The sequence below is a fragment of the Streptomyces sp. NPDC058295 genome, from assembly GCF_042880655.1.
Classification (GTDB): domain Bacteria; phylum Actinomycetota; class Actinomycetes; order Streptomycetales; family Streptomycetaceae; genus Streptomyces; species Streptomyces coriariae.
On record NZ_JBHVYO010000001.1, the window covers coordinates 426,464 to 483,973 of the forward strand.

The following is a 57,510-nucleotide window of genomic DNA, read 5'->3' on the forward strand; positions in this document are numbered from 1 at the left end:
GGATTGACCTCGTACAGCTGGGCGTTGGGGCCGGGGCGCCCTTCGGTGGTGCCGGTCGCGAGCACCAGTCCCGCCGCCTCCAGCCGGGCCAGCAGCTGTGAGGCGGTGGGCTTCGACAGGCCGGTGAGCTTGCCGATGCGGGTGCGGGACAGGGGGCCGTGCGCCAGCAGGAGGTCGAGGGCGGCGCGGTCGTTCATGGCGCGCAGGACGCGCGGGGTGCCCGGCGTACCGGCGATTCCTGCCATGGGGTCGACACCTGCCTTTCTGAACGGCCCAGCTTCTCAAGTACGCCGGACGCAAGTCCACATCCGGTCACTGTTAGGAAAGTTTCCTATCGGCTGGCAGGAACGTAGACCCGTCACGAAGGGGACGTCAAGGAGTGAAAGGGGAAACGCCCCCGAGGCAACAGAGTCGTTACTTCGGGGGCGGATAGGTCGGGAGGGCCCGGGCGGTGGGGGCAGTCGTGGGGTGGGGGAGTCGTGAAATGCCGGAAGGCCGTACCCGGGGCCTTCCGGGTACGGCCTTCCCGCGTGCGGGCTACTTCCCCGGCGTGGCCGGGGCCGCCGACCGGGGCTGGGTGATCGGGGCCGCCGCCGCCACCTGCGGCGAGTCCGCGTTGGAGAACACCGACGGGGCCGCGACCGCGGCCGTCGGGTCGGCCGGGTCCTCCGTGACGGGGGCGGTCGCGCCGCCCACGATGCGGATGTCGGCCGCGTCGAAGGCACGCTTGACGCGCCAGCGCAGCTCCCGCTCGACGGCCAGGGCCTTGCCGGGCATCGTCTTCGCGGAGACGCGGACGACCATCGAGTCGAGCAGGACGCTGTCCAGGCCGAGCACCTCGATCGGGCTCCACAGGAGCTCGTTCCAGGGCTCTTCCTTGCTCATCTTCTCGGCGACCTCGTCCAGCGTGGCCTTGACCAGGTCGAGGTCCTCGGACGCCTTGACGGTCACGTCGACGCCGGCCGTCGCCCAGCCCTGCGACAGGTTGCCGATCCGCTTGACCTCGCCGTTGCGGACGTACCAGATCTCACCGTTGGCACCGCGCAGCTTCGTCACGCGCAGCCCCACCTCGATGACCTCACCGGTGGCCACGCCCGCGTCGATCTGGTCCCCGACGCCGTACTGGTCCTCGAGGATCATGAACACACCGGAGAGGAAGTCCGTGACCAGGTTGCGCGCGCCGAAACCGATCGCCACGCCCGCCACACCGGCGGAGGCCAGCAGCGGGGCCAGATTGATCTCGAAGGTGCCCAGCACCATCAGGGCGGCCGTGCCGAGGATCACGAAACTCGCCACCGAACGCAGCACCGAGCCGATCGCCTGCGAGCGCTGACGCCGCCGCTCGTTGTTGACCAGCAGCCCGCCCAGCGCCGTGCCGTCGACCGAGGAGACGGTGCGGTTCATCCGGTCGATCAGCTTGGTGACCGACCGCTGCACCACCACTCTCAGCACCACCGCGATCACCAGGATCAGCAGGACGCGCAGACCGATCGCCAGCCAGGTCGACCAGTTCTGCTCGACCCAGCTGGCCGCGTTCGTCGCGCTCTCCTGGGCGTCCTGGAGGGACGGGACGGTCACCGCGGTCGGCGACTCCGAGGGAGTCGGCGACGGTGACGCGTCGGCGGCCAGTAGGACGGCGGGCAAGGACACGGCAGGTACCTCCAGGTGCTGCTCTGCCCCATTCGGTGCGGCGGTCAAGGACGACACGCGCTGCGAGGTCACGGAAAGGTCACCGGACGGGCAGAACCACCACACTAACGGGGCATTGTGTGTGGTCCGGCCTGTTCCGTGAAGGAGAGACGGCCCTCACCTGGGCTTGAACAGGCCATGATCCTGGGGAGACGACAGGGTGTGGTCGAAAACACTCCCAGCCCGTTACCGGGACATGGTGGCGCGTCCACCAGCCAAGAGGGGACACTGACCACAGTTCGTCCCGGCGCGAGCCACGCGCCGCCGACGCCCAAGGAGGCATCCGTGCCGCATGTCCTGGTCCTCAACGCGTCGTACGAGCCGCTCGGCGTCGTACCGCTCCGCCGCGCGCTCGTCCTCGTCCTGGAGAACAAGGCGATCTCCCTCGAGGAATCCGGCGCCTTCCTGCACAGCGCGACCGTCACAGTCCCCGCACCCAGCGTGGTCCGGCTCAAGCGATTCGTCCGGGTTCCCTATCGGGGGCCCGTTCCTCTGACCCGTCGGGCGCTCTTCGCCCGGGACGGGGGCCGGTGCATGTACTGCGGTGGCGTCGCAACCAGCGTCGACCACGTCGTCCCGCGCAGTCGCGGAGGCAAACACGTGTGGGACAACGTCGTGGCGTCCTGCCGTCGCTGCAACCACACCAAGGCCGATCGGCACCTCGTCGAGATCGGCTGGCGGCTGCGCCACAAACCCGCTCCCCCGTCCGGACTCGCCTGGCGCATCATCGGCACCGGGCATAGGGACCCGCGCTGGCTGCCGTACTTGCAGCCGTACGGCGCGGACGACGCTCTGGCCCGGATCGACGGCATCTCCGCCTGACGACCCGGGCTTCGTATTGCGTCGCCCGCTTCTTCGCACCGCGTCACCAGGGCCACCGAGCCGAGCGTGACCGGCTCCGGGGGTTCCCTGTGCCCCCGGAGCCGCATGGTCGTCGCGCATGGCGCAGCTCCGGTCTGAACGGGCTGGTCCGGATGCGCAGGTCCGGACGGTGCTGGTCCGGACGGTGCTGGTTCGGAGGGCGCCGGTCTGAGCGGTACCCATGTGGTGGACGCCGGTCTGGTGGGCGAGGCTCGGACGGCGGCAGGATGGAGCGGTGCCCACCGAGTCGGACAAGATCGAGCTGAGCGAACACGAACTGCGGGAGATCGCGGGCTATGCGGCCCGCTGCGCCCGCAGAACGCTGCCGATATTCGAGCAGAGCCTCCCCACGGACCCGCGCCCTCGCGACGCCGTCGAAGCCGCGGAGGCCTTCGCCGGGGGCGGCCGGCGCACGGGAGCCCTGCGGCAGAGCGCGTGGGCGGCGTACCGGGCGGCACAGGAAGCCGCCTCACCCGCAGCTCCCGCCTCACCCGCCTCGGCGGACGCGGCACGAGCGGCGAGCCATGCGGCCGCCGCCGCGTACCTGCATCCCCTGGCGAACGCCCATCAGGTGAAGCACGTCCTCGGTGCGGCGGCCCACGCGGCGCGAGCGGAGGAACTGGCGGCGGAGGAGCTGGCGGCGGGGGAGAGTCGGCCTGTCGCCGTGGGGATCCCCGGCGCGGGGAGAGACCCCGCTGCCGGTGTGGGGACCCTGGAATGGGCGTGCCGGCATGCGCCGCCGGCGGTCGCCGCGGTGCTCGGCCGGCTGCCGGCCGCACCTCCCGGAGGCGGACGCGTGGGAGAGCTCATGCGCGATCTCGACGCCGCGCTGCGCGCTTGAGGGCGGGCCGAGGGCGGGCCGAGGGCGGTCCGAGAGTGACCTGACGACGGCCGGAGGGCGGTCGGAAGGCGGTCGGAGGGGGACTCAGGGCGGCTGGAAGGCGACTTAGATGCTGTCGGAGGCGGACTCGGGGCTGTCGGAGGTCACCCGAGGGCCGTGGAGGCGACCCGGGGGCCGTCGGAGGGCGGCCGGAGGACGATCCTGGGGCGGACGAGGTCTCAGGGCGGCCGGAGGGCGATCCGCAGGGCGGCCTGGGGCGGCCTGGGGGTGCTCGGAGGCGGGCTGCGGGCGGTTTGAGGGCCGCGGGCCGTTCGTCGGGCTGGAGGTGCGAGGTCGGCTCTCGCGGGGCGGGCTTGTCGTCGTGCGCAGCCGGGCGCAGTCGTGCGTCGTCGTTTCGGCGCGCCGGTCCGCCGTGTCGGCGCGGGCCGCGGGAGGGGGCGGCGGCGTGTAATGACGTGAGGACGTCTGTCCCCGCGTCCGCTGGGTAGGGCTGGGGTATCCGATGCCGTACTGATGAGGAGGCCACCGTGATCGCACCGGCCCGCTCCAAACGCCTGGCGGAGCACTCCGCCGCCACTCCCGTCGAGCTCGACGACCCCTGCTTCTCCGGCTTCAGCGCCGAGGGCACCTGGGCCGAACCCCCGCTGACCAGCGAACCTCCGTTGCCCGACGCCGAGCCCCTGACCAGCGAGCCGCCGCTCGCCGTCGCGGACTCCGACTCCACGAGGCCCTAGATGACCGCGCCCCCCGGAGAGGAGCTCGCCCGGCTCGCCGCGCTGCACGGCGTCGCCACCTCCTACCAGCCCTCCCCGGACCGCACCGTCGCGGCCTCGGCCGGTGCCGTCACCCGCGCCCTGGCCGCCCTCGGCGTCGACGCGGGCACCCCGAAGGCCGTACGTGCCGCGCTCGCCGCCCGGGAACGGGAGCTGCGCGAGCGGCTGCTGCCACCGACGGTGGTGTGCTGGAGCGGCAGCCCCTGCGAAGCGCTCGCCGCCCTCCCCGAGGGCACCGCCCTGCGGGTGGAGACCGAGCAGGGCGAGAGCCGCGACTCCGTCGGGCAACTCCCGCTCGGGGTGCATCGGCTGACGGCCACCGCACCCGACGGACGGACCGGCCGCGCACATCTCGTCGTCGCCCCGCCCCGGCTGCCCACGCCCACGGGACGCTCGTACGGACTCCTCGTCCAGCTGTACTCCCTCCTCTCCCGGCGCTCCTGGGGCATGGGCGACCTCGGTGACCTGGGCGAGCTGACCTCCTGGGCGGGGCGGGCACTCGGCGCCGGGTTCGTGCAGGTCAACCCCTTGCACGCGGCCGTGCCCGGCACCCCGACCGACCCCTCCCCGTACCGGCCCTCCTCGCGCCGCTTTCCGGACCCGGTGCATCTGCGGGTCGAGGACATCCCCGAGTTCGCGTACCTCCGGGACGACGAGGACCCGCGGACCGCGCTGCTCGACCGCGCCGGACGACTGCGCGAAGCCGTCCTGGAAAAGGGCGAGTTGATCGACCGGGACGCCGTGTGGGAGCTGAAGCGGGAGGCGCTGGAGCTGGTCGCCCGGGTACCGCTCGGGCCCGGCCGGCGCGCCGCCTACTGCGACTTCCTCGCCGAGCAGGGCCAGGCCCTGGAGGACCACGCCACCTGGTGCGCGCTCGCCGAGGTGCACGGGTCGCAGTGGCGGCGGTGGCCGGCCGGACTCCGGGACCCGCGCTCCGCCGAGACCACCCGCGCCCGCGGTGAGTTGATGGACCGCGTCGACTTCCACTCCCGCCTCGCCTGGCTCACCGACGCCCAGCTCACCGCCGCCCAGCGCGCCGCCCGCGAGGCGGGCATGCCGGTCGGGATCGTGCACGACCTGGCGGTCGGCGTGCACCCCGAGGGCGCCGACGCGTGGGCGCAGCAGGAGTACTTCGCCGCCGGCATGTCGGTGGGCGCGCCACCGGACGCCTTCAACGCGCGCGGCCAGGACTGGGGCCTGCCGCCCTGGCGCCCGGACCGGCTGGCCGCCTCCGGCTACGCCCCCTACCGGCGGCTCCTCAAGGCCCTCTTCCGGTACGCCGGTGCCCTGCGCATCGACCACGTCATGGGCCTGTTCCGTCTCTGGTGGGTCCCGCAGGGCGAGCCGCCGACCGAGGGCGCCTACGTCCGCTACGACGCCGAGGCCATGCTCGCCGTCCTGGTCCTGGAAGCCTCCCTGGCCGGTTCGGTGGTGATCGGCGAGGATCTCGGCACCGTCGAGCCGGGCGTGCGCGAGACGCTGCGTGAACGGGGAGTGCTGGGCACCTCCGTACTGTGGTTCGAACGGGACTGGGACGGCGACGGGCGTCCCCTGTCGCCCGACCGCTGGCGCGACGACTGTCTTGCCACCGCCACCACGCACGACCTGCCGCCCACCGCCGCCCGGCTCACCGGCGAGCACGTCGAACTCCGGCACTCACTCGGTCTGTTGACCCGGCCCGTGGAGGAGGAACGCGCCGAGGCGGCCAACGACACGGCGGAGTGGCTGGGCCTGCTCACCCGCCTCGGGCTGCTGGCCGGCACCGGCGGCGGCAGCGACCGCTCCTCCGAGGAGGCCGAGGTCCAGGCCGTACATCGCTTCCTGGTGCGCACCCCCGCCCGCATGATCGGCGTCTGGCTCCCGGACGGCGTCGGCGACCGCCGCCCGCAGAACCTCCCCGGCACGTGGGACCAGTATCCGAACTGGCGGCTGCCGATCGCGGACGCGACGGGCCGCCCGGTGACCCTGGAGGAGTTGGCGGCCTCACCGAGGCTGCGGACGCTGATCGAGGTACTGAGGAAAGAGCACGACTCGGCTGCAAGCAGCCCCTCCGCCCAACCCTCCGCGGAGGCCTGAGCGGGAGCGGAGCCTGAGCGGGTGTGATCGGGGGACCTTGAGCGGGAGCCCGAGCGTAGTGTGCGCGGACGTTTCGGGCGGAGTGTGCGCTGGAGCCCGAGCGGAGTGTGCGCGGGAGTTCGAGGATGAGGCGGGCGGGGCCTTCCGGAGCCGCGACGGAGCCGCAACGAGGGTGCGACGGGAGTGCGACGGGGGTGCGGCGGCGGCAGTCCCGCTGGCGGCCGTACGAGCGGCCCGCGCCTCATACGGCACCCCGGGCGCGCGCTCCCCGACACCATTCGCTAACTTGGGCACCGTGGACAAGAAGAACGCCCTGCGCGCCGGCGCCCTGGCTGCCGGTACGACGCTGATGATGCTGCTCATGTCGTCCCCCGCGCTCGCGCTGACCCGCGACGACGGTGACGACCCCGGCCCGGGTCTGAGCGTCGGCGAGACGCTGGGCCTCTATGTGGTGGCCCCCCTCGCGCTGTTCGCGCTGATCGCCGGCCTGGTGTGGGTCCTGGACAAGTCGAAGGACAGGGGCGACACCACCAGCTCCAACATCACCGTCAAGGGCCAGGCGAAGGCCAAGGCCTAGCTCCGGCCCCCTGACTCCCGGCCCGGATGCGGGCCCGAGGGCGTCGACTCCCTCCGTGTACGCGCATGCCGTACGCGGAGGAAGCCGACGCCCTCGACGCGTTTGCGGCCCCCCGGCCCGGAACCTCAGCCCGGCCGGACCCAGGCCCGCCCGGGACCTGGGCGTGGCTGGCGCCCACGGTGCAGCGGTATCTGACGGCAACTGACCGGCTCCCCGTCGGCTCCGTGGTCTGCTCCCGGGCCGGCTCTCGTTCGACTCGCTGGCCGGCTCCCCTCACGGTTCTCCGGTCGGCTCGTCGAGTGCCCGGTCGCAGTGCCCGGCTCAGCTGCTCGACGTCTCGGTCGTCAACAGCAACTCCCTTAGCAGGTCCGCCAGTTGACCGGCCCGATCGGTGTCCAGTGCGGCGGTCAGGGCGTCGGTCTGGGTGGCGAGACCCGCGCCGACCGCCCGGTCGACCAGATCGAGCCCCTTCTCGGTCAGCGTGACCTGGAGGCCCCGGCGGTCGTGCGGGTCCGGGGAGCGGCGCAGCAGTGCGGCCCGTTCCAGTTTGTCGAGGCGGCCGGTCATGCCGCCGGTGGTGAGCATGAGCGTCGCCGACAGCTGGCGGGGCGAGAGGGTGTAGGGCTCGCCGGAGCGGCGGAGGGTGGCGAGTACGTCGAACTCGCCCCGTCCGATGCCGAGACCCGCGTACGCCTTCTCCATCCGGTCGCCGATCGCGCGGGCGAGCCGGGAGATCCGGCCGAAGACCTCCATGGCGCCGGTGTCGAGGTCGGGCCGGACCGTCGCCCACTGCTCGATGATCGCGTCGACGGGATCCTTGCGCGGGGGCTGCGGGCTGCTCATGGGACGAGTATCCCCCTGATTCCGGTCACCCACGAGAAAGTGGCGCGACGCTAAGCCGCTCTACGCTAAGTCGATGTCCGCTAAGCCACTTGACGCTAAGTCGCTTAGCGCTAAGCTAATTCCATGAAGAGGTCCTCGACCGTCCTGCTCACCGCTCTCGCCCCGGTCTCCTGGGGCACCACCTACGCCGTCACCACCGAGCTGCTCCCCGCCGACCGCCCGCTGTTCACCGGCCTGATGCGGGCCCTGCCCGCCGGGCTGCTGCTGCTCGCCCTCGGCCGGGTCCTGCCGCGCGGTGTCTGGTGGGGGAAGGCCGCGATACTCGGCGCGTTGAACATCGGCGCCTTCTTCCCGCTGCTCTTCCTCTCCGCCTACCGGCTGCCCGGCGGCATGGCGGCGGTCGTCGGCTCGGTCGGACCGCTGTTCGTCGTCGGTCTCTCGGCGCTGCTGCTGGGGCAGCGGCCGACCGCCCGTACCGTGCTGGCCGGGGTCGTGGCCGCGTTCGGTGTCAGCCTGGTGGTGCTGAAGGCGGCCGGGGCGCTGGACCCGCTCGGCGTGCTCGCGGCGCTCGCCTCCACCGCCTCGATGTCGGCCGGCACGGTCCTCACCAAGCGGTGGGGCCGCCCGGACGGCGTCGGCCCGCTCGCCCTCGCCGGCTGGCAGCTCACCGCGGGCGGCCTGCTGATCGCCCCGCTCGCCTTCCTCGTCGAGGGGGCCCCGCCCGCCCTGGACGGCCGCGCGGTCGGCGGCTACCTCTACCTGGCGCTGGCGAACACGGCCGTCTCGTACTGGCTCTGGTTCCGTGGCATCGGCCGGCTCACCGCCACCCAGGTCACCTTCCTGGGCCCGCTCTCCCCGCTGACCGCGGCCGTCGTCGGCTGGGCCGCCCTCGGCCAGGCACTGACGCCGCTCCAGCTGACGGGCATGGCGCTGGCGTTCGGCGCGACCGTGGCGGGCCAGCTGAGGACCGGCGGCGGGACGGCCGTACGCACGTTCGGTCCCGCCGGCGGGGGGAAGGCCCGCGCGGACCGGGACCGGGACCGGCCGGACGTGACAGGTCCGGCGCTCCGGCGGTGAGCGAGACGCGGCCCGGGCAGGACGGAGGGCGCCCGATGAGACATCGGACGCCCTCTGCCGCGTAGGACCGCCAGGACGTGTTACTGCGCGTCGGCCGCCTGGGCCTTCAGCGCGCGCTCCACGCCCGCGCGGGCCTCGGAGACGAGGCGGCGCAGGGCCGCGTTCGGCTCGGCCGAGGCCAGCCAGTCGTCCGTCTTGGCCAGGGTCTCCCGGGAGACCTGGACCGTCGGGTAGAGGCCGACCGCGATCTGCTGGGCGATCTCGTGCGAACGGGAGTCCCAGATGCCCTTGACGACCTCGAAGTACCGGTCGGTGTACGGCGCGAGCAGCTCACGCTGGTCGGTCTGGACGAAGCCGCCGATGACCGCCTCCTGCACGGCGTTCGGCAGCTCGTCGGAGTCCACGACGGAGGCCCACGCCTCCGCCTTGGCCTCCGGGGTCGGCCGGGCGGCCCGCGCGGTCGCCGCGTGCCGCTCGCCGGCGGCCGTCTTGTCCCGCTCGTACTCGGCGGCGATGTCCGCCTCGTCGAAGGTCCCCACGGCCACCAGCCGCTGCACGAACGCCCAGCGCAGCTCGGTGTCGACGGCCAGGCCCTCGATGGTCTGGCCGCCGTCGAGCAGCGACTCCAGGAGGTCGATCTGCTCCGGCGTACGGGCCGTGGCCGCGAACGCGCGCGCCCACGCCAGCTGGTGGTCGCTGCCCGCCGCGGAGGACCGCAGATGCGCCAGCGTGGCGTCCGTCCAGCGGGTCAGCAGGGCCTCGCGGGTGGCCGGCGCGGCGTACAGGTCGATGGCGAGCTTGACCTGGCGGTGCAGCGACTGGACCACCCCGATGTCGGACTCCTTGCCGATGCCGGACAGCACCAGGGACAGGTAGTCGCGGGTGGGCAGCTCGCCGTCCCGGGTCATGTCCCAGGCGGACGCCCAGCACAGGGCGCGCGGCAGGGACGACTCGAAGTCGCCGAGGTGCTCGGTGACGAAGGCGAGCGACTGCTCGTCGAGGCGGACCTTGGCGTACGACAGGTCGTCGTCGTTGAGCAGGACGACGTCCGGACGGCGCTTGCCGACCAGCTGCGGTACGGCCGTCAGCTCGCCGTCGATGTCCAGCTCGACGCGCTCGTCGCGCACCAGCTTGCCGCTGTCGTCGTCGAGTTCGTACAGGCCGACGGCGATGCGGTGCGGGCGCAGGGTCGGCTCGCCCTTGGCGCCGGCCGGGAGCGCCGGGGCCTCCTGGCGGATCGCGAAGGACGTGATGACACCCTCGGCGTCCGTCTCGATCTCGGGACGGAGGATGTTGATGCCGGCGGTCTGCAGCCACTTCTGCGACCAGGTGCCGAGATCACGGCCGGAGGTCTCCTCCAGCGCGCCGAGCAGGTCGGACAGCCGCGTGTTGCCGTACGCGTGCCGCTTGAAGTAGGCCTGTACGCCCGCGAAGAACTCATCCATGCCGACGTACGCCACGAGCTGCTTCAGGACGGACGCGCCCTTGGCGTAGGTGATGCCGTCGAAGTTGACGAGGACGTCGTCCAGGTCGCGGATCTCGGCCATGATCGGGTGGGTGGACGGCAGCTGGTCCTGCCGGTACGCCCAGGTCTTCATGGAGTTGGCGAACGTGGTCCACGAGTGCGGCCAGCGCGACTGCGGGTAGTACGCCTGGCAGGCGATGGAGGTGTACGTGGCGAACGACTCGTTCAGCCACAGGTCGTTCCACCACTCCATGGTGACCAGGTCGCCGAACCACATGTGGGCCAGCTCGTGCAGAATCGTCTCCGCGCGCAGCTCGTACGCCGCGTCGGTCACCTTCGACCGGAACACGTACTGGTCCCGGATGGTGACCGCGCCCGCGTTCTCCATCGCGCCCGCGTTGAACTCCGGCACGAACAGCTGGTCGTACTTCTTGAACGGGTACGCGTAGTCGAACTTCTCCTGGAACCACTCGAAGCCCTGCCGCGTGACCTCGAAGATCGCGTCCGAGTCGAGGTGCTCGGCGAGGGAGGGCCGGCAGTAGATGCCGAGGGGCACCGACTGGCCGTCCTTCTCGTACACGCTGTGGACGCTGTGGTACGGCCCCACGATGAGCGCGGTGATGTAGCTGGAGATCCGCGGGGTCGGCTCGAAGGCCCAGACGTCGTCCTTGGGCTCGGGCGTCGGGGAGTTGGAGATGACGGTCCAGCCGGTCGGCGCCTTCACGGTGAACCGGAAGGTGGCCTTGAGGTCCGGCTGCTCGAAGGAGGCGAAGACACGGCGGGCGTCCGGCACCTCGAACTGCGTGTACAGATAGGCCTGTTCGTCGACCGGGTCGACGAACCGGTGCAGACCCTCACCGGTGTTGGTGTACGCGCAGTCCGCGGCCACCCGCAGGACGTTACGGCCCTGCAGCAGGCCCGGCAGCGCGATCCTCGAGTCCTTGAAGAGCCCCGCCGCGTCGAGGGTGTCCCCGTTCAGCGTGACCTCGTGGACGGTGGGCGCCACCAGGTCGATGAAGGACTCCGCGCCCCCCTCCGCGACGTCGAAGCGCACCGTCGTGACGGACCGGTAGGTCCCTCCCTCCTGCGCACCGGAGAGGTCCAGATCGATCTCGTACGAGTCAACGGTGAGCAGCTTCGCCCGCTGCTGCGCCTCTTCGCGAGTCAGGTTTGTGCCAGGCACGCGGTCATCTCCTCGGATATGTGTCGGTTGCGTCATCCTTCCACGGGACGGCTGCCTGGGGCGACGACCTTATGGGCGGTCGGCCGGCCCGTCCGTCCGTCCGCCGAGGCGAGGGTCCGGCCGACGGACGTTGTCGGGACCGGGGCCGCTCCCGAACGTGACGTCCGGAAGCCGCCGGTCTCCTCGGCCGCCCGGCGCCAGGGTGAAGCCATGACCTTCACAGTGAACGACGTGGCCTGCGCGCCACGGGCCATCGCGGCCGGTGTGCTCGACGAGCTCCGGGTCGTCGACGACGCCGGACGGCGGACGGAGTCCTTCGCCGACGAGGAGGGCGGCGCCCCGCTGCGGTGCTGCCTGCGGCGCAGTGCCGTGGGGGAGCGGATCGCGCTCGTCTCGTACGCGCCGCTGCGTCGCTGGGCGGCCGGGGCGGGCGTCGACCCCGGGGCCTATGACGAGCAGGGGCCCGTGTTCGTCCACGCCGACGGCTGCGCGGGGTTCGCCGGGGACGACGGGTACCCCTTCGCCGGGGCGCACCGCACCGTGCGGCGGTACTCCGCCGAGGGCAGCATCCTGGGCGGCGCGCTCGTCGGCGTCGGCGGGCTCGACGAGGCGTTCCGGAACGCGTTCGACGACCCGGACGTGGCGTTCGTGCACGTCCGGGCCGTCGAGTACGGCTGCTTCCTCTACGAGGTCAGGCGGACCTGAGCTCGGCCGCCACCAGCTCCGCGATCTGTACGGCGTTCAGCGCCGCGCCCTTGCGGAGGTTGTCGTTGGAGATGAACAGGGCAAGACCGTGCTCCACGGTCTCGTCCTGCCGGATGCGGCCCACGAACGACGGGTCCTTGCCGGCCGCCTGGAGCGGGGTCGGGATGTCGCTGAGGGCCACGCCCGGGGCGCCGCCCAGCAGCTCCGTCGCGCGCTCGGCGCTGATCGGACGCGCGAAACGGGCGTTGACCTGGAGGGAGTGGCCGGAGAAGACCGGGACACGCACACAGGTGCCGGAGACCTTCAGCCCGGGGATCTCCAGGATCTTGCGGGACTCGTTGCGGAGCTTCTGCTCCTCGTCGGTCTCGTTCAGACCGTCCTCGACGACCGAGCCCGCGAGCGGGATCACGTTGAAGGCGATGGGGCGCTGGTAGACCTGCGGCTCCGGGAAGTCGACCGACTCGCCGTCGTGGGTCAGCCGGTCCGCGTCGGGCACGACCTTCTGCGCCTGCCCGTGCAGCTCCGCCACGCCCGCGAGGCCCGAGCCGGACACCGCCTGGTACGTCGCGACGACCAGCGCCTCCAGACCGGCCTCCGCGTGCAGCGGCTTCAGGACCGGCATCGCGGCCATCGTCGTGCAGTTCGGGTTGGCGATGATGCCCTTGGGGCGGTCCACGATCGCGTGCGGGTTCACCTCGGAGACGACCAGGGGCACCTCGGGGTCCTTGCGCCACGCCGACGAGTTGTCGATCACGACCGGGCCCTGGGCGGCGACCTTCTCGGCCAGCGCCCGCGAGGTCGCGCCACCGGCGGAGAACAGGACGATGTCGAGGCCCGCGTAGTCGGCTGTGGCCGCGTCCTCCACCGTCACGCCGTCCAGGACCGTCCCCGCCGAACGGGCCGACGCGAACAGACGCAGCTCCGTGACGGGGAAGTCACGCTCCTTGAGGATCCTGCGCATGACCGTGCCGACCTGACCGGTGGCTCCGACGATTCCGACCCTCACGGCGACTCCTTGCTCTGTTCACGGCTCTTTACGGACTTTTCCATCATGCGGCCGACCCCGGCCCACCTGTCCAATTCTTTGCCCACCATGCCCGAGGACTGGGACACCCGCCGGTGTGACGTATGCCTCCCGAGGATTCCTCACGGTGGCGCCGAACGTTTTCGCGCGCCACGGCGTCGTAGAGGAAACGCGGTAGAGAGGGGTGGCTGTGCTGCGCGGAAAGGCCCGGCGCGCCCAGGGGGACGGGGCCGGACAGGGCGACGACCCGCTGGACGCGGCGCAGGAACGCCGGGTGCGGGCGGTGCTCGCGCTGGGCGGGGTGCCGCAGGCGGACCTGCCGGACGGGGTACAGCAGGTCCGCCTGCGGCTCCTGGAGCGCGCGGCGAAGGGGTACGAGACGCCGCGCGACGTTTCCGCGTGGGCGGCCGTCGTCGCCTCCAACCTCGCCATGGACTGGCACCGCGCCAAGCGCCGCCAGGAGCGGCTGGGGGAGCGGCTGGCCTCGCTGCGCCAGCACGAGCTCCCGTCCGGCGAGGACACCAGCGTGCTCTCCCTCGCCGTCGCGCAGGGGCTGGACGACCTGCCCGACGCCCAGCGTCAGGTCGTCGTCCTGCGTTTCTACGCCGACCTGCCGGTGCGCTCGATCGCCGTGGAACTGGGCGTCCCGGAGGGCACGGTCAAGAGCCGCCTGCACACGGCGGTCCGGGCCCTGCGCGCCCGCCTGCACGAGGACGAGGTGGTGTGACGTGACCGCCCTACCCGGACAACCCGGACAACCCGGAAACGGATGCGAACCGCACGACGAGAACCATGACGAAAGCCGCGACGAAAGCCGCGACGAGAGCCGTGACGAGAGCCGCGATCAGTTCGAGGGCCGGGACGGGCGGGAGGGCGACGACGGTATGGACGCGTTGATGGCCGCCGTCCTCGACGTACCCCTCTCCGGCCTCTCCGAGGAGGCCCGCGCCGACTCCGCCTACCTGGCCGCCCACCGCTCGGCGACCGCCGACGTGGCGCTCCTGCGCGAGCAGCTCGGCATCCTCGCGGACGTCCTGACGGAGCCGGTGCGCGAGCCGGCGCGGGTTTTGGCGCCCGCCCCGGTACGGCGGCTTGGCCCACCGCGCCGGGTCCGTCCCCTCGCCCTGCGGCTCGCCGGTGTGGCCGCCGCCGGTGCGCTGGTGCTCGGGGGCGGGTGGGTGGTCGTCCAGGTCGGCCAGGGGGTGGCCGACAGCGGGGCGAGCAAGAGCGCCGACAGTGCGGCCGGGTCCGACGAGAAGGCCGAGGCGTCGGCGGGCGACGCCGGGAGCCTCCTCGGCGACCCCGGCTATCTGGCCTGCGCCCGGTTCGTCGTCGAGGGGGACGTGACGGCCGTCGGCCGGGTGGCGGGCACCGGCCGGGAGCGGGTCACGCTGCACGTCACCCACGCCTACCGGCCGGCCGGGAGCGGGCCCGAGGTCGACTTCGTGATGGCGGCGGACATGGACCCGCTGCTGCGCGAGGGCGACCATGTCCTGGTCGCCCTGTCGAAGGGGTCGACCACCCCCGACGTCTGGGCGGTCGGCGAGCCCGACATCGTCCCCGAGCGAGAGGCGCTCGCCCGGGCCCTGCCCGAGGCGGAGGGCGTCACCTGCGAATAGGCGGGACGCGCCGGGACACGGCGAAGGGCGGGCGCCCGAGTGGACGCCCGCCCCTGTTCGACCGCTGTCGGTCGACCGGTACCGCTATCGGTTACGGAGTGACCTTCTCGATGGCCACGTTGCCGATGCCCGCGACGGTGCCCCGCGCGTTCACCAGCTGGACCTGGCCGAAGAAGGCCCGGCCCTCGGGCGCGGCGGCCGCGGCGGTGACGGTCGCGGAGACCGACGCCGAGGCACCCGTGCCGAGCTTCACCGGCGTCGACTCGTCGACGTCGACGGTGCCGAGCGAGGACGAGAAGAACACGTCCAGGTAGTCGTACGCCGTCGTGCCGGCCGGGACCGAGTAGCCCGCGACCTCGATGGTGTACGTGCCGGCGGCGGGCGACGGGATGGAGACCGCCTCCTCCGAGTCACCGTCGGCCTGCTGGGCGACCTGGTTGCCGGCCGCGTCGAAGACCGTCAGGTCCAGGTCGGCGGAGGCGTCGGAGACGTTGCCGATGGAGACGTCCAGCGACTTGGCGCCGGCCGGGACCTCGACCGTGGTGGTCTCGGTCGCGCCGTTCGCGATGGTCGGGCGCGCCGCCTTGGACGAGCCGAGCGGGCCGCCGGCCAGCTTGCCGTCGATGGCGGCGAAGTTGTTCTTGACCTTCCAGGAGACGGGGGCCGGGGTGCCTACCTTCGCCTCGGGCACGGTCACGGTCGCCGGGTCGAAGGCCGCGCCGTAGACGGTGGCGTCCAGCTTGTACGGGTTGTCGAGCAGCGGCGAGGTGCGGCGCGACTCGACCTCGATCTCCCAGACGCCCGGCTGCGGGTCGGCGTAGGAGCGGGCGTCGGGCTTGCAGCCGTTGCCGTCGAGGTAGCTGTTGTAGCAGTAGATCGTGGAGCTGTCCTCGACCGCGACACCGTAGGGGTGGATCGAGATGAACCGGGTCTGGCTCTTGTCCTTGAGTCCGCCGATCGCGACCTCGAACGCCTTGGCGCCCTCGGGCACGGTCAGGAAGTAGGACTGCGAGCTGTTGCGCTGCACGGAGTTCGACGCGTGGAACGTGTAGTTCACCGGCGTCGAGACGACGACCGTGTTGAGGATCTGCTTGTCGAGGCCCTCGGTCTTCGGGTCGTCGACCTCGAGGATCGCGCTGGCGATGCCCGCGGCCTTCGGCTGCGCCTGGATCTTGACGGTGACCGGCTTGTTCAGCGACAGCTTCACCTCGTCCGAGCCGAGGATCCTGAAGGTGCCGGCCGCGTTGTTCTCGAGGTGCAGCTCGTGGCGGATCGCCTTGTCGGCGCCGGACGTACGGGTGATGGTGACGTCGTACGTCTTCTTCTGACCGGCCTTCAGGCCGCCCTCGCGGTCGTAGATGCCGGTACCGAAGCCCGGCGTCTTCAGCGCGAAGTCGAGCGCGGTGTCGACCGGCGCCTTGACCGTGTAGTCGTGGGCGGTGGCGCCCTTCCTGATGGACTTCCAGGCGTCCACGATGTTGATGGCGCCCGCGCCCTCCTCGTACGCCTGGAGACCCTTGATGTGGTCGGCGGTCGAGGTCAGTGCCGTGCGCAGGATCGCCGGGGTGAGCGCGACCTTGGCCTGCTTGGCGGCCGAGATGAGCAGCGCCGAGGCGCCCGCGGCCTGCGGGGAGGCCATCGAGGTGCCCTGCAGCATGGAGTAGCCGGCCGGCAGCGGGTAGCCCGACTCGGCGACCGGGGCGCCCGGCAGCCAGGTCTGGGTGGTGTTGATCGCGGCGCCCGGGGCGACGAGCGTCGGCGTGAAGCCGCCGTCCTCACGCGGGCCGCGCGAGGAGAAGGGCAGCAGCGCGTACTTCTTCGTCACCTGCGAGCCGTAGTTGGCGGCCCAGGTCTCCTTGGAGATGGCCGCGCCGACCGAGATCACCTTGTCGGCCAGACCGGGGTCGCCGATGGTGTTCGCGCCGGGGCCCTCGTTGCCCGCGGAGATCACGAGCTGGACGCCGTAGGTGTCGATGAGGCGCGTGTAGAGCTCGGCGCGCGCGTTGTTGCCGTCGTTCAGGCCCGGCAGACCGCCGATCGACATGTTGACGATGTCGACACCGCGGTTGGCGACCAGGTCGATCATGCCCTCGGTGAGGGCGACGTTGGTGCAGCCCGGGCCGAAGACGCAGGCGCGGGAGGAGACGATCTTCGCGCCGGGCGCGGCGCCGTTCATCTTGCCGCCGAACAGTCCGTTCGCGGCGGTGATGCCGGCGACGTGCGTGCCGTGCTCGCTGGCGATGAGACCGATGTTGGCGAAGTCGGCCTTCTTGCCGACCCAGTCGCCGCCGTACGGGTCCATCGGCACGTCCTTGCGGATCTGCACGACGAACGGCTGCCGCTCGGCGACGTCGGTCGCCGGCTTGTCGGTGCCGAAGTACCCGATCTGGTAGCCGTCCTTGTACGGCTTCATCGCGGTGTCGTCGGTGAAGTCGCCGTTGTTGTTCACATCGACGGTGACCGTGCCGGCGGCCGCGTCGTACAGGACGCCCCACACGTCGGTGGTGTCGCCGTCGCGGTTGACGTCGCCCTTGGCGTCACCGCCCGCGGTGGCGGCCTCCCGGAAGAGGTTGACCTGGTAGGAGCCGGCCTTCGCCGTCCAGGTCCGGCCGCCGAAGGTGAAGCTGGGCCCGGACACGGAGGTCGTCATCGCACGCCAGGAGGCGTCGCTGTCGAGGATCGGGTCGGTCGCCGTCACCCAGTCGACGATCTTGCGCTCGCCGGTGGTGGTCTTCTGGAGCGCGGGGTGCGCCAGGTCCACACCGGAGTCGAGGATGCCGATGGTGACGCCGCGGCCGTCCGCCTTCGGGTTCTTCTTCACGAAGTCGACGGCGCCCGTCTCGAAGGACGGGTTGTACGGGTTCTCGGCGGGGGTCTGCTTGTTCGGCGCGGCGTAGGTCTTCGCCTTCGCGGCCGAGCCGGCGCCCTTCGCGGTGTCCGCGCTCGGCGTCGGGTCGTCGAGGGCGATGTCCTGCCGCAGGTCGATGGCGTGCACCGAGGACAGCTTGACCGCGGCGGCGATCGCCGAGTCGGCCTTGCCCGTCGGGACGGTGGCGCGGACGTAGCCGACCTTGTCGTAGGACTGGCCCACGGAGCCGCCCTTGACCGCGTCCAGCTCCTCGGCGACCTGCTCGGTCTGGCCGGGGGCGGTCGCGACCATCAGCGTGACGTTCTTGTCGCCGGCGGCCTTGGCCTCGGCGAGGAGGTCGGCGTCGTCGGAGCCGAGCTTGTCGTGGGCGGACTTCGCGCCCGGGTCGGCCGCGACCTGGCCGGAGTCGGCCGAGAAGGCCATGGGTATCGGACCGGCCGCGGACAGCGCGGCCACCAGGCCCGCGGCCACGGCTATCCGGGCCACGCGTCTTGCGCCCGATATCGGTTCACGCTGGGGGGTGAGGGTCATCGGCATCCCTTGTAGGTGAAGGAACGAGCACCACGTGACCAGGCCGTTCCTTCCTGATCACGGTCGTCCGGAATGCGGTCCCGGATGACCGCAAAGCTTTACCTAAGGGACAGCTGTTTGGGGAGAGTTGACCGAATCGATATGGATGTATGGGGAAAACCCTCTACGAGCCCCCTGTGTGAGGGCTGTCCGCCGGTTGTGCGGGTTTCGGCCGGGCGGGCCGGGTGTGGGGAGGGTCGGCCGGGTCAGGCGTCCTTGGCGCGGGCGTAGTGCCGGGAGGCCTTCGCGCGGTTGCCGCAGGCCGCCATGGAGCACCAGCGGCGGGTGCCGTTGCGTGAGGTGTCGAAGAAGTGCAGCACGCAGGCCTCGTGCGCACAGCGGCGGATCCGGTCGGGGGCGGTGGAGAGCAACTCCAGGTAGTTCCGGGCGGCCAGCCAGCCGGGCCCCCAGGTGTCGTCCCTGAACTCGGCCCGCTCACCGGGTCCTTCGGCGGTGAGGGTGGGCCGGATCCGCCCGTTTCCGAGCACGGTGTCGACGCCGGCGGTGTCCGCCGGGCCGTCCACCGCGGCCTCGATCGCGTCCCGCGCCCGGAGGGTGTGCCGCAGGGTCGCCGCGTCGGCCGCGAACCGCCCGTCCAGCCCGTTCGCCGCGAGCCACACGGCGAGCCCTTCCGGGTCCCGCAGCAGATCCTGTACGGCGCCCTCCCGCACCCACCGCGTGTTGAGCAGGTCGAGCGCGAGGGGCTCGCCGGTGAGGGGGCGGGGGTCGGGGGCGGGGGAGGTGGCGGACATGGGGACTCCTTCCGTGCTAACCGCTCAAGAGTATGTGACCGGTTGACATGATGGAGTCTAACCTTTAACTTGAGTATGAGGGGTTATTGCTTCCGGACGGTTCGCGCACTCCTCGCGGACTGTCCGAGAGGTCCGTCGGGACCGAGGAGGTCGAGCGACTCATGGGCGTCTACCACTCCGGCTCGCGTGCGGTTCAGGACCGCGTCGGGGTCCGTGACCTCGCCGATCATCTGGGCCGGGCGATCGGCGAGGGCATCAGGCCGGTCGTCGCCGCCTTCCTGGAGCTCCAGCCGCTGCTGGTGCTGGGCGCCGCCGACCCGGTCGACGGCCGGGTCTGGGCGTCGGCGGTCACGGGCGCCCCCGGCTTCGTCCGGGCCACCGGACCCCGCCGGCTCTCGGTCGCCACCGGCGTCTCCCGGGCGTCGAGCGGTGCGGGCGGACCCTCGCCGGCCGACCCCCTCGCGACGGCACTGGCCACCCCCGGGACCCCGGTGGGCACGATCGTCCTCGATCCGCGCACCCGTCGCCGGATACGGCTGAACGGCCGGCTGCTGCCCACCCCGCGCGGCTTCGCCGTCGAGACCGACCGGGTGTTCGCCAACTGCCCCAAATACATCCAGCGCAGGGAGACCTACGAGACGGTCGACCGCACGCCCGGCGGCCCGCTCCGCGGCGCCGAACTCACCGGAGAGCAGCGGGACTTCCTCGCCGCCGCCGACACCTTCTTCCTCGCCACCCTCCACCCCGACGGCACCGCCGCCGAACTCAGCCACCGCGGCGGCAACCCCGGCTTCGTGCACGTCACCTCGCCGCGCACGCTCACCTGGCGCGACCACCCCGGCAACTCCATGTTCCTCACCCTGGGCAACCTCGCCACGGACCCCCGCGCCGGCCTGCTGTTCCTCGACTGGACGACGGGCCGCACCCTCCAGCTCACGGGCGAGGCCCGCACCCGGTTCGCCGCCGACGGCGAGCGCACGGTCCTCTTCACCGTCACGGCGGCGGTCGACACCCCCGCCGCGCTCCCGCTGCGCTGGTCCGCGCCGGAATACTCCCCTGCGAACCCGGACCCGACCGGCTAACGTCCCCCCATGCGCAAGAAGTTGAGGGTGGCCGCCTATGCCGTCTGCGTCCGTGACGGACAGCTCCTGCTCGCCCGCTCGCCGGCCGCCGACGGCACCCCCGAGTGGGTACTGCCCGGCGGCGGCATGGAGCACGGCGAAGACCCCCTCGACACCGTCGTGCGCGAACTGGACGAGGAGACCGGCTACCGCGTCGAGGTGACCGGCCTGCTCGGCATCGACTCCTCCCGCCGCACCTTCCGCCGTGGGGGACTGCGCGGCTCCGTGGACCACCACGGCGTGCGGGTCGTCTACGAGGGCCGGGTCGTCGGAGGCGAACTGCGCAACGAGGTGAACGGCTCCACCGACCTGGCCGCCTGGCACGACCTGGACGCGGTCCCCGCCCTCACCCGGGTCGGGCTGGTCGACATCGCGCTGAAGCTGTGGCACGAACGGCCGGTGGACGGACGCGTGTTCGCGCCCCCGCCGGCCGGCCCCGGAGCGTGAGCGGAACCCCCGTGCGCGATACCGGTACCCGATACCCGGGCGCGATACCCCGTGAGATGAACGCGGAGTGACCGGCTCCGGGCGACGGGCGGAGCAGCCGAGGTCCGCACCGGTCCGATCGGGGCCCCCGAGATCCACGTAGGCGATCGGCGTTGGCCGTTGCGAAGGCGTTCACGCGCAGGCCACTCCCGGTGTCGAGCATCCGAGGGAGCGGGACGTTCGCTGCCGCGACCGCCCGCGCCCATCGTCGACGCGTTCGTACTCGGGGAGATCGCGCCATGCCGCGCACACGCTCTGTCACGTCCTCCGTGCTGGGGGTCGACCGTCGTACCGTCCTCGCCGCCACCGCGGCCGTCTCCGTCTCCGCGGGCGCCGGCTACGCCCTGCGTCCCACCGACAGCGAGGCGGCCCCCGCGGGGCCACCGGCCGCCGCACCGGCGCCGGCCGCCCCGGCCAGGGAGGCCGCGCAGGCCCCCGCCGTGCCCGCCACGCCCTCCGCCCCCTACACGCAGGGCACCAGCCTCGCCTCCGTCGCCGCCCCGCGAGCCGGCTCCGGGTACCGGCGCCTCGGCAGCGCCGCGGGCTGGAAGCGCGTCGTCCGCGGCGACCTGGCCGCGCCCGTCACGGGCCGGGCGGGCCGCCGGACGACCCTGGCCGCCTTCGTCCAGCTCACCGACCTGCACCTGATCGACAGCCAGCACCCGATGCGCCTGGAGTACCTGCGGGCCGCGAACGAGATCGCCTGGCGTCCGCAGGAGGCGCTCACCGTGCAGGGCGCGATCGCGCTGGTGGAGCGGGTCAACGCCCTCAGGACCGCTCCCGTCACCGGCGCCCCGCTGGACTTCGTCATCACCACCGGCGACAACACCGACAACAACGCCCACACCGAACTGGAGTGGTACCTGAAGGTGATGAGCGGCGGCCGCATCAGCCCCAACTCCGGCGACCCGCGCCACTACGAGGGCGTCCAGAACAGCGGTGTGCCCCTGTACTGGCAGCCCGGCTCCACCGCCCGTGACGCCTACAAGCAGCGTGGCTTCCCGCAACTGGACGGCTTCCTCGCGGCCGCGATCCGCGAGGTGCGCAGCCCCGGCCTGAACCTGCCCTGGTACTCCACCGTCGGCAACCACGACGCGATGCCGCTGGGCTGCTACGCGCACGGCGACCCCTACCTCGCCGAGTACGCGGTGGGCGGCCGCAAGTTGATGGAGCTGAGCAGCGCAGACGCCGCGAAACTCCAGCAGAGCATCAGCGGGGACAAGGACCCCAGGGGCGAGGTCATCCGCGACCTGCTGAAGTCGCACTCCCGCAAGGCGCGCTCGGTCACCCCGGACGAACGACGGGCCCCCTACACCCCCGCCGACCACCTCAGGGCCCATCTGGACCCGGCCCACAAGGGCGTGGGCGGACCGGTCGGCCACGGCTACACGGCCGCGAACCTGGACGCGGGCACGCAGTACTACACCTTCCCGATCGCGGACGGCGTGATCGGCGTCAGCCTCGACACCACCGACCCAGGCGGTCACTTCGAGGGCTCCATCGGCACGGCACAGCTGAACTGGCTGGACGCGACCCTGCGGGCCCACCGGGAGGCGTACGCCGTCGTCTTCAGCCACCACACCGGCAAGACCATGGCCAACACCCGCCCCGACCCGGCCCGCCCGGCCGAGCGCCGCCACGACGGGGCCGAGCTGACCGCGCTGCTCGGCCGCCACCCCCAACGTCCTGGCCTGGATCAACGGCCACATCCACCGCAACGACATCACCCCGCACAGGGGTTCCGGCGAGGGATCCGCCGAGGGCGGCACCTTCTGGGAGATCTCCACGGCCTCCCATGTGGAGTTCCCGCAGCTCGCCCGGGTGGTCGAGCTGGTGGACAACAAGGACGGCACCCTCTCGATCCACACCACCCTCATCGAGTCGTCCGCCCCCCACCGCACGGACCGCACCGACCTCTCCCAGACCGGCCTGGCCACCCTCTACCGCGAGCTGTCCGCCAACGCCCGCTTCGACGGGGCACGGCTGGCGGGCGACGCGAAGGACCGCAACACGGAGCTGCTCCTGAGGAAGGGCGGCCGCCGGTGACCGTCACCCCTTCGGAAGACGGCTGAGGCCGTCGACGCCCGCATGGCCGAACTCGCCGCCCTCCATGCCGAACTCGCCGACCGCCTCGGCACCGGCTGTCCGCTGCGCGCGGCGGGGACGGCGTGACGGCATGAGGAGGGGCCGTCGGGTCACGACCGACGGCCCCTCCTCTCCCCTCCTGGACCTGCCCCGGTTCCTCCCTACCGGGGCAGCACCACGACATACGCGGCCGGGTCCCTGTCGCCCGACGCCATCAACGCCGTGCGGACCACCGCCGCCTGCTGTTCCATCGCGTCCCTCAGCTTCTTCGGCGTGATGTACACGACCGTGATGCCGAGCCGCTCCAGATGCTCGCGCTTGCGGGCGTACTCCGACCAGAGCGCGTCCTCGTCCTGCCGCGGCGCCCGGGTGTCCAGTTCGACCGCCACCGCCTGCTCCGGCCAGTACGCGTCCAGACCGCCCAGGTGCGGACCGCCCGGCAGGCGCAGGTCCACGTTCCACACCGGGTCGGGAAGGCCGTAGTCGCACACCATCGTGTACAGCCGGTCCTCCGCGAACGCGCGTCCCTCCGCGAGCAGCGAGTCCACCGCGTCCACCACGTGTGGGCGGCTCAGCAGCTTGGCGTTGTTCAACTCCCGCACCACCGCGGTCGGTTCGCAGTGGCCCCCGCGTACCGCCTCCGACAGCAGCCGCTGCACCACTCCCGCGTCCGTCAGCTGGGCCACCGCGTCGGCCAGCGCGCGGGGCACCGGCGCCACCGGAACTCCCGTGGCCTGCTCGGGAGTCGGCAGGGAGCCCGTACGGACGACGTGGGCGCAGCCCGTCGAGCGCAGCCGGCGCAGCCGCGGGACCAGGACGTCGATGTGCTCCAGGGACAGCAGCGGGGGAGCGGACGAGAGCCCGTGCAGGTTCAGGGCCGCCAGCCCGGTGATCATCGCCTCCTTGTACACCGGCCGGTGCGGGTCGCCGGCGCCCGGCTGGGTCGGCACCGCGGGCGGCGGCGTCGCCGTGTCGCGGCCCGCGTACATCAGCACCGCGTGCAGCCGCTCCTCGCTGGTCGGCGGGCCCGGGTGGAGCAGGTACACACCGGGGAGGAGCTGCTGCCAGGGGCCGTCGGCACGGCACTGCTCGTTCGCCTCGGCCACGGCGATGCCCTGCGAGCGGAGCCGGCCCGCCGTCGTGACGCGGCGCTGTACGTCCGACAGGTGGCGGACGGGGCGGGGGGACGCCGAGGGAACCTGGGGGAGCGGGGTGTTGTGGTGGTTCATGCAACGGGGATTCCGCGTCCGGCCGGTCTCTTAACCCCTGTTACACGCCCGTCGACAAATCCGGACAAGCTCGTCCTAAAGGACGGGTGTTCGGATGCCGATGAGGCGCCGAAAACCCCTGGTCCCGAATGGGGGAGCCAGGGGTTACGGGTCGGATTGCCTGAATTCCGTAACGGTGACCGTCAGCGGAATTCATGGCCAAAGCTCAGGGCCTGAGCGCTCGGTCGGTTCAGGCCTCCCCGCCGCCCGCCTGCGCCCGCAGCGACCGCGCCAGGTCGTCGCGCGCCTCCAGCACCAGCCGGCGCAGCGCCGGGGCCGCCGACTCGTGCGCCGCGAGCCACGCGTCCGTCGCCTCCAGCGTCCGGGGGGAGTCCTGGAGCGACGGGAACAGACCCTTGACGACGGTCATCGCGATCTGGATCGACCGCTCGGCCCAGATCCGCTCGATCGACGCGAAGTACTTCTCCGCGTACGGCACGAGCAGCTCCCGCTGCGAGGGCCGGTCGAATCCCGCGATCGTCGCCTCCACCAGCGCGTTGGACAGCGAGTCCGACTCCACCAGCTGCGCCCACGCCTGCGCCTTGACCGCCGCCGACGGGCGGGCCGCGAGACAGCGCACCTGATGGCGCTTGCCGGACGCCGTGTCGTCACGGGCCAGTTCGGCCGCCAGCGCCTTCTCGTCGACGTACCCGTGCGCGACCAGCGGCTCCACGAACACCCAGCGCAGCTCCTGGTCCACCTCCAGGCCGTCGATCTCCGCCGCGCCGTCCAGCAGGCCCCGGAGCAGCTCGAAGTCGGCGTCGGAGGAGGCCACCGTCGCGAAGAAGCGCGCCCAGGCGAGCTGGTGCTCGCTGCCCGGCTCGGCCGCCCGCAGATTCCGCAGCGCGGTGCCGGCCAGCAGCTCCTCGCCCGTCCGCCGCCAGGACCGCGGCGCGTAGTGGATCAGCGCCGAGTCCGCCCACGCGTGCAGCATCTGCAGGACGCCGATGTCGGACTCGTGGTGCCCGAACCGCACCACCAGGTCCACGAAGTCGGGCGCGGGCAGCAGGGCGTCCCGGGTCAGGTTCCACAGCGCCGACCAGCACAGGGCGCGGGCCAGCGGGTCCGTCATCGCACCCAGGTGCTCGCGCAGCGTGGCCAGCGAGGTCTCGTCGAAGCGGATCTTGCAGTACGTCAGGTCGTCGTCGTTGACCAGCACCAGCTCCGGGGCCTCGGCGCCCGCCAGCTCCGTCACGACCGTGCGCGGACCGTCGACGTCCGTCTCGGCGCGCGCGTACCGCACGAGACGGTCGTCCTCGCGGCGGTACAGGCCGATCGCCACCCGGTGCGGCCGCAGTTCGGGGTACGCCTCGGGGGCCTCCTGGACCACCGCGAGCTCGTCGATCCGGCCCTGCGGGTCCAGCAGCACCTGCGGGGTCAGCGAGTTCACGCCCGCCGTCTGGAGCCAGGACCGCGACCAGCCGGCCATGTCCCGGCCGCTGGTCTCGGCGAGCACCGACAGCAGATCACCGAGGCGCGTGTTGCCGTACGCGTGCCGCTTGAAGTAGCGCCGCGCGCCTTCGAGGAACGCGTCCTGGCCGACGTACGCCACCAGTTGCTTCAGGACGGAGGCGCCCTTGGCGTAGGTGATGCCGTCGAAGTTCAGCTTCGCGTCCTGGAGGTCGCGGATGTCGGCGGTGATCGGGTGGGTGGAGGGCAGCTGGTCCGCGCGGTAGGCCCACGCCTTGCGGCGGTTGGCGAAGGTGATCCAGGCGTCGGTGAAGCGGGTCGCGCCGACGTTCGCGAACGTGCCCATGAAGTCGGCGAAGGACTCCTTCAGCCACAGGTCGTCCCACCACACCATGGTGACCAGGTCGCCGAACCACATGTGCGCCATCTCGTGCAGGATGACGTTCGCCCGCGCCTCGTACGACGCCTGCGTCACCTTGCCCCGGAAGATGTACTCCTCGCGGAAGGTCACCAGACCCGGGTTCTCCATCGCGCCGAGGTTGTACTCGGGCACGAACGCCTGGTCGTACTTGCCGAACGGGTACGGGTAGTCGAAGTGGTCGTGGAAGAAGTCCAGGCCCTGCTTGGTGACGAGGAAGACGTCCGCGGAGTCGAAGTGGGGCGCCAGGCCCTTGCGGCACATCGCGCCGAGGGGGATCTCCAGCGTCGTACCGTCACCCAGGTCGCGCGTGTACGTGTCCGTCACGTAGTGGTACGGGCCGGCCACGACACAGGTGATGTACGTCGAGATCGGCTTCGTCTCCGCGAAGCGCCACACCCCGTCGGTGCGCTCGCCGGCGCCGTTGCTCCACACCACCCACTCCTCGGGCGCCCGTACCTCGAAGCGGAACGGGGCCTTGAGGTCGGGCTGCTCGAAGCCCGCGAAGACCCGGCGGGCGTCGGCCGGCTCGTACTGGGTGTACAGGTACACCTCGCCGTCCTCCGGGTCGACGAAGCGGTGCAGGCCCTCACCGGTGCGGGAGTAGGCGCACTGGGCGTCGACGATCAGCTCGTTCTCCGCGGCCAGGTCCTCCAGCAGGATCCGGGCGCCGTCGAAGACCTCACCGGGGTCGAGGTCGCGGCCGTTGAGGGAGACGGACGTCACACTCGGCGCGATCAGGTCCACGAAGCTCGACGCGCCGGGCTCGCTGCTGCGGAAGCGGATCGTGGTGACCGACCGGAAGGTGCGAGGTTCGTCCCCGGTCCGGTCGCCGACCGCCGACCGGATGTCGAGGGACACGTCGTACCCGTCGACGGACAGCAGGGCGGCCCGCTCCCGGGCCTCGTCGCGGGACAGGTTCTCACCGGGCACGGCGGTACTCCCTCAGTGCTTGAGCATGGGCTTTCGGACAGGAGTGATCCTGCCACGCGCCCCTGACGCGGGGCAGCAGGGAATGTGCGGCACGGACACCGGTGTTCAGGTGGGAAAGGCTTATCTCATGAGGATTGCTCGAGGAGAGACATGTCGGAGAAGACCCCCGTCGACTTCTGGTTCGACCCGCTCTGCCCGTGGGCCTGGATGACCTCCCGGTGGGTGCTGGAAGTGGAGAAGGTCCGTGACATCGAGGTCCGCTGGCACGTGATGAGCCTCGCCGTCCTCAACGAGAACAAGCTCGACGAGCTGCCCGAGGAGTACCGCGAGATGCTCGCGGTCAAGGCCTGGCAGCCGGTGCGCGTGGTCACCGCCGCCTGGCAGCTGCACGGCGCCGACGTCCTCGGCCCCCTCTACACCGCGCTCGGCACCCGCATCCACAACAAGGGCGAGGGCCCGACCGTGGAGGCCATCGCCGGCGCGCTCGAGGACGTCGGTCTGCCCGCGTCCCTGATCGAGTACGCCGAGCAGTCGGACTTCGAGTTCGACGCCCAGCTGCGCGCCTCCCACAAGGAGGGCATCGAGAAGGTCGGCCAGGACGTCGGCACCCCCGTCATCGCCGTCCCCGGCCCCGACGGTGAGCAGATCGCCTTCTTCGGTCCCGTGGTCACCCCCGCCCCGAAGGGCGAGGAAGCCGCCCGCCTCTGGGACGGCACCCTCGCCGTCGCCTCGGTCCCCGGCTTCTACGAGATCAAGCGCTCCCGGACCAAGGGCCCGGACTTCAGCAACCTGTGACGGCAGTGGTGCCCCGCGAGCACACTCGCGGGGCACCATGGACCTCATGACGGAGATCGACACCTCGGTACCGCACTCGGCCCGTATCTGGAACTACTGGCTGGGCGGCAAGGACAACTACCCGGTGGACGAGGAGGCCGGCGACGCCTACACCGCCGTCTTCCCCGGCATCGTCACCATCGCCCGCAGCAGCCGCGCCTTCCTGGGCCGCGGCATCCGTTACCTGGTCGAGGAGGCGGGCATCCGCCAGTTCCTCGACGTCGGCACCGGGCTGCCCACCGTCGACAACACCCACGAGGTCGCCCAGCGCCTCGCGCCCGAGTCGCGGATCGTCTACGTCGACAACGACCCCCTGGTCCTCGCCCACGCCCGCGCCCTGCTCACCTCCACCCCCGAGGGTGTCACCGCCTACGAGGACCTGAACCTCTACGAGCCCGCGCGCATCCTGGAAGCGGCGGGCCGCACCCTCGACCTGAGCCGCCCCACCGCCCTGATCCTCAGCGGCATCCTCGGCCACGTCGAGAGCTACGACCGCGCCCGCGACCTCGTCCGCGCCCTGCTGTCCGGCCTGCCCTCCGGCAGCCACCTCTGCGTCAACGACGGCTCCCGCGGCACCGACCCCGCCTACGAGCAGGCCCAGGACGCCTACAACGAGACCGGGGCCGTCCCGTACTTCCTGCGCCCGGTCGAGCAGATCGAGGGCTACTTCGAGGGCCTCGAACTGGTGCCACCGGGCGTGGTGTCCGTCCCGATGTGGCGCCCGGACGGAACGCCTCCGCCGCCGATCGGCCAGCACGGCGGCGTCGGCCGCAAGCTCTGACGCCCGGCGCCGCGCCCCTCGGCCGGTGTCACGGCCGGCGCAACAGCCCCCGCTCCATGGCCACCACCACCGCCCGGGTCCGGTCGTTCACGTCGAGCTTGGCGAACATGCGTAGCAGATGGGTCTTGACGGTGGCCTCCGAGATCCCCAGACGCCGGCCGATCTCGGCGTTGGTCAGCCCGTCGGCGACCGCGCCGAGGACGTCCGTCTCCCGGGCGGTGAGCGCCTCCTGGACCGGGCGCCGCAGCCGGGCCACCAGCTTCTGAGCGACCCGGGGCGCGAGCACCGTCTCCCCGCGTGCCGCCGCCCGGATCGCGTCGACGAGCTGCTCGCGCGTGGTGTCCTTCAACAGGTAGCCGATGGCGCCGGCCTCCACCCCGCGCTCGATGTCCGCGTCCGTGTCGTACGTCGTCAGGATCAGCACCCGGGTGCGCGGATGGCGGGCGACGATCTCGGTCGTCGTGGTGACCCCGTCGAGTACCGGCATCCGCAGATCGACCAGGGCCACGTCGGGGTCGTGCCGCTCGACGAGGTCGAGGGCGGCGCGGCCGTCGCCCGCCTCGCCGACGATCTCGATGCCGTCCTCACCGGCCAGCAGGGCCACCACCCCGGCCCGCATCACGGTGTGGTCGTCGACCACGACGACCCGCAGCGCCGCCACCTCGCTCATGCCGCTCCCTCCGCGCCCCGGGCCAGCGGGATCGACGCCAGGATCCGCGTCCCGTCCCCGACCGAGCTGGTCACCGTCAGCCGTCCGCCCAGTTCCGCCACCCGCTTGCGCATCCCGTCCAGTCCGAAGCCCCTCGACTCCTCCACCACGAACCCGGCGCCGTCGTCGGTGATCTCCAGCTCCACCCCGTAGGGCCGCCGGGCCAGTACCACCCCGACCGTGGAGGCCCGGGCGTGCTTGCGCACATTGGCCAGGGACTCCTGGGTGCAGCGCAGCAGCGCGATCCGGGTCCGCTGGTCGCAGTCGAGGTCCGCCAGGTCGGCGTCCACGGTGAGCCCGGTGTCCTCGACGAAACGGTCCAGGACCCGCCGTAGCGCCGGCGCCGCGGAGCCCGCCACCGCGGCGTCCGCCTGCCCGCCCGAGCCCACCAACTCCCGTGCCTCCGCCAGGTTCTCGCGGGCCGTCGACTCGATCGACCGCAACTGATGGGCGCTGCGCCCCGGATCGGCCGCCATCCCGGCGCGGGCCGCCTCCGCCAGCACCACGATCGACGCGAAGCCCTGCGCGAGGGTGTCGTGGATCTCGCGCGCCAGCCGCTCCCGTTCGTCCGCCGCGCCCTGCCGCTGGTGCGCCGCGGAGAGCTGCGCCTGCGTCCGCTCCAACTCCTCGATGAGCCGCGCCCGTTCGGTGCTCTGCGCGACCACCGAGTGCGCCCACAGCCCGATCAGCACCCCCACCGCGACGACGATGAGGGTGGATACGGCCGTCTCGCCGAGGAACTCCGCCGACCAGCCCTGCAGAAGCCAACTGCCCAGCAGTGTCGAGGCGGTGGCGAGCCCCAGGAAAGCCATCGAGATCCTCGGGGTCCGCCCGAACATCCAGTAGTGCGGCAGCGTCACCATGAACAGCGCCGCGTAGCTGGTCCGCAGATACGCCAGCCCGCCGAGCGAGAGCACCAGCACCGTGAGATAGCCGTGCGGCCGCACCACGGGGTTGTCAGGGAAGCGGTCGAGGACCGCGTAGCACAGCACCACGCCGCCCAGCAGCGCGAGCGCCTCGTACATGCCCCCGCCGGGCCGGCCAAGGGCGGTGATCCCGACGGCCATCGCCGCGAACAGCACCCAGCACACCGCGTTCCAGCGGCGCAGGGAGGTGGCCCAGAAGGCGTCGGCGGAGGGCCCGGCGAGAGCGGTCATACCGATCAACGTACGTCGACCACCGGCCGCCCGGGGGTCACTTGGGCCCCCGGCTCCGCCGTCCCCCGGTCCGGTCGCGCCGGCCACCAGCTCCGCTCGCCCAGCAGCAGCATCGCCGACGGCAGGATCAGGATGCGTACGACGAAGGCGTCCAGCAGGACGGCCGCCGCGAGCACGAACCCGATCTGCTTCATCTCGATGATGTGGAGGAAGACGAAGCTCACGAACACCGTCGTCATCACGACCGCCGCGCTGGTCACCACGCTCGCCGACCGGCGGACCCCGTCGAGCACCGCCTGCCGGGTCGGGGTGCCCGCGAGCACGGCCTCCCGGATCCTGCTGACGACGAACACCTGGTAGTCCATGGAGAGTCCGAAGAGGATCACGAACAGGAACAGCGGGACCCGCGACCCGATCGACCCGGTGGAGCGGAAGTCCAGCAGCCCCTCGGCCCAGGTGTGCTGGAAGACGAGGACCAGCAGCCCGAGCGCGGCCGCCGCCGACAGCAGGTTCAGCATCACGCCGATCAGTCCGAGGACGACGGAACGGAACGCGTACAGCGTCATCAGGAAGGTCACCAGCAGCAACGCCCCGAGGACGAGCGGCAGTTTGCCGTTCTGGTGCGCCGGATAGTCGGTGTACCGGGCCACGTCACCGCTGACGCCGTACTCGGCGCCGGCGATCCGGCCGACGGTGGCGGGCAGGTAGTCGTGGCGCAGGTGGTCGAGCGAGTCGTGGGCCTGGTCGGAGTCGCCGAGGTACGGCACGCGCAGTTCGAGGGTGCTGACACGGTGGTCCGCGGAGGTGCGGAGCCGGGGCGTGCCGCTGAACAGGGGGTCGGCGTCCGTGAGCCGGGTCAGTGCGTCCAGGGCCCCGGCGACCTCGGCGGCCCGTCCGGCGTCGGCGCGTACGACCACCTGGTGGGTGACCCGGTGCTGCGGGAACGCCTCGTTGAGCCGGTCGTACACCCGCATGGCGGGGATCTCTCGGGAGTGGGTGTCCCGGCTCATCTCCGTGATGTGCAGGCCCGCCAGCGGGACGACGAGTGCGAGCAGGGCGAGGACGGAGACACCGAGGGTGGCGAGGGGGTGCCGGGCGGCGGGGCGCAGCAGCGCGGTCCAGACCCGGCCGCCGCTCTCGCCCCTTCCGCCGCTTCCGCCTCGGGGGCGGCGGACGGGCCTGCCCCGCTCCGCCCGGCGCGCGGCCCTGCGCTCCGCCCGCTTCCCCAGCACCGTCAGCAGCGCGGGGAGCGCCGTCAGGGAGCTGGCCATCGCGACCAGGACGACCACCACCGTGCCGGTGGCGAGCGAGGAGAAGATGACGTCCGAGGCCAGGTACAGCGTGGCGGTGGAGGCGACGACCGCGAACCCGGAGACCATCACCGCCCGGCCCGAGGTGGCGGCCGCCAGCTCGACCAGGGCCTGCGAGCTCAGCCGCCCCCCGGAGCGGGCCCGCTCCTCGCGCTCCCGCTTCAGATGGAAGAGCGTGTAGTCGACGCCGACGGCGAGGCCGATCATCAGGATGACGTTCGTGCCGACCCCGGTGTCGGGGGAGACGTGCGAGGCCACCATCGACAGGCCGACGGCCGCCGCGATCGACGACAGTGCGAGCAGCAGCGGTACGGCGGCCATGGTGAGCGAGCCGAACACGACCAGCAGGGTCAGCAGCGTGACCGGCAGCGTGATCTTCTCGGAGAGCGCGAGGTCGGCGCCGCGCTGTTCGTCGACGCCCTTGCTGATGGAGGGGCTGCCGGTCTCCTGGAGCAGCAGCTCCGGGTGGGCTCGCTGGACGGCCGTGGTCTGCGCGGTGAGCGCGTCGACCTTGTCCTTGGCGTCCCGCTCCTCGCCCCGCAGCGCCACCTCGACCATGAGGATCCGGCCGTCGGCGGAGCGGACCGGCGCGGCCACCTCGGCGACCTCGGGCAGCCGCTCCATCCGGACGGTGAGATCCCGGACGGCGGCGCGGGCCGCCTCGGTGCCGAGGGTGCCCGACCGCGCGGAGATCAGCACCTGTTCGGCGGATCTGCGTTCCAGCTGCCCCTCGGCCGCCATGGCCTCGGCCCGGCCGGCCTCGCCGACCCGGTAGTCGGCCGTCCTCGCGCTGTTCATCCCGACGGCGCTGCCGGCCGCCAGGCAGAGCGCCACGAAGACCAGCCAGCCGACGAGCGCCCGCCAGGGGTGCCGCGCGCTGGAACGCGCGATGCGCACAGTGAGTGAGTTCATGCCCAAAAGCCTGTCCGGCCAGGGCAGTTGGCGGACAGAGGTGCCCGGTTGAACTTCCCGTCCACCGATCGGTGGACCCGGAGGGTGGGGAGATCCCCCGACGGGGCCGGGGGATCTCCCCTAGGCGGCCGGCTGCGGAGACGTCCGGAACTCCTCCGGGAGGTCGAAGCCGGACCGCCAGTTGAAGTAGGACTGCACCCGCACACAGCCTTCGCGGGTACAGCGCCGGTACTTGTCGAGATCCGCCCGGTGCACCAGCACCTGCGTCTGCGTCAGGGCGAAGGCCCGCTCGGGGCCGTGCAGGTGCCGGAAGTGCTGTTCGGTGTCACCGCAGTTGGGACAACGCCTCTTCGGAAGACCCATGCGGGCCACTGTCACCCGGAACATCGCCCTTGCGGAAGCCCCCGCCCGGGCGTACGGGAACGGCGTACACGGGATCGGCCCCGCGAGTCAGGTCCTCGCGGGGCCGATCCTTCACTCCGCCTGCCGCCGTGAAGGGTGAGAAGACGATCACGAGGCAGGACGCTTCACGGCGCCTCAGGGGGCGAGCAGCAGTACGTCCGCGCGGGACTTCGCGGCCTGGTGCCGCCGGGCCACGTCCTGCCAGTTCACGACGGCCCACATGGCCTCGATGAAGTCGACCTTCTGGTTCTTGTACTGGAGGTAGAAGGCGTGCTCCCAGGCGTCGAAGACGAGGATCGGCACGGAACCCTGGCCGACGTTGCCCTGGTGGTCGTAGACCTGCTCGACGATCAGCCGGCCGCTGAGCGGCTCGTGGGCGAGGACGCCCCAGCCGGAACCCTGTGTCGTCGCGGACGCCTTGGTCAGCTGGGCCTTGAAACCGGCGAACGAGCCGAACGACTCGGTGATCGCGTCCGCGAGGTCGCCGACGCCGTCCGCCGCCAAGGGCTCACCGCCGCCGTCGCCGGTCATGTTGGACCAGTAGATGCTGTGCAGGATGTGGCCGGAGAGGTGAAAGGCCAGGTTCTTCTCCAGGCCGTTCAGCGCCGCCCACTGCTCCTTGTCCCGCGCCTCGGCCAGCTGCTCCAGCGTGTCGTTGGCGCCCTTCACATAGGCCGCGTGGTGCTTGTCGTGGTGCAGCTCGATGATCTCCGGGCTGATCACGGGGGCGAGCGCGGAGTAGTCGTAGGGCAGTTCGGGCAGCGTGTAGACGGGCATGCGGGATCCCCTCGAACCTCTTATTGCAAGTAACTTGCAAGTGCAGGCTAGCAACAAGAAGGGGGTTCCGGGCAAGCGCGCCGAGCGTGGCGGCAACGAAAAGGCCCCCACGCGTCTTTCGCGTGAGGGCCGAGGGCCGAGGGGCGTGAGGGCCGAGGGGACGGGGCCTAGGGGAGAGGGGAGGGAGAGAGTGAGGGGAGAGGGGAGGGAGAGAGTGAGGGGAGAGGGAGCGGGCCGGGCAGGTCAGTCCGTGGCCCGCCCGTTCTGCTGCCGCTGCCGGGCGTACCCCACGGCCGCCAGGAACGCCGTCATCCCGCCCGACCAGTACAGCTGTACCCGGGTACCCGGCTCCCGGGCCATCAGGACGAGGATCCCCGCCATCCCCGCCAACGCGACCCAGGTGAGCACCGGGAACGCCCACATCCGGACGGTCAGCCGTTCGGGCGCCTCCCGCTCCAGCCGGCCGCGCAACCGCAGCTGGGAGAGCGCGATGAAGATCCAGACGACCAGGATCACCGCGCCGATCATGTTCAGCAGCCAGGGGAACACATCGTCCGGACGCCAGTAGCTGAGCAGCACACAACCGAAGCCGAAGACACAGGAGACGAGCACCGCGACCCGGGGCGCGCCGCCCGACACCCGGCCCAGTGCCTTCGGGCCGTGGCCCCGCTCCACCAGCGAGTACGCGATCCGCGAGGAGCCGTAGACGTTGGCGTTCATGGCGCTGAGCAGCGCGGCCAGCACCACCACGTTCATGACCTGGCCGGCCCCCGGGATGCCGAGACGGTCGAGAGCGGCGACGTAGGGGCCCTGCTCGACGACCGCCTTCGCGTCCCAGGGTACGAGCGTGACGATGACGGCCATGGAGCCGACGTAGAACAGCGCGATGCGCCACATCGCCGTACGGACCGCGCTCGCCACGCCCCGGACCGGGTTCTCCGACTCGGCGGCGGCGATGGTGACCGTCTCCAGGCCGCCGTACGCGAAGACGGACGCGAGCAGGCCGACGACCAGGCCCTCGCCGCCGTGCGGGAAGAACTCGCCCAGATGGGATGTGCCCGGGGAGTCCGTGCCCGGCAGGAGGCCGGCCACGGCCAGCACGCCCAGCACCAGGAACAGGGTGATGGCGCCGACCTTCAGGGCCGCGAACCAGAACTCGAACTCGCCGAAGTTCTTCACGGCGGCAAGGTTCGTCCCGCAGAACAGGAGCATGAACAGCGCCACCCAGGCCCACTCGGGGGTGCCCGGCAGCCAGCCCGTGACGATCTTCGCGGCGCCGATGCCCTCCAGGCCGACGGCCGTGCAGAGCAGGACCCAGAAGGCCCACCCCACGGCGAAGCCCGCCCAGGGGCCGAAGGCCCGCTCGGCGTGCGCGGAGAACGAGCCCGACGAGGGATACGCGGCCGACATCTCGCCCAGCATGCGCATCACCAGCATCACGAGCAGGCCGGAGAGGGCGTAGGCGAGGACGATCGACGGACCGGCGGCGGCGATACCCGCGCCCGAGCCGACGAAGAGACCGGCGCCGATGACACCACCGAGGGCGATCATCGACAGATGGCGCTGTTTGAGGCCGTGGGACAGGGTGACGTCCGGCCCCGGCGGAGTCCCGACGGTGGTGCTGCTGGGCATGGGCGCGGCTCGTCCAATGCGTGAGATGGGCAAAACGCCCACAGTCTGGGCAGCCCCTCCGCTCGGGCGGAGGGGCTGCCCACCATCCGGACGGACCGGATACGCGGTGTGTCTAGGCCGCTACGGAGGCGTTGGCCGCTACGGAGGTGTAGTGCGCCGCGTCGCCCTCGATCGAGTAGCTCTCCTTGCCGTCGATGCCGACCGGGATGTCACCAGCGACCGTCACCCGGTGCAGCCGGCGGGGCCGGCCGTCGTAGTTGTCGACCGCGTAGTGCTGCGTGATGCGGTTGTCGAACAGGACCAGCTGGTTCTCCGACCAGCGGTGGCGCAGGATGTTCTCCGGCCGGGTGACGTACGACTGGAGCAGGTCGAGGATCTTGCGGGACTCGCCCGGCGACAGTCCCACGATGCGCTGCGCGAACCCGCCGATGAACAGTCCGCGCTCCCCGGTCAGCGGGTGCACGCGGACCACCGGGTGGACCGTGCGGAACTTGATCGAGGTGAACTGGGCGCGCGCGGCGGCCTGTGCCTCGTCGACCGTCTCCTCCGGCACCGCGTAGTCGTAGTCGTTGGTGTGCTCGGCCCACAGGGTGTCGGCGAGCTGCCTGAGCGGCTCCGGCAGCTGACGGTAGGCCGCCGCCGAGCTGGTGATCAGGGTCTCGCCGCCGTACGGCGGGAGGACCAGGCTGCGCAGGGTGCTGGCCTGCGGCGGGTTGAGGACGAAGGTGACGTCCGTGTGCCAGTGGTTGGCGGCGCGGCCGCGCTCGCTGTCGACCGGCAGCACGTTCGGGGCGCCGTCGACGGCCGGCACGGTCGGGTGGGCGGTGGTGAGGTCGCCGAAGTGGCGGACGAAGGCCTGCTGGCCCGCGTCGTCCAGGTTCACGTCGTCGAAGACCAGGGCCTTGTGGACGTTGAGCGCCTCGCGCAGGGCCGCGGAGGTCTCCTCGTCGAGGGGCTTCGCGATGTCGACGCCGGAGACCTGGGCGCCGATGTTCGCGGTGACCTTGCGGATCTCGATGCTCATGGGAGGTTCCTTTCGGGCGAGGGTCAGACGAGGACGGGTGCGGGGGCGTTCACGTACTGGTTGGCGGGGCGCGGCAGGCCGTACCGCTCGCGCAGGGTCGTGCGCGGGCCGTATTCGCGGCGCAGCAGGCCGCGGGCGCGCAGGATCGGCACGACGTGGTCGACGAAGGCGTCCAGACCCGAGGGCAGCACCGCGGGCATGATGTTGAACCCGTCGGCGGCGCCCTGGGTGAACCAGCTCTCGATCGCGTCGGCGACCTGCTCGGGCGTGCCCGCGAAGGTGAGGTGCCCGCGCCCGCCGCCGAGCCGCCCGATCAGCTGCCGCACGGTGAGCCGCTCGCGCCGGGCCAGCTCCACCACGAGGGTGTAGCGGCTCTTGGCGCCCTCGATCGCGCTCTCCGGCGGCAGATCGGCGGGCAGCTCCGCGTCCAGCTCCAGGGCGCCCGGCTCCAGCTGGAGCAGCTGCTCCAGCCGCTGGACGCCGTGCGTGTGCACGATGTGGTCCTCGAGGACCTGCTCGTTCGCCCGGGCTTCGGCCTCCGTCGAGCCGATCACCGGGACGATCCCGGGCAGCACCTTGATGTGCTCGGGGTCCCGGCCGGCCTGCCGGGTACGGGACTTGAGGTCGGCGTAGAAGGCCTGCGCGTCGGCGAGCGTCTGCTGCGCGGTGAACACCGCCTCCGCGTACCGGGCCGCGAACGTCTTGCCGTCCTCGCTCGACCCGGCCTGCACCAGCAGTGGGTAACCCTGCGGGGAACGCGGGACGTTGAGGGCGCCCTCGACACTGAAGTACCTGCCCTGGTGCCGAGGCGGGTGGACCTTCGTGTCGTCGCCCCAGACGCCGGCCGCCTTGTCGGCGACGATCGCGTCGTCCTCCCAGCTGTCCCAGAGCTTCAGGGCCACGTCGAGGAACTCACCGGCGCGGGCGTAGCGCTCGGCGTGCGCGGGCTCGGCGTCCAGACCGAAGTTGCGGGCGGCCTCGGCGCCTGCGGTGGTGACGATGTTCCAGCCCGCCCGGCCGCCGCTGATGATGTCGAGCGAGGCGAACTTACGGGCCAGGTTGTAGGGGGAGTTGTAGGACGTGGAGGCGGTGGCGATGAGGCCGATGTGCCGGGTGGCCGTCGCCAGCGCGGTCAGCAGGGTGAGCGGCTCCAGGGCGCCGGCCGGGCGCTGGGCGATGTTGCCCCAGAGCTGCGGGCCGTCGGCGAGGAACAGGGAGTCGAAGGTGCCGCGTTCGGCGATCCGGGCCAGGTGGACGTAGTGGTCCAGTTCCACGTGGGCGTACGGGTCGCTCTCCGGGAGCCGCCAGGACGCCTCGTGGTGGCCGGTGTTCATCAGGAACGCGTTGAGGTGGAGCTGTCGTCCGGGGTGAGCCGTGGTCACTTGTGGTCCTCCGTGACGCCCAGGGCGGCGAGCAGCCGTTCGCGGTACTCGCCGAGCAGCGGGTCCCGGTACGAGCGCGGGTGCGGGCGGTCGATGGTCAGGTCGAGGCCGATACGGCCGTGGTCGAGGACGAGGACCCGGTCGGCGAGCACGATCGCCTCGTCCACGTCATGGGTGACGAGCAGCACGGAAGGCCGGTGGCGCTCCCACAGCTCGCGCAGCAGGGTGTGCATCTTGATCCGGGTCAGGGCGTCCAGCGCCCCGAACGGCTCGTCCGCGAGGAGGAGTTCGGGTTCGCGGACCAGCGAGCGGGCCAGTGCGGCTCGCTGCGCCTCACCGCCGGACAGCTCGTTGGGCCAGGCCCGCTCGCGGCCCTTCAGTCCCACCTCGGCGAGGGCCTCGCGGCCCCTCTGCTCCGCCTCCTTGCCGTCAAGACCCAGCAGTACGTTGTCCAGCACCCGCCGCCAGGGCAGCAGCCGGGAGTCCTGGAAGACCACCGACACCCGCTCCGGGGCCGTGAGCTGCCCGCTGCCGACGACCTCGTGGTCGAGGTGGGCAACCGCCCGCAGCAGGGTGCTCTTGCCGGACCCGCTGTGCCCGAGAAGGGCCACGAACTGACCGGCGGGGATGTCCAGGTCGATGCCGTCGAGGACCGTGCGGGCCTCGAACGACCTTGTCAGGCCGCGCAGTTGGACGGCGGCGGAGCGGGTCAGCTGCTCAGTGTGCGGCGCCACGACAGCACCCTCCGTTCGATGAGACGGACCGCGCTGTCGGAGAGGAGACCGAAGACGCCGTAGATGAGGAGGCCGACGAGGATGACGTCCGACTGGCCGTAGTTCTGGGCCTGGAACATCAGGTAACCGAGACCGCTGGTGGCGTTGATCTGCTCCAGGACCACCAGTCCCAGCCAGGAGCCGGTCACTCCGAGCCGGAGTCCCACGAAGAATCCGGGCAGGGCGCCGGGGATCACGATCTGCCGGATGAACTGGACCTTCGACAGGCCCTGGACCTCGGCGAGTTCGACGAACCGGTGGTCGATGCCGGACAGTGCGGCATGTGTGTTGAGGTAGATCGGGATGTAGACGACGATGGCGATGATCGCGATCTTGAAGGTCTCGCCGATGCCCAGCCAGAGGATGAACAGCGGGATCAGACCGAGGGTCGGGATCGCCCGGTTGAGCTGCACGGTCCCGTCGATCAGGGCCTCCCCGGACCGGGTGAGACCCGAGGCCAGCGCGAGCGTCACCCCGGCGGTCAGGCCGATCGCGAAGCCGTAGGCGGCGCGTTCCAGCGAGGTGAGGACGTCGGTGGTCAGCGTCCCGTCGGTCCACAGGTTCACGCCGGTCCTCAGCACCGTCCAGGGCGCGGGGATCGCCCCGGTGTCCAGCTGCCCGGCGGCCGAGGCGGCGGCCCACAGGACGATGAGCAGCAGCGGTCCGACGAGCCGGGAGGCGGGCCACGGTTTGCCGGGAGCCAGTCCACGGCGTCGTCGTTGTCGGCGGCGGACCCGAGACCCGTCGGCGGCGTCGACGGCGACGGCGACGGCGGGCACCGTGGTCGTGGTCGTGCCGGTGGTGGTCGTACTCGTGCTTGCACTGGTGGTCATGACGGTCAACTCCGGTACTCGGCTGCCACGGACTTGGCGGCGATGCCCTCGAAGCGGTGGTCGAACAGCGAGGAGACGTCGAACTTCTTCACGAAGCCGCCCTCCGCGAGAAGGTCCGCGGTCTCCTGCTCCCACTTGATGGCCTCGTCCCAACTCGGCGGGAACAGCGGCTTGTTGGCGAGCGCGGTGATCGACCGGGCCTGGTCGAGGGTCAGGTTCTGCGTCTTGACGTAGAACTTCTCGTTCCAGACGTCCGGGTTCTCGTAGCTCCACACCAGGCCCTGCGCCCACTGCGGGATGTACGCGGCGACGGCGGCGGCCTTCGCCTTGTCGTTCAGCACGGACGCCGGCGCCCACAGCAGGCTGAGCAGGTCGACGACGTCGGTGGTGATGATGCGGGCGCCCTTGGACTCGTACTGCTTGAGGTAGGCGGGCGACTGGGTGTTGCCGAGCGGGGCGATGTCCACCTGGCCCGACTGAAGAGCGGTGAGGAACTGGTTGCTGGTCAGCGGGACCAGTTTCACATCGTCGTACTTCAGGCCGGCCTTCTTCAGCGCCCGCAGCAGGACGACGCCCTGCGCCTGCCCCTGCGAGAACGCCAGTTTCTTTCCGCGGAAGTCGTCCACGGTCCTGATGTCGCTGCCCGGCTTGGTGGCGAAGACGTAGTTCGGCTTGCGGGTGATGTTGATCGCGACGATCTTCGCGTCGAAGCCCTGGTAATGCGCCTGGATCGGCGGAATACCCGCGTTGTTGGCGACGTCCAGGGACTTCGCACGGAAGGCGTTGATGACGTCGGGACCGGCCCCGATGTTCAGCCAGTTCGACACCGTGAAGGGCAGTTCGGGCAGCTTCGCCAGCTTCAGCTGCAACTGCTGCGCGCCCTGGTAGGAGGCGATCTTCAGACTCGTGCCGGCGGGCACCTTGTCGGCGAGCGGGGCCGTGGAGGCACCCTCGCCACCGGTGGCGGCACTGCTCTCGGCGCAGCCGCTGAGCCCGGCGACACCGGCGGCGGCGCCCAGCAGCGAGGCGAGGAAGAGACGCCGGTCGACACCGGACGTACGGGAAACAGGCACGGGAGAACCCCCAGGGGAAAACGGAGACAAGGCAGGTGGAAGCCGGCAGAGGAAAGCGGGCGGAGGAAAGCGGGCGTGGCAGAGGCGGCAAGGGCTTGCGGAATCGAGAGAAACCGGCAATAAACCCGGTGCAAGTCCGCAAGGAATCTGCAACAAGACCGAAACGAATCCTGCGGCTAAAGGCAGGAGAAGGGCGCGCTCCCGGCGCGCCGGGGCGTCAGCAACAGAAAGTGCGACAGCTCATGAGAAAGATGTTCCTGTCCACGTGTGGGGCCTGTCAACATTCGGAGGTTCTGAATTAACTCGGCTCAGGTGGGACGCCCGCGGCACGCGGCCGGGACGAGGCCAGCGGATCCCGGTAGAGCACGTCCAGCGCCACCGCCCCGCCCGCCACGGCCAGCACGGAGTCGGGGAAGCTGCTCGGCGAGACGGCGGCGGAGCGCCCCGCCCCGACCTCGTCGCGCAGCGCGGCGAGGCAGTCCTCCCGGAACAGCACGCCCACCTCGGTGACGACGACCCGCTCCGGATTGAGCACGTCCAGCAGCAGCCCGGCCGCCCGGCCCACCATCCGCGCCCGCTCCCGCAACAGCCGTACCGCCGACGGGTTCCCGGCGTCCGCCGCGGCGACCACGTGCATCGGGTTCACCCCGTCGATCACCCCGGCCTGCCGGGCCCGCCGGCACAACGTCCGCTCGCTCAGCTCCACCTGGAGGCAGCCGACCCGGCCGCAGGCACAGGGCTCCGTACCGCCGGCCAACGGCAGATGCGCGATGGCACCGGCCTGCGAACGCGGCCCGTGGTGCACCTCGTCGTTCGTGGCGAACGCCGCGTCGACCACGTTCCCGACGAACAGATGCAGCACGCTCAGGTCGCCGCGCGCCTGCCCGAACAGCCGCTCCGCGTTGACCAGCGCACGGGCGTGTCCGTCCACCTGGACCGGCAGCCCGGTCCGCGCGCCGACCGTCTCCCGCACCGGCACGTCCCGCCACCCCAGCAGCGGATGCTCGACGACGGTTCCCGAATCGCGGTCCACCCAGCCACCCACGGCGACCCCCACCCCGAGGGCCCGGCAGCCGGGGGCCTCCCCCAGCAGCGCGCCGAGCCCGTCGGCGGCCCGCGCCAGCACCCCGGACGGTTCGAGGCGGCCTCGGTGCTTCAACTCCCGCCGTGCCACCACCCGGCCGCGCAGATCCAGCAGCGACACGGTCGTGTAAGGCACCGCCACATGCACCCCGCCCACCACGAACCGCGAGTCGTCCAGATCCACGGGAACATGCGGCCTGCCCACCCCGTTGCTGCGCCGGGGCGCCGCCGCCTCCCGGAGCAGCCCGAGCCCGGTGAGCCGGGCGCAGTGGTCGGTGACGGAAGCGGGGGACAGCCCGGTGAGCCGGGCGATGGTGGAGCGCGCGACCGGCCCGTGCTCCAGCACGGACCGCAGGATCACACTGGCGCTGGTACGCCGCCGGTCGCTGTCGGCGACCCGGGTGACGGGGGAGGGCGGGGCGGGAGGAGCCGCGGTACGGGGCATGGGGAACTTCCTCGGAAGTCGGGAGCCGGTCCGACACTGCGCCGTCTGTGGAGCGCGGCGCGCCGGATGATCGGCTCCGCCCGCCTCACACCGGAGGGCGACAGGCGGCCGCGCCCACGCGTCGCAGGTCGACATGGCGACGCGACGAGAAGTTCAGGGCCTGGGCCTGGGCAACCATGGCTCGAAGCTAGCAAAGGGGGTCGGCCCTGCCCAGATGGCGACCGACGGGCGAGACGGCCCGTCGGTCGATTGGCGAAACCCTACAGAGACCGCCCGGGACACCCGCGTATCGCGAACCACTCCACCTCAGTGACCAGGGTCACCTCGTACCGCGTGTAACCCCCACCCTTTGTCAGGAGCCCACCAACCTCGGGTTCGACCGTTTGTCGACCGCGGACGGTGATCGCCCCGAGCCCCCTGGGATAGCGTCGCCGTGTCCCGTCCGTCCCGATCTCGCGGAGTCCCCATGAGCACCGCCGCCGTCACCCCCGCTCGTCCCGGAAAGGTCCTCGCCGACCTTCTCCCCGCTTCCCGTGTCCGGGACATCGCGCTCGTGCTCGGCGGTGCCGCGCTCACCGGCCTCGCGGCCCAGATCGCGGTCCCGGTCCCCGGCTCCCCGGTCCCGGTGACGGGCCAGACCTTCGCCGCGCTGCTCGTCGGCACCACCCTCGGCGTCCGTCGCGGGGTCTCCTCCCTCGCCGTCTACGCGGTGGCCGGTCTCGCCGGCGTGCCGTGGTTCGCGGGCGGCAGCTCCGGTGTGTCCGTCTCCTTCGGCTACATCCTCGGCATGATCCTCGCGACCGCCGCCGTGGGCGCCCTGGCCCGCCGGGGCGCCGACCGCTCCGTGCCGCGCATGGCGGGCACGATGCTGCTGGGCGAGGCGATCATCTACCTCGTCGGCGTCCCGTACCTGGCCTACGCCGCCGACATGAGCGCCTCCGCCGCGATCGCGGCCGGCCTCACGCCCTTCCTGATCGGCGACGCCGTCAAGGCGGCCCTGGCGATGGGCCTGCTCCCGACCGCCTGGAAGCTCGTCAAGGAGTAACCGCCCTCAGACTGACGGCGAACCCCTTTCGCGTGGGCCCGGTCAGTTCTCCCGCCGCTCCGGCCGCCGCTGGGACCACCACAGTCCGGCCGCGCCCGCCGCGAGCAGTGCGGCTCCGGCCGCGCCGAGCGGCAACACGTCCCGTCCGACACCCGTCTTGGGCAGTTCGTCGCCGCCGGGACCCACCGGCGTGTTGTCGGTGCCGAGGAGCAGCGGGGTGGCGGGCGCGTTCGGCGACGGGTTCGTCGTACCGAACGGCACCGGGCCCTGCTGCCAGAACGTCTTCTTCCCGTCGGCGGTCTGGACGGGCAGACAGATCTTGCCGGTCTTGCTCAGGTCGAAGGTCGCGTCGACGGCGTACGACTTCGACGCCCCGGCCGCGAGACTGTCGATGGGGCAGGAGAAACCGCTGTTGGATCCTTCCGGAAGATCTTTCTCCGCGATGGCGTCGCACCCCTGAACGCTTTTGACCGCAAGGCCGTCGAAACCGACGACCAAAAGCCTTATCTGTCCGCTCTCCTTGTTCCCCTCGTTCTTCACCGTGGCGGTGATCGCCGTTTTCCCGGAACTGTTGTCGACCGAGATCCGCTCCGGCAGTGTCGTCGTCGTCTTGACGCCCGCGGGTGCCTCGTCGACGGGCTTTCCCCCCTTGCCGCTCCCCGGCCCCTGATCGTCCGCCCCGGCAGGGAAGGAAAGGATCAACACCGCCGAGAAAGATGCCACGAGCAGCGATCCGGCGACGGTCGTCGTATGACGAGAACTCATGTTCGCCCCCCTTGGCTGCGCCTGAATTCGCAGTACTGGAAGAGGTACCACAAGATTTCTCCACACTATGCTGATAGGGCAGTAAGTGTGACTATTGTGTTCCGGGGCCGGGCAATGGAGGGGGTGCAGCGGATTGCCGGGAAATGCGGGAAACACAGAGAATCCGGGGAACGTGGGGGATACCGGGAATGCGGGGGGTCCGGGGAATACGGGGAACACGGGGAATTCCGGGAGTGGCGGTTTCTCCGGGTTACTGGTGACGGGGCGCTACCGGCTGGTCGAGATTATCGGCCAGGGGGGAATGGGGCGCGTGTGGCGAGCCATCGACGAGGTTCTCGACCGGCAGGTCGCGGTCAAGGAAATGCGCATCGACGGCCTTGACTCGGAGGACACCCGCACCCGCCGCGAACGCACCCTGCGCGAGGCCAGGGCCACCGCCCGTATCGACCATCCTCACGTGGTGCGCGTCTACGACGTCGTGGACGAGGGCGAACGCCTCTGGATCGTCATGGAGTTGGTGGCCGGCCGCTCCCTCGAACGGATCATGGCCGAGGAAGGCCCACTGGGCCCACGCGAAACCGCCCGGATCGGCCTGGGCCTGGTCACGGCACTGCGCCAGGTGCACGCGAGGGGAGTGCTCCACCGCGACATCAAACCGGGCAATGTGCTGGTGGAAGGCGGGGGGAGCGCCAGGAGCGCGGAGGGTGCCAGGAGCGCGGAGGGCGCCGAGAGCGCCGGGAGCGCGGGGCACGTGGGAGGTACGGGGCACGCGGGAAGCTCGGGGCACGCGGGAGGGTGGGGGAGCACAGGAGACCGGGGAGGCGTGGGCAACGGGGAGACCGGCATCCGACGGATCGTCCTCACCGACTTCGGCATCGCCGCGATCCAGGACACGAAGGCGTTGACCATGGTCGGCATGCTGGTCGGCTCCCCCGACTACATGGCCCCCGAGCGCATCTCGGGCCACCCGCAGGGCCCGCCCTCCGACGTGTGGTCCCTGGGCGCGACGCTCTGCGCCGCCCTGGCCGGCCACTCCCCCTTCTCCCGGGACGCCACCCTGGCGACCCTGCACGCGGTCCTCTACGAGGAGCCCCGACTCCCCTCCAACGCGGGCCCGTTGTACGACATCCTCACCGCCCTCCTGGCGAAGGAACCCACAGCCCGACCCACCCTCACCGACCTGGAATCCACCCTCGAGCGCATAGCCTTCCCGCCGCCCGCGCACACGCCTACGCCCACTCCCACGCCCACACCGACGTTGACGGTGGCCGGGGGAGAGGGGAGCGCGAGCGCGGCGGCGGAGCGGGTCGGCGAGCAGGCGGAGGGGATCGAAGGGGCCGAGGAGGTCGAGGGGTTCGAGGAGGTCGAGGAGGTCGAGGGGGCAACGTGGGATCGGGTGCCGGAACCGATCCCGGACGTGGGGGAGTTGCCGCTGCGGGAGTCGCCGACTCGCGTACTCCTGAATGCCACCAGGTCGCCCCACCCGCCCGACGCCCCCGACGCCCCCGACGCCCCTGGCGCCGCTGGCGCGTCTGAGGCGACGGACGCCTCCACCGATGCCTCCTCCGCCGATGTCTTCTCCGTCTTCTCCGATACCTCCAGCGAAGCGGCCTCGGAGATGCGCTCGGAGTCGGGCTCCGAACCGCCTTCCCCCGGCCCGCCGGGAATCTCACCCCCACGCTCCGGAATCGCGCTCTCCCGGTCCGCCGCGGTGACGGAACGCAACCTCGCCCCGAACCCGTCGCCGACCCGTCGACGGGGCCTGCCGCCCGGTGGTCGGGCGGGATGGACGGGTCGCCGCACCGGCGCGGTCGCCGCCGTGGGTGTCGTCGTCGGGGCCACGGTCCTCGCGATCGTGCTGGCGGCGGCCCCCGGCTCGCACGACGGCGACCACCAGGCAGGCGGCTCCTCGCCCGAGCCGTCCCCGGTCGCCGGTTCGAGCGCCGGAGCCGACTCCGGGTCCGCTTCCGGCTCAGGATCAGGCTTCGGCTCCGGTTCGAGTGCCTCGGCGGCGCCCACCGTCGAGGGGACGTTCAGGCCCCCGAGCCTGCCCCCGGGCGCGCACCAGGAGGCCGGAGGCTTCGCGTGGGCGACACCCAAGGGCTGGCGGCGGGATGTGAAGACGGGAGCGGAGGTGCACTACACGTCACCCGACGGCAGCCAGGAGCTCGTCGCCAAGTCCTCCCTGGCCCGCGGCGACCTGATGGACACCTGGCGGACTTCCGAACGGAACGCCCACCAGGGCCGGGACTACAGCAAGATCCGCCTTGAGGAGACGACGTTCCGAGGCCGGCCGGCGGTCGTATGGGAGTACACCTTCACCCTCCAGGGCACCCCCTGGCACGCCCGGCTCCTGGGCTTCGACGAGAGCGGGAAGTCGTACCAGATCAACACCTGGTACCAGCCCGCGGCCGAGGCGGCTGCCCTGAAGACGTACGAGAAGGTCAAGGACAGCTTCACGGTGATGTGAGGTACGTGACGGTGGGGCGGGAGAAAAGGGAGAGGGGCCCGCCGAAGCGGACCCCTCTGCCTGCCTGCGTGCGGGCGGAACTACTCGACTTCGCTCCCGGCGGTGGCGGGGGCAGTAGCCCCGGCCTGGGCCCTGGCCTTGACCCGGCCCTCCTTCAGGAAGGCGACGCCGACCACGAGGGCGGCGACGAGCAGCGACAGCAGCACGGTCGTCCGCCCGCTGCTCTCCCCCTCGGTGTCGGTCAGCATGTAACCGAGCACGAAGACGATCAGCGCGGCCGTCGCCCAGGTCAGATACGGGTACAGCCACATCTTCACGACCAGCTTCTCCGGCGACTCGGCCTGGATGATCTTCCGCATCCGCAGCTGCGAGAAGCAGATCACGAGCCAGACGAACAGGGCCACGGCGCCGCTGGAGTTCACGAGGAAGAGGAAGACGGAGTCCGGGAACTTGTAGTTGAAGAAGACGGCGACGAACCCGAACAGCACCGAGGCGACGATCGCCGCGAGAGGAACGCCACGACTCGTCGTCCGGGCGAACATCTTCGGCGCGTCACCCCGCTCGCCGAGCGAGAAGGCCATACGGGAGGCCGTGTAGAGGCCGGAGTTGAGACAGGACAGCACCGACGTCAGCACGATGAAGTTCATGATCTGACCGGCGTGCGCGATCCCGAGGGAGTCGAGGGCGGCCACGTAGGAGCCCTGCTCCTTGATGGACGCGTCGTCCCAGGGCAGCAGCGTGACGACGACGAAGATCGAACCGAGGTAGAAGACGCCGATACGCCAGATGATGCTGTTCGTGGACTTCGTCACGGCCCGCTGCGGGTTCTCGGACTCGCCGGCCGCGAGGGTGGCGATCTCGCTGCCCATGAAGGAGAAGACGACGAGCAGTACGCCGGTGAGGATGGCGCCGGGTCCGTTGGGCAGGAAGCCGCCGTGGTCGGTGAGGTTGCCGAGCCCCGCCTTGTCGCTGTCGGCACCGGGCAGCACGCCGAAGACGGCGAGCCCGCCGACGACGATGAAGGCGCCGATCGCGACGACCTTGATCCCGGCGAACCAGAACTCGAACTCGCCGTAGGACCCGACGGAGACCAGGTTGGTGGCGGTCAGCACCACCATCACGATGAGCGCCCACCCCCACTGCGGTACGCCGGGCATCCACCCTTCGAGGATCTTGGCCCCGGCGGTGGCCTCCACCGCGAGCACGACGACCCAGAAGAACCAGTACAGCCAGCCGATGGAGAACCCGGCCCAGCGGCCGAGCGCCCGGTCGGCGTGCGCGGAGAACGAACCGGAGGTCGGATTGGCCGCGGACATCTCGCCCAGCATCCGCATCACCAGCACCACGAGCGTGCCGACGAGAGCGTAGGACAGCAGAATGCCCGGCCCGGCGGTGGCGATACCGGTACTGGAACCGACGAACAGTCCGGCTCCGATGACCCCGCCGATGGCGATCATCGACAGATGACGGTTCTTGAGTCCTGCCTGAAGTCCGGATCCGGATCCGCTTCCGGGTTCTCCGGAACCTCCTGGGCCGTGCTCGGCCTTGGTGAGGGTCGGCTGCGAAGTCATGAGGGTGTTTTCCTTTGCGCCGCGTGAGGGGAATCAGGTGCGTCGTGCGTGGGGGCGTACGAGCCGGTCCAGTGAATCCGAGGTGAATGAATTCGGGAACCTTTGATTCCAGATCGTTACTTGAGGTTTTCCTGAGCTTCTATGGGATTACTCAGGGATTTCGGACGCGGCACCCGGCGCTGCTACCCCGCAACACTCGTGTCACACTCATCCCATGCGCGTGTATCTCGGCTCGGACCATGCCGGCTTCGAACTCAAGAACCACCTCGTCGAATGGCTCAAGGCGGCGGGTCACGACCCGGTCGACTGCGGGCCCCACGTCTACGACGCCCAGGACGACTACCCGCCCTTCTGCCTCCGCGCCGCGGAGCGGACGGCCGCGGACCCCGAGTCCCTCGGCATCGTGATCGGCGGCTCCGGCAACGGCGAGCAGATCGCGGCGAACAAGGTGAAGGGCGTCCGTGCCGCCCTGGCCTGGAGCGAGGAGACCGCGTCCCTCGGCCGCCAGCACAACAACGCCAACGTCGTAGCGGTCGGCTCCCGCATGCACACCCAGGACGAGGCGACGAAGTTCGTCGAGACCTTCCTCGCCACCCCGTTCTCCGAGGACGAACGCCACATCCGCCGCATCGACATGCTGTCGTCGTACGAGACCACAGGCGACCTCCCGGCAATCCCGCCCCACCACCCGCAGCAGTAGGCGCGGCCGAAGCCTCGCCGCCCTCCGCCGGGGCGGAGGGCGAAGCCCTGCCGTGATGGGGGGCCGAAGTCCCACCGGGGTGTGGGGGTAAGGCCCTGTCCGGGGCGCAGGGGCGGAGCCCCGCCGGGGGTGCCCGGGGCGGAGCCCCCGGCGGGGCCTGGGGCGGAGCCCCGGACGTCTACCTGTCACCTGGCCGAGTCGGGTGGCTGGGTGGGCGAGGTCCTGACGGAGCCCCGGTGTGGCCGGCCTGTCACCTGGCCGAGTGTCGGGTAGGCGGGCGAGGGTCGGGGCGGAGCCCCGGCGTGGGTGGCCTGTCACCTGACCGAGTCGGGTGGGCGGGTGGGAAAGAGAAGGAGACCCCGGTGCCGGAAGGGCACACGATTCACCGACTGGCGCAGGACTACGCCCGTTTCATCCACCACCCCCTCCGAGTAACCAGCCCCCAGGGCAAGTTCACCGAGGCCGCCGCCCTCCTCACCGGCACCCCCCTCACCCACACCGAGGCCCACGGCAAACACCTCTTCCTCGGCTTCACCGGCGACCGGTGGATCCACATCCACCTGGGCCTCTTCGGCAAGGTCACCTTCGGCCCGGCCCCCGCGCCGCCGCCCACGGACACCGTCCGTCTCCGCCTCGCCGACCCCACCTCCTATGTGGACCTCCGAGGCCCCACCACCTGCGCTCTGATCACGGGCGACGAGAAGCAGGCGATACACGCCCGCCTCGGCGCCGACCCCCTCCGCGCCGACGCCGACCCCCGGGCCGCGTACACCCGCGTCTCCCGCAGCCGTACGACGATCGCCGCCCTCCTCATGGACCAGAAGATCATCGCCGGCGTCGGCAACGTCTACCGGGCCGAGGTCCTCTTCCGGCACCGCATCGACCCGTACCGCGCGGGCAGGGACATCACCCCCACCGAGTGGGACGCGATCTGGGCCGACCTGGTCGCCCTGATGCGCGAGGGCGTCCGCAACAACCGCATCGACACGGTCCGCCCGCAGCACACCCCGGAAGCGATGGGCCGCCCGCCGCGCGTCGACGACCACGGCGGCGAGGTGTACGTCTACCGCCGTACGCACCAGCCCTGCCACCTCTGCGGCGACGCCGTCCGCACCGCCGACCTCGCCGCCCGCAACCTCTTCTGGTGCCCGACCTGCCAGAAGAACTGACCGCTGGTGCCCGACCTGCCGACAGGACCGACCTGGCGGCAGTACCGGCAGGCCGGCAGGACCGACCTACCGGCAGGACCGACCGCGCGGCCCCGTCACAAGCAGGCCCGTCAGAACCCGTGCGGCAGCCAGGGGGCGGTCGTCGCCCCGAACCCGACAGAGGCCTCCGCCAGCGCGCCCTGCCGTAGCTCCCGCACCCGCCCGGCCCCCGCCAGCGAGGCCAGGCTGACACCCCCGAGATACGCCGCCCCCAACTCCCGTACGGACAACGCGAGATCGGCGGCATCGGAGGTCCGCCCGCACACCGCGCCCTTGGCGTCCCCCGACAGCCGCCAACGCCCAGAGTTCCAGGGGCAGAAGGCGTCCTCGACGTCCAGCACCACGTCCACCGGCGCCTGATACGTCCGCGCCTCGAGCGCCGCGCCCACGTCCACCGGCCGCACGTACAACGAGTCACGCACCCGCAGCTCGCACCGCCGGATGTCGGAGACGAGATGCCGCCAGGCCTCGTCCATCGGTCGCCCCCGCACCTTCAGCGAGGTCGTGAGGTCGATCCCGAACAGGAACCGCCACAGCGCCGCCTCCGACACCGGATCGACCCCCACCAGGTCCTGGAGCCGCACCTGCCCGTTGTGCCCGCTGTCCCGCCACTCGGACCGCACCCGGAAGCGGACGTACCCGGTGACCTCACCGTCCCGCTCGGCGAGCACGCACTGGAGCGGCGACGCCCCGCCCCGCTCGCTCTCCGGGTCGAGCAGCCCCAGCCGCTCCCAACCGGGCCGACGCGCGAGCATCCCGGCCCGGGCGGGCACGGTCCGCGCGTACACCGCCTCGCACACCTCGAGCTCCGCCCCGGGGTCGACGTACCGCAGCCGTACGTCGTCCGTGCCGGCCGGGACGGACAGCCGTACCCGACTGGTGTCGATCTCGGCGTGCAGTCCGTAGGTCGCCGCGGCGTACCCGAACCGTCCGTAGATGTCCGGTTCGGAGGCGGTGAGGATCGCGAGCGGCTCGCCCCAGGCCCGCACATCGTCCAGCTGTCGCCGCATCATCGACGTCAGCACCCCGCGCCGCCGGTGGGTGGCGCTCACGCCGACCATCGTCACGCCCGCCGCCGGCACCGAGGCCCCGCCCGGCACGGTCAGCCGGAAGTCGTACGCCCCCGCCGTGGCCACGCACTGGTCGCCGTCCCACACGCCCAGGGAGCGCTCGTACGAGGTGAGCGCCCTGAACAGCTCCCGTTCCTCGGTCGACTCCCCGATCCCACCGAAGGCGCGGAGCAGGGTGTCGTACCACTCGTCCCATTCGTCCCGGCGCAGCACTCGTGGTTCCCGCGACTCCCGCATCTCCCGCACCCTCCGCTTTTCCGGCGCTCGGCCGCGGAAGAGGTCGCACGGCCCGTCGCCTCACTCGTCATGGACTCATGCCTAGCAGTCCAATGCGGGACGAGCCAGCCAATTTCTCCCTCCTCGGGGCGCGAGCGCTTTCCGTGAAGTTCACTGTGAAGTTGAGCCTCGGAGGGGGGACAAGTGGGACCTCCCGTGCCAAGCGGCGGGTTCGATGGATAGGGTCCCGAACTAATGGCAGTAGGACGGCAGCGGCGCGCGGAAGCCGAGACGTTGACGGCCCGGTTGAAGCACATGATGCACCGGGTCCGCACCGGCCTGCGCAGAAGCGCCGTGGACTACTTCCGCGGCGACGGTTCGGACTGGATCGCGCTGGCGTTCCTGCTGCTCACGGTCCCGCTGATCGCCCTCACCACACTGGCCAACTCGGTGTGGTGCTCACCGGCCGCCCTGGTCCTGCCGATCGTCGCCGGCGGACTGCTGCTGCGCCCGTCGAGCCTGCTCGGCCTGTATGCCGCGGCGGCCACGGCGCTCATCGTTGAGTCGGTGCAACTGGGCCCGTACACGGAGGGCCCGTCCAGAGTCACCCCCGGCGTGGTCCTGGTCGTCGCAGCATGCGGTTTCTTCGGACTGCTCATCGCCCAGTTCCGCAGCCGGGTCGGCGTGCCCTGGCGGCGCGGCGGCACCATGCTCTTCGACCTGCGCGAACGCATCCGGGTGCAGAGCAAGCTGCCGAGCCTGCCGCAGGGCTGGCACCGCGAGATGGCGCTGAGGCCGGCGGGGGGCCAGTCCTTCTCCGGTGACTTCGTCGTCGCGGCCCGGACGAACGGCGGCCGCACCATGGAGGTCGTCCTCACGGACGTCTCCGGCAAGGGCATGGACGCCGGTTCACGGGCGCTGCTGCTGTCGGGCGCCTTCGGCGGCCTGCTGGGCTCGCTGCCCCCGCACGCCTTCCTCCCGGCCGCCAACGGCTATCTGCTCCGCCAGGACTGGGACGAGGGCTTCGCGACCTCCATCCACCTGGTCCTCGACCTCGACTCCGGCGACTACGAGCTCTACTCGGCGGGCCACCCGCCGGGCCTCCAGCTCAGCGCGGGCAGCGGCCGCTGGGAGGAGAAGGCCGCCGAGGGCCCCCTCCTCGGGGTGTACGACGGCGCCCAGTTCGACCCCGTGAAGGGTTCACTGCGCCCCGGCGATGTGCTGATGCTCTTCACCGACGGCCTGGTGGAGACCTCCGACCGGGACATCGTCGAGGGCATCGACCGCCTCACCGGCGAGGCCGACCGGTACGTGGCCGGCGGCTTCCAGGGCGCCGCCTGGCACCTGATCGAGGCGGTGGCGAAGGACGTCAACGACGACCGCGCCCTGCTGCTGGTCTGCCGCGAGGGCCCGACCTCCCAGTCGGTCCCGCTGTCCTGACTTCTGCCGCGACTTCCGAGGGAAGAACCACCATGCTCACCCTGTCCGAGGTCGAGACTCTCGCCCGCGCCGCCCACGAGGGGCAGACCGACAAGGCGGGCCGGCCCTACGCCGAGCACCTCCGGGCGGTCGCGGAGGGTGTACGCGCGCGTGGCGGCGACGCCGAGCAGATCGCGGCCGCCTGGCTGCACGACGCCGTTGAGGACGACGCCCTGTCCGAGACCTGGCTGCACGAGGCCGCGCTGAGCGACCGTACGAAGGCCGTCGTCCTGGCGGTCACCAAACGGGCGGGGGAGACGCCGGAGGCGTACGCGGGGCGCGTCCTGGCCACGCCGGGCGCGCTGTTGGTGAAGGAGGCGGACCTGGCGCACAACGCGGACCCGGCGCGACTGGCGGTCCTGGACGCGCCGACCAGGGCGCGACTGACCGAGAAGTACGCACGGATGCGCGCACTCCTCGGTCTCACGAACCACACCGGCCACACGGACTGAGACGTCAGGCCTCAGCCTTCGCCCGCCGCGCCTCTCGCATCTTCCGAGTCTCCTGCCCCTCGCGCGTCTCCTGCCCCTCCCGCGTCTCGCGCTCCCGAGCGAGTGCGGCGGCGTCCCGCTTGAAGGCCCACGCCATCTTCGGCTCCATCACGAACCGGAAGACCCGCCGTACGGGTGGGGTGCACAGCAGGGTGACGGCCACGGCGATCGCGACGGTGACGGCGATCTCGCCGAGCGGCCGGTGCAGCGCGGCGTGATCGAACCAGCCGCGATAGTCGGCGGCCTTGATCAGGAAGCCGTGCAGCAGATAGCCGCACAGCGTGCCCGCGCCGAGCGCCGTGAACCACATCGTGCGGCCCGGCACCCAGGAGAAGAAGCAGGCCGTCAGCAGCAGCGAGCAGCCGAACAGCGCGAGCTGCATGGCGGGGCCGACCCACCAGGGGAGGCCCAACTCCTGCGCGGATGAGCGGTGGTAGAGCCACCCGGTGTCCATCCTCGGCACCGCCCACCAGCAGAAGGCCAGGGAGAAGGCGAACACCGGGACTGCCGCGATCCGCACCGAGCGGCGGCGGACCGTCCGGAAGTGCTCGGGCTTGAGACACAGACCGAGCACGAAGTACGGCAGGAACTGCAGGACCCGCTGGAGGTCCAGATCACTGCCGAGGTTCGGAGTGAGGGACGCCAGCATCGCCATGACCAGCGCGAGCGGCAGCGGGTACCGGACCATCTTCCAGATGGGGGTCGTCAGCCGCCAGATGAACAGCGCGCACAGGAACCAGGTCAGGTAGTACGGGTCGAGGAGGGTGATGGCGGCCTGGGGGTCGTGGTCGACCACGCGCTTGAAGAGCGGATACGCGCTCTCGAAGACGACGTACGGCACGGCGACTCCGGTGACCAGCCGTTTCAACCGGCCGGGGCTGCCGTCGAAGCTGCGGGAGAAGAAGCCGGAGATGACGATGAAGGCCGGCATGTGGAACGCGTACACGAGCATGTACGCGGCCTGCAGCACCCGGCTGTCGCCCTTGAGCGGTTCCCAGGAGTGACCCACGGCCACCAGCACGATCGCCAGGTACTTCGCGTTGTCGAAGAACGCGTCGCGCTTCGCGGCGGGCCGCGGGGACGGTCGTCCGACGGATCTGTCCCTGGACTGGTCGTGCTGATCGTTCTGGTTCTGGGGCGAGCGCGGGCTCGGAACGAGAGACGAGGCGGCGTGGAACATTTGAGGCACCCTAGCGCCGCGCGGGCATATTCGTAAAACGCCCCAGGTCATTCCCAGTTATTGCCCTCCGGATTGCTCGGCCGTTGACCGCCGTATTGCCCGCCGGGTCGAGGACCACACAGAGCGGTCGACCGTGATGTCATGATTCATATCGACTAAAAGGTGCATAACGCCGGTTGTATGCCTGAGTTGCCGCGTCCGTCGCCACAATTCGAATTCCCTGCGCAGGCGTTGTGTGGACACGGCAACGAACCGTCCCAATTCCTGTGCGGGTACGTACTCGAATTGCTGTGCGGCGCACCCCCGGCGGGAGGACGCCACGCGATGATGTGTCACGGGCCGCATAGGGAGGCCCCGTTGGTGGCACGATGGTCTCGGGAGTGCGGACCGACCAAGGGTGTGTGATCAGTTGTGGCCATTTCACTGTCAGTGGTGCTGCTGTTGGCGATCATCCTGGTGGTGCTCATCCGGGGAGGGTCGATCAAGGCGGGGCCGGCCATAGTCGCGATCCTGTTCGGCTTCTTCCTCGCCTCGACCGGCATGGCCCCGTCGATCAACCGCTTCCTCGACTCCCTCGCGGACACCATCAACTCGATCAGCTTCTGAGGCCCGCCCTCGCGTGTCCGGGCGAGCGCCCGAAACACGACGAGGGCCGGGTCGGAGAAGTGATCTCCGACCCGGCCCGGGCCGTACAGAGCGGGCGACGGGAATCGAACCCGCGTAGCTAGTTTGGAAGATCGCGTACGTGGGTGCGGCCTGAGCTGGTGTAACGATGACCTGCGGGCTTCTTCGGCGACCGCCGTGGTTCCCCGCTGTTCCCCGCCCTGCGCCGCCCGTGCGGGCACGTGAGGGGCACGAACAGTCGAGGGCTAACCGCGGTACAGCAAGAGGGCTGCAAGTCCAGTCAGGGCTGTGACTAGGCTGGCAATAGCAGTGATCAGCGCTGCCGCTTGATGGCCTCGGGTGGCTGGCTCGCTGATTTCCCTTGCTGTACTGTTCTCTCTAACCCATACTCCATGGCGTCTGTCATGAGGCTCGGGTTGCGAGTGGTCGGGCTGCGGCACGATCTACTCCCCATATCGAGTGACCCGTACGGCGCGTCCGCCAAGACTCGACGCCATACGGGTCTTCGGTGTGCAGTTGCGGAACTTTAGCAGGCGTGACACTCCAACTGACCGGAGTCCGCGCGGGCTTGTGGTGGCTGGCTTGCTGATCTGACGGAGACCGTAGCAGCGGGTGGCCCAAGGCCCCATTGGGCGGGCTCTGTAGACGCTGAGTTCCGGCGACAAGGCGCTTGGCCTATAGCGCTGCCTTGCTGGTGCGCTGGGGGACTCTTGCTGGGGGGTTAGCAGCGCGTTGCTCGGGGTGCGGATCTCTCTTAGGTTGGCCAAATCTCGTCGGTAGAGTCGATGGGTCATGCCTCACTTCAGGAAATGCGGCACAGTCCAGCGCTCCCTCAACCCACGACTCCCCAGCTCCCATCCCGTCTGCCGTCGACCCACACACCGTGGAGCGGGCGTGGTTCAGGGCGTCAAGGTGGAGCGCGCCACTGTACGAACGACCTTGACGCCCTGGGCCGCGACTGCTCGGCTCTGCCTGGGTCGTCGGCAGACGGGATGGGAGCATCCCCGCCCCCGCCATCTACGGGCCGGCACTCGCGAACGGTGCCCCCGCCATCCTGGAGCCTGAGCGCCCCCGCCGGAGGCATATGTCCTTGCCTGTGCCGGGTGGGCAAGCCGTGTAGCTGTCCCCTTGTAGCCCCGGCATGTATTTCGCCCCCTTGCGGGCGCGGGCGTCGACGGCGGGCCAGCCCCGGCGGCGAAGACGAGGAGGGGCAGGCCCGGCGGCGGCGACCGGCGCCGCCGCGCTGTGCGCGGCCCCTTTTCGAACGACGTGAGAAGACTGATCAGTCCTTGAGGTGCCGGGAATCGTCAGGTGGCCCCGCCGCCGTCGATGTGCTCTTCCCCCTGGGCTCCGCCCACCTGGAGCGAGCGGAGCGAGCCTTGATGAGGTAGAGAAACCTGTAACAACTCAGCTCACGCCGCTACGGTCGGCAAGCTCTCGAAGCGTCTCGGGTAGGCGTCGGCCCGACAGTTGGATCAGGTCGCGAATGATCTCGCGGGCCAAGTGGTGATCGCGAATCTGCTCCGGGGCGTGGGTCTCGGCCTCCAAGAGTGCGGCGGTCGCCTCGCCCACGTGTCGGCGTTGCGAATGGGCCCGGGCCACGTCGAGCAGGAAGCGGGCCTGACGTTCGGCTGAGAGCCCACCGGCGTTGACTTCCGCCGCGATCTCCAGCGCAAGTCCGGCGTCCCCCAGCTCTACGGCCGTGCTCACGGCGTGGAGCCTGACGTTTGTGGGGCCGAACTCGGTGTCGAAGTCGTTCCGGTCCTCGCCAAGGCGTGTGGCGATCTCCCCAGCTCGGTTAAGGCGAACCTGTGTCTCCGACCGGTTGCCCTCCCGTGCGTTGATCACGGCGAGCACAAGGTTCATGGCGCCGAGAAGGGACAGTTCCTCCGGTGGGCAGGCGGGGTTCTCTGCCCGTGGGTCCAAGACGTCGACCGCTGACTTCGCGGCTTGCTCCGCCTGGTCCATGTGCTGCTGCCGCATGAACGCGTGAGCCATGCGAAAGAGGCTGGCCACCACCTCGAGCGGCTGGCCGGCCATCTCGGCCGCTTGCAAGGCGCGGTCTGCGGCAACCCATGCGGCGTCCGCCTGGTCCTGCCGGGTGAAGCTGGCGGCGGCTGCCTGGTAACTGCGCGCCCTGAGTGAGTGCAACTCGACGCGATCGGCTGCCGGCGCGTGGCGTACCGCGACTTCGATTTCGGGGAGCAACTTGGCAAGGTGATCGCTCAAAGCCGCAAAGCTCGATGCGTGCACGTACTCCCATGCCTGGTCAACGAGGTCGCGGAACTCGGCAAGCGTGGGCGCAGGGGAAGTCGGTGCGTGGTCGAACAGGCTGCCCAAGGCAGGGTGACCGGTGAGGGCCACGCGCAAGCCGTCTAGATCGTTGCTCTCCGGCTCGGCGGTCTCGTCTACAGGAGCTGCCAGGGACGGGGAGGCATCGGGACGGATTTCTCGTACGGAGACGCCAAGTGCATCGGCAAGGCCCTGAAGGATCGCCAAGCGTTCGACGGGCTGCACGCCACGCTCGACCTGGGACACCCAGCTCTCGGATCGCCCCATGGCGGTAGCAAGGTCGGCTTGCGACATACCTGCGGTCCGCCGAAGTTCCTTGATCCGCTGGCCGGTCGTGGGCGGGGGAGTACTCACTTCGCAGTCCCGCCCGGGTACTTGCCGGCGTACGGCTCCAGCCAGTCCACGTCGGTCTTCTCGATGTACTGCGTGCGCTCGCTCAAGAAGCGCAGTGTGTGCGGCTGGCGCTCGTGCTCCTCGAAGGCTGCCCGATCGGCGTAGATCTCGAAGAAGATCCGCTCGTTGGGCGCTCCCTCGACCGTGTGGCAGGCGTAGACCAGCGTTCCTGGCTCGTGCGCCTGAATCCCCGCTTCCGTCTCCTTCACGAGGGCATCGAAAGCGTCTCCCATG

The 57,510-nt window shown here is 71.1% G+C and carries 48 protein-coding genes and 1 pseudogene (2 of these 49 only partly in view); 21 read left to right on the forward strand and 28 right to left on the reverse strand.

Going from position 1 to position 57,510, the window contains the following annotated elements:
- Both ACFVYS_RS01890 and ACFVYS_RS01895 read right to left on the reverse strand, forming a co-directional pair.
- Nucleotides 1-245: the 5' end (the start) of an ROK family transcriptional regulator gene (locus ACFVYS_RS01890; protein WP_389497859.1), read on the reverse strand. The gene continues 967 nt to the left of window position 1, outside the view; only the first 245 of its 1,212 coding nucleotides appear in the window; the start codon lies at nt 243-245; the stop codon falls past the left edge of the window.
- Between the two features lie 292 nt (nt 246-537).
- Entirely contained in the window at nt 538-1,650 is a 1,113-nt protein-coding gene (locus ACFVYS_RS01895; RefSeq protein ID WP_389497861.1) for a mechanosensitive ion channel family protein, read from the reverse strand.
- A gap of 324 nt (nt 1,651-1,974) precedes the next feature.
- Here ACFVYS_RS01895 and ACFVYS_RS01900 point away from each other — a divergent pair, with 324 nt between their 5' ends.
- The 5 genes from ACFVYS_RS01900 to ACFVYS_RS01920 all read left to right on the forward strand — a co-directional run bounded on the left by ACFVYS_RS01900 (nt 1,975) and on the right by ACFVYS_RS01920 (nt 6,817).
- Nucleotides 1,975-2,511, forward strand: coding sequence for an HNH endonuclease (locus ACFVYS_RS01900; protein WP_062650383.1), 537 nt, complete (start codon nt 1,975-1,977; stop codon nt 2,509-2,511).
- A gap of 274 nt (nt 2,512-2,785) precedes the next feature.
- The gene (locus tag ACFVYS_RS01905) at nt 2,786-3,391 is read left to right on the forward strand and encodes a putative immunity protein (protein WP_389497863.1); all 606 of its coding nucleotides are present in this window, start codon (nt 2,786-2,788) and stop codon (nt 3,389-3,391) included.
- Nucleotides 3,392-3,918: 527 nt separating this feature from the next.
- Nucleotides 3,919-4,125, forward strand: a complete 207-nt coding sequence (locus tag ACFVYS_RS01910; RefSeq protein ID WP_389497865.1) for a hypothetical protein — start codon at nt 3,919-3,921, stop codon at nt 4,123-4,125.
- Nucleotides 4,126-6,240 carry a 4-alpha-glucanotransferase gene (gene malQ / locus ACFVYS_RS01915; protein WP_389497867.1) on the forward strand — a complete coding sequence of 705 codons (2,115 nt, stop codon included), beginning with the start codon at nt 4,126-4,128 and terminating at the stop codon, nt 6,238-6,240.
- Between the two features lie 295 nt (nt 6,241-6,535).
- Nucleotides 6,536-6,817 carry a hypothetical protein gene (locus tag ACFVYS_RS01920; RefSeq protein WP_314225819.1) on the forward strand — a complete coding sequence of 94 codons (282 nt, stop codon included), beginning with the start codon at nt 6,536-6,538 and terminating at the stop codon, nt 6,815-6,817.
- Nucleotides 6,818-7,138: 321 nt separating this feature from the next.
- Here ACFVYS_RS01920 and ACFVYS_RS01925 read toward each other — a convergent pair whose 3' ends face one another.
- Nucleotides 7,139-7,660, reverse strand: coding sequence for a MarR family winged helix-turn-helix transcriptional regulator (locus ACFVYS_RS01925; protein ID WP_389497869.1), 522 nt, complete (start codon nt 7,658-7,660; stop codon nt 7,139-7,141).
- 123 nt (nt 7,661-7,783) lie between these two features.
- Between ACFVYS_RS01925 and ACFVYS_RS01930 the strand changes: the two genes are divergently transcribed.
- Nucleotides 7,784-8,737: an EamA family transporter gene (locus ACFVYS_RS01930; protein ID WP_389497871.1), complete on the forward strand. Its 954-nt coding sequence runs from the start codon at nt 7,784-7,786 to the stop codon at nt 8,735-8,737.
- 80 nt (nt 8,738-8,817) lie between these two features.
- On the opposite strand, the gene pepN (ACFVYS_RS01935) is transcribed toward ACFVYS_RS01930, so the two are convergent.
- The gene (pepN, locus tag ACFVYS_RS01935) at nt 8,818-11,385 is read right to left on the reverse strand and encodes an aminopeptidase N (protein ID WP_389497873.1); all 2,568 of its coding nucleotides are present in this window, start codon (nt 11,383-11,385) and stop codon (nt 8,818-8,820) included.
- 210 nt (nt 11,386-11,595) lie between these two features.
- Between pepN (ACFVYS_RS01935) and ACFVYS_RS01940 the strand changes: the two genes are divergently transcribed.
- On the forward strand, nt 11,596-12,090 hold the full coding sequence (locus tag ACFVYS_RS01940) for a DUF1203 domain-containing protein (protein WP_389497875.1): 495 nt from the start codon (nt 11,596-11,598) through the stop codon (nt 12,088-12,090).
- Here the strand turns inward: ACFVYS_RS01940 and ACFVYS_RS01945 are convergent.
- Nucleotides 12,077-13,096, reverse strand: a complete 1,020-nt coding sequence (locus tag ACFVYS_RS01945; RefSeq protein WP_389497877.1) for an aspartate-semialdehyde dehydrogenase — start codon at nt 13,094-13,096, stop codon at nt 12,077-12,079. The genes ACFVYS_RS01940 and ACFVYS_RS01945 overlap by 14 nt on opposite strands.
- Nucleotides 13,097-13,304: 208 nt before the next feature.
- Here ACFVYS_RS01945 and ACFVYS_RS01950 point away from each other — a divergent pair, with 208 nt between their 5' ends.
- Complete coding sequence (locus ACFVYS_RS01950; RefSeq protein WP_389497879.1) at nt 13,305-13,841, forward strand: sigma-70 family RNA polymerase sigma factor; 537 nt, start codon at nt 13,305-13,307, stop codon at nt 13,839-13,841.
- 1 nt (nt 13,842) lies between these two features.
- A complete protein-coding gene (locus tag ACFVYS_RS01955) occupies nt 13,843-14,733 on the forward strand; it encodes a hypothetical protein (RefSeq protein WP_389497880.1) in 891 nt (296 codons plus the stop codon).
- Between the two features lie 91 nt (nt 14,734-14,824).
- Here the strand turns inward: ACFVYS_RS01955 and ACFVYS_RS01960 are convergent, their stop codons facing one another.
- Both ACFVYS_RS01960 and ACFVYS_RS01965 read right to left on the reverse strand, forming a co-directional pair.
- Nucleotides 14,825-18,133 (reverse strand): S8 family serine peptidase, encoded by a 3,309-nt coding sequence (locus ACFVYS_RS01960; protein WP_389497882.1) that lies wholly within the window; start codon nt 18,131-18,133, stop codon nt 14,825-14,827.
- Between the two features lie 245 nt (nt 18,134-18,378).
- Entirely contained in the window at nt 18,379-18,924 is a 546-nt protein-coding gene (locus ACFVYS_RS01965) for a CGNR zinc finger domain-containing protein (RefSeq protein WP_389497883.1), read from the reverse strand.
- Nucleotides 18,925-19,085: 161 nt separating this feature from the next.
- Between ACFVYS_RS01965 and ACFVYS_RS01970 the strand changes: the two genes are divergently transcribed.
- The 3 genes and pseudogenes from ACFVYS_RS01970 (at nt 19,086) to ACFVYS_RS01980 (ending at nt 22,577) form a co-directional block, all read left to right on the forward strand.
- A complete protein-coding gene (locus ACFVYS_RS01970) occupies nt 19,086-20,006 on the forward strand; it encodes a pyridoxamine 5'-phosphate oxidase family protein (RefSeq protein ID WP_389497885.1) in 921 nt (306 codons plus the stop codon).
- 9 nt (nt 20,007-20,015) lie between these two features.
- Nucleotides 20,016-20,492, forward strand: coding sequence for an NUDIX hydrolase (locus ACFVYS_RS01975; protein WP_389497887.1), 477 nt, complete (start codon nt 20,016-20,018; stop codon nt 20,490-20,492).
- A 278-nt stretch (nt 20,493-20,770) separates the two neighbouring features.
- Nucleotides 20,771-22,577, forward strand: a pseudogene (locus tag ACFVYS_RS01980) (TIGR03767 family metallophosphoesterase).
- A 3-nt stretch (nt 22,578-22,580) separates the two neighbouring features.
- Here ACFVYS_RS01980 and ACFVYS_RS01985 read toward each other — a convergent pair.
- The 3 genes from ACFVYS_RS01985 to pepN (ACFVYS_RS01995) all read right to left on the reverse strand — a co-directional run bounded on the left by ACFVYS_RS01985 (nt 22,581) and on the right by pepN (ACFVYS_RS01995) (nt 26,645).
- Entirely contained in the window at nt 22,581-22,730 is a 150-nt protein-coding gene (locus ACFVYS_RS01985) for a hypothetical protein (protein ID WP_389497889.1), read from the reverse strand.
- 47 nt (nt 22,731-22,777) lie between these two features.
- Nucleotides 22,778-23,845: a hypothetical protein gene (locus ACFVYS_RS01990; RefSeq protein ID WP_389497891.1), complete on the reverse strand. Its 1,068-nt coding sequence runs from the start codon at nt 23,843-23,845 to the stop codon at nt 22,778-22,780.
- 229 nt (nt 23,846-24,074) lie between these two features.
- Complete coding sequence (gene pepN / locus ACFVYS_RS01995; protein WP_389497893.1) at nt 24,075-26,645, reverse strand: aminopeptidase N; 2,571 nt, start codon at nt 26,643-26,645, stop codon at nt 24,075-24,077.
- A gap of 150 nt (nt 26,646-26,795) precedes the next feature.
- Between pepN (ACFVYS_RS01995) and ACFVYS_RS02000 the strand changes: the two genes are divergently transcribed.
- Both ACFVYS_RS02000 and ACFVYS_RS02005 read left to right on the forward strand, forming a co-directional pair.
- On the forward strand, nt 26,796-27,440 hold the full coding sequence (locus tag ACFVYS_RS02000; RefSeq protein ID WP_389497895.1) for a DsbA family protein: 645 nt from the start codon (nt 26,796-26,798) through the stop codon (nt 27,438-27,440).
- 46 nt (nt 27,441-27,486) lie between these two features.
- Nucleotides 27,487-28,260 carry an SAM-dependent methyltransferase gene (locus tag ACFVYS_RS02005; protein ID WP_389497897.1) on the forward strand — a complete coding sequence of 258 codons (774 nt, stop codon included), beginning with the start codon at nt 27,487-27,489 and terminating at the stop codon, nt 28,258-28,260.
- A 28-nt stretch (nt 28,261-28,288) separates the two neighbouring features.
- Here ACFVYS_RS02005 and ACFVYS_RS02010 read toward each other — a convergent pair whose 3' ends face one another.
- From ACFVYS_RS02010 to ACFVYS_RS02065, 12 genes are all read right to left on the reverse strand, one after another.
- Nucleotides 28,289-28,930 (reverse strand): response regulator, encoded by a 642-nt coding sequence (locus ACFVYS_RS02010; protein ID WP_389497898.1) that lies wholly within the window; start codon nt 28,928-28,930, stop codon nt 28,289-28,291.
- Nucleotides 28,927-30,126 carry a sensor histidine kinase gene (locus ACFVYS_RS02015; RefSeq protein WP_389497900.1) on the reverse strand — a complete coding sequence of 400 codons (1,200 nt, stop codon included), beginning with the start codon at nt 30,124-30,126 and terminating at the stop codon, nt 28,927-28,929. The genes ACFVYS_RS02010 and ACFVYS_RS02015 overlap by 4 nt, the downstream gene beginning before the upstream one ends.
- A gap of 5 nt (nt 30,127-30,131) precedes the next feature.
- Entirely contained in the window at nt 30,132-32,348 is a 2,217-nt protein-coding gene (locus tag ACFVYS_RS02020; RefSeq protein ID WP_389497902.1) for an MMPL family transporter, read from the reverse strand.
- Nucleotides 32,349-32,468: 120 nt separating this feature from the next.
- Entirely contained in the window at nt 32,469-32,711 is a 243-nt protein-coding gene (locus ACFVYS_RS02025) for a hypothetical protein (RefSeq protein ID WP_389497904.1), read from the reverse strand.
- Nucleotides 32,712-32,885: 174 nt separating this feature from the next.
- Complete coding sequence (locus ACFVYS_RS02030) at nt 32,886-33,527, reverse strand: superoxide dismutase (RefSeq protein ID WP_389497906.1); 642 nt, start codon at nt 33,525-33,527, stop codon at nt 32,886-32,888.
- Nucleotides 33,528-33,770: 243 nt separating this feature from the next.
- Nucleotides 33,771-35,159, reverse strand: a complete 1,389-nt coding sequence (locus ACFVYS_RS02035; RefSeq protein WP_389497908.1) for an amino acid permease — start codon at nt 35,157-35,159, stop codon at nt 33,771-33,773.
- Between the two features lie 112 nt (nt 35,160-35,271).
- Nucleotides 35,272-36,183 carry a TauD/TfdA dioxygenase family protein gene (locus ACFVYS_RS02040; protein WP_389497910.1) on the reverse strand — a complete coding sequence of 304 codons (912 nt, stop codon included), beginning with the start codon at nt 36,181-36,183 and terminating at the stop codon, nt 35,272-35,274.
- A 23-nt stretch (nt 36,184-36,206) separates the two neighbouring features.
- Complete coding sequence (locus ACFVYS_RS02045) at nt 36,207-37,517, reverse strand: LLM class flavin-dependent oxidoreductase (RefSeq protein WP_389498036.1); 1,311 nt, start codon at nt 37,515-37,517, stop codon at nt 36,207-36,209.
- 44 nt (nt 37,518-37,561) lie between these two features.
- Nucleotides 37,562-38,299, reverse strand: a complete 738-nt coding sequence (locus tag ACFVYS_RS02050) for an ABC transporter ATP-binding protein (RefSeq protein WP_389497912.1) — start codon at nt 38,297-38,299, stop codon at nt 37,562-37,564.
- On the reverse strand, nt 38,275-39,171 hold the full coding sequence (locus ACFVYS_RS02055) for an ABC transporter permease (RefSeq protein ID WP_389497914.1): 897 nt from the start codon (nt 39,169-39,171) through the stop codon (nt 38,275-38,277). Before ACFVYS_RS02055 ends, ACFVYS_RS02050 begins: the two co-directional genes overlap by 25 nt.
- Before the next feature lie 5 nt (nt 39,172-39,176).
- Nucleotides 39,177-40,244, reverse strand: a complete 1,068-nt coding sequence (locus ACFVYS_RS02060; RefSeq protein ID WP_389497916.1) for an ABC transporter substrate-binding protein — start codon at nt 40,242-40,244, stop codon at nt 39,177-39,179.
- A gap of 298 nt (nt 40,245-40,542) precedes the next feature.
- Nucleotides 40,543-41,772 carry an ROK family protein gene (locus tag ACFVYS_RS02065; protein ID WP_389497918.1) on the reverse strand — a complete coding sequence of 410 codons (1,230 nt, stop codon included), beginning with the start codon at nt 41,770-41,772 and terminating at the stop codon, nt 40,543-40,545.
- A 466-nt stretch (nt 41,773-42,238) separates the two neighbouring features.
- Between ACFVYS_RS02065 and ACFVYS_RS02070 the strand changes: the two genes are divergently transcribed.
- Nucleotides 42,239-42,817: a biotin transporter BioY gene (locus ACFVYS_RS02070; RefSeq protein WP_389497920.1), complete on the forward strand. Its 579-nt coding sequence runs from the start codon at nt 42,239-42,241 to the stop codon at nt 42,815-42,817.
- A 42-nt stretch (nt 42,818-42,859) separates the two neighbouring features.
- Here the strand turns inward: ACFVYS_RS02070 and ACFVYS_RS02075 are convergent, their stop codons facing one another.
- Complete coding sequence (locus tag ACFVYS_RS02075; RefSeq protein WP_389497922.1) at nt 42,860-43,582, reverse strand: LPXTG cell wall anchor domain-containing protein; 723 nt, start codon at nt 43,580-43,582, stop codon at nt 42,860-42,862.
- Between the two features lie 310 nt (nt 43,583-43,892).
- Between ACFVYS_RS02075 and ACFVYS_RS02080 the strand changes: the two genes are divergently transcribed.
- Entirely contained in the window at nt 43,893-46,052 is a 2,160-nt protein-coding gene (locus tag ACFVYS_RS02080; protein WP_389497924.1) for a protein kinase, read from the forward strand.
- Between the two features lie 80 nt (nt 46,053-46,132).
- Here ACFVYS_RS02080 and ACFVYS_RS02085 read toward each other — a convergent pair whose 3' ends face one another.
- Nucleotides 46,133-47,623 carry an amino acid permease gene (locus ACFVYS_RS02085; protein ID WP_389497926.1) on the reverse strand — a complete coding sequence of 497 codons (1,491 nt, stop codon included), beginning with the start codon at nt 47,621-47,623 and terminating at the stop codon, nt 46,133-46,135.
- A 214-nt stretch (nt 47,624-47,837) separates the two neighbouring features.
- Here ACFVYS_RS02085 and ACFVYS_RS02090 point away from each other — a divergent pair, with 214 nt between their 5' ends.
- Together ACFVYS_RS02090 and ACFVYS_RS02095 are read left to right on the forward strand one after the other, a co-directional pair.
- Complete coding sequence (locus ACFVYS_RS02090) at nt 47,838-48,323, forward strand: ribose-5-phosphate isomerase (RefSeq protein ID WP_389497928.1); 486 nt, start codon at nt 47,838-47,840, stop codon at nt 48,321-48,323.
- A 362-nt stretch (nt 48,324-48,685) separates the two neighbouring features.
- Nucleotides 48,686-49,492, forward strand: coding sequence for an Fpg/Nei family DNA glycosylase (locus tag ACFVYS_RS02095; protein WP_389497930.1), 807 nt, complete (start codon nt 48,686-48,688; stop codon nt 49,490-49,492).
- Nucleotides 49,493-49,602: 110 nt separating this feature from the next.
- Here ACFVYS_RS02095 and ACFVYS_RS02100 read toward each other — a convergent pair whose 3' ends face one another.
- Nucleotides 49,603-50,838, reverse strand: a complete 1,236-nt coding sequence (locus ACFVYS_RS02100) for a GNAT family N-acetyltransferase (RefSeq protein WP_389497932.1) — start codon at nt 50,836-50,838, stop codon at nt 49,603-49,605.
- Nucleotides 50,839-51,072: 234 nt separating this feature from the next.
- Between ACFVYS_RS02100 and ACFVYS_RS02105 the strand changes: the two genes are divergently transcribed.
- Nucleotides 51,073-52,257, forward strand: coding sequence for a PP2C family protein-serine/threonine phosphatase (locus ACFVYS_RS02105; protein WP_389497933.1), 1,185 nt, complete (start codon nt 51,073-51,075; stop codon nt 52,255-52,257).
- 32 nt (nt 52,258-52,289) lie between these two features.
- Entirely contained in the window at nt 52,290-52,748 is a 459-nt protein-coding gene (locus ACFVYS_RS02110) for an HD domain-containing protein (RefSeq protein ID WP_389497935.1), read from the forward strand.
- A gap of 4 nt (nt 52,749-52,752) precedes the next feature.
- Here ACFVYS_RS02110 and ACFVYS_RS02115 read toward each other — a convergent pair whose 3' ends face one another.
- A complete protein-coding gene (locus ACFVYS_RS02115; RefSeq protein WP_389497937.1) occupies nt 52,753-53,967 on the reverse strand; it encodes an acyltransferase family protein in 1,215 nt (404 codons plus the stop codon).
- Nucleotides 53,968-54,378: 411 nt separating this feature from the next.
- Between ACFVYS_RS02115 and ACFVYS_RS02120 the strand changes: the two genes are divergently transcribed.
- Nucleotides 54,379-54,573, forward strand: a complete 195-nt coding sequence (locus tag ACFVYS_RS02120; protein ID WP_030779494.1) for a hypothetical protein — start codon at nt 54,379-54,381, stop codon at nt 54,571-54,573.
- 1,425 nt (nt 54,574-55,998) lie between these two features.
- On the opposite strand, the gene ACFVYS_RS02125 is transcribed toward ACFVYS_RS02120, so the two are convergent.
- Both ACFVYS_RS02125 and ACFVYS_RS02130 read right to left on the reverse strand, forming a co-directional pair.
- Nucleotides 55,999-57,237, reverse strand: coding sequence for a helix-turn-helix domain-containing protein (locus ACFVYS_RS02125; RefSeq protein ID WP_389497938.1), 1,239 nt, complete (start codon nt 57,235-57,237; stop codon nt 55,999-56,001).
- Nucleotides 57,234-57,510, reverse strand: partial view of a putative quinol monooxygenase gene (locus ACFVYS_RS02130; RefSeq protein WP_389497940.1) — the 3' portion only. 44 nt of this gene lie beyond the right edge of the window; 277 of the gene's 321 nt are visible here — the last part of the coding sequence; the start codon falls outside the window, past its right edge — the gene reads right to left on this strand; it ends in the stop codon at nt 57,234-57,236. Before ACFVYS_RS02130 ends, ACFVYS_RS02125 begins: the two co-directional genes overlap by 4 nt.

Coding starts and splice junctions, on each gene's coding strand:
- malQ (WP_389497867.1), top strand. CDS start 4,126: ATGACCGCGCCCCCCGGAGAGGAGCTCGCCCGGCTCGCCGCGCTGCAC.
- ACFVYS_RS01925 (WP_389497869.1), bottom strand. CDS start 7,660: ATGAGCAGCCCGCAGCCCCCGCGCAAGGATCCCGTCGACGCGATCATC.
- ACFVYS_RS01930 (WP_389497871.1), top strand. CDS start 7,784: ATGAAGAGGTCCTCGACCGTCCTGCTCACCGCTCTCGCCCCGGTCTCC.
- ACFVYS_RS01940 (WP_389497875.1), top strand. CDS start 11,596: ATGACCTTCACAGTGAACGACGTGGCCTGCGCGCCACGGGCCATCGCG.
- ACFVYS_RS01960 (WP_389497882.1), bottom strand. CDS start 18,133: ATGACCCTCACCCCCCAGCGTGAACCGATATCGGGCGCAAGACGCGTG.
- ACFVYS_RS01965 (WP_389497883.1), bottom strand. CDS start 18,924: ATGTCCGCCACCTCCCCCGCCCCCGACCCCCGCCCCCTCACCGGCGAG.
- ACFVYS_RS01970 (WP_389497885.1), top strand. CDS start 19,086: ATGGGCGTCTACCACTCCGGCTCGCGTGCGGTTCAGGACCGCGTCGGG.
- ACFVYS_RS01975 (WP_389497887.1), top strand. CDS start 20,016: ATGCGCAAGAAGTTGAGGGTGGCCGCCTATGCCGTCTGCGTCCGTGAC.
- ACFVYS_RS01990 (WP_389497891.1), bottom strand. CDS start 23,845: ATGAACCACCACAACACCCCGCTCCCCCAGGTTCCCTCGGCGTCCCCC.
- ACFVYS_RS02000 (WP_389497895.1), top strand. CDS start 26,796: ATGTCGGAGAAGACCCCCGTCGACTTCTGGTTCGACCCGCTCTGCCCG.
- ACFVYS_RS02005 (WP_389497897.1), top strand. CDS start 27,487: ATGACGGAGATCGACACCTCGGTACCGCACTCGGCCCGTATCTGGAAC.
- ACFVYS_RS02010 (WP_389497898.1), bottom strand. CDS start 28,930: ATGAGCGAGGTGGCGGCGCTGCGGGTCGTCGTGGTCGACGACCACACC.
- ACFVYS_RS02015 (WP_389497900.1), bottom strand. CDS start 30,126: ATGACCGCTCTCGCCGGGCCCTCCGCCGACGCCTTCTGGGCCACCTCC.
- ACFVYS_RS02020 (WP_389497902.1), bottom strand. CDS start 32,348: ATGAACTCACTCACTGTGCGCATCGCGCGTTCCAGCGCGCGGCACCCC.
- ACFVYS_RS02025 (WP_389497904.1), bottom strand. CDS start 32,711: ATGGGTCTTCCGAAGAGGCGTTGTCCCAACTGCGGTGACACCGAACAG.
- ACFVYS_RS02030 (WP_389497906.1), bottom strand. CDS start 33,527: ATGCCCGTCTACACGCTGCCCGAACTGCCCTACGACTACTCCGCGCTC.
- ACFVYS_RS02035 (WP_389497908.1), bottom strand. CDS start 35,159: ATGCCCAGCAGCACCACCGTCGGGACTCCGCCGGGGCCGGACGTCACC.
- ACFVYS_RS02040 (WP_389497910.1), bottom strand. CDS start 36,183: ATGAGCATCGAGATCCGCAAGGTCACCGCGAACATCGGCGCCCAGGTC.
- ACFVYS_RS02045 (WP_389498036.1), bottom strand. CDS start 37,517: ATGAACACCGGCCACCACGAGGCGTCCTGGCGGCTCCCGGAGAGCGAC.
- ACFVYS_RS02055 (WP_389497914.1), bottom strand. CDS start 39,171: ATGACCACCAGTGCAAGCACGAGTACGACCACCACCGGCACGACCACG.
- ACFVYS_RS02065 (WP_389497918.1), bottom strand. CDS start 41,772: ATGCCCCGTACCGCGGCTCCTCCCGCCCCGCCCTCCCCCGTCACCCGG.
- ACFVYS_RS02070 (WP_389497920.1), top strand. CDS start 42,239: ATGAGCACCGCCGCCGTCACCCCCGCTCGTCCCGGAAAGGTCCTCGCC.
- ACFVYS_RS02075 (WP_389497922.1), bottom strand. CDS start 43,582: ATGAGTTCTCGTCATACGACGACCGTCGCCGGATCGCTGCTCGTGGCA.
- ACFVYS_RS02085 (WP_389497926.1), bottom strand. CDS start 47,623: ATGACTTCGCAGCCGACCCTCACCAAGGCCGAGCACGGCCCAGGAGGT.
- ACFVYS_RS02090 (WP_389497928.1), top strand. CDS start 47,838: ATGCGCGTGTATCTCGGCTCGGACCATGCCGGCTTCGAACTCAAGAAC.
- ACFVYS_RS02100 (WP_389497932.1), bottom strand. CDS start 50,838: ATGCGGGAGTCGCGGGAACCACGAGTGCTGCGCCGGGACGAATGGGAC.
- ACFVYS_RS02105 (WP_389497933.1), top strand. CDS start 51,073: ATGGCAGTAGGACGGCAGCGGCGCGCGGAAGCCGAGACGTTGACGGCC.
- ACFVYS_RS02110 (WP_389497935.1), top strand. CDS start 52,290: ATGCTCACCCTGTCCGAGGTCGAGACTCTCGCCCGCGCCGCCCACGAG.
- ACFVYS_RS02115 (WP_389497937.1), bottom strand. CDS start 53,967: ATGTTCCACGCCGCCTCGTCTCTCGTTCCGAGCCCGCGCTCGCCCCAG.